Source organism: Pseudomonas sp. NMS19W (assembly GCF_051554255.1).
GTDB classification, from domain to species: Bacteria; Pseudomonadota; Gammaproteobacteria; order Pseudomonadales; family Pseudomonadaceae; genus Aquipseudomonas; species Aquipseudomonas kribbensis.
Genome location: NZ_CP136718.1, coordinates 2,904,298 through 2,961,968, shown reverse-complemented (window position 1 = coordinate 2,961,968; position 57,671 = coordinate 2,904,298). Strand labels below are relative to the sequence as shown.

The following is a 57,671-nucleotide window of genomic DNA, read 5'->3' as shown; positions in this document are numbered from 1 at the left end:
CCCGATCCCCGAGTCGCGCACGATAAAGGCAATGCGATCGTCCGGCTGGCCGGCGATGGTCAGGCTGACCGTGCCGTGCTCGGTGAACTTCACGGCGTTGGACAGCAGGTTCTTGATCACCTGCTCCAGACGCTGGCGGTCGGTGAACAGGGTGATCGGCGCATCCGGTTGCAACTCGACACTGAACGTCAGTTTCTTGTCTGCAGCCAGGGGTTCGAACACGCTGCGCAAGCCATCGGCCAGACGCGCCACACTGGTGTTTTCCGGAACCACTTCGAGTTTGCCGGCTTCCACCTTGGAAATGTCGAGAATGTCGTTGATCAGGTTGAGCAGATCGTTGCCGGCGGAATAGATCGACTCGGCAAACTTCACCTGCTCGGCGCTGAGATTTTCCTGCGGGTTTTCCGCCAGCAACTTGGCCAGGATCAGCGAACTGTTCAGCGGCGTGCGCAGTTCGTGGGACATGTTGGCGAGGAATTCGGATTTGTACTTGCTTGAGCGCTGCAACTCTTCGGCGCGCTCTTCCAGTTGCACCTGAGCCTGATTGAGCTCGGTGTTCTTCTGGTCCATGGCATCGCGTTGCTCGGCCAGGGTCTGGGCCTGTTCGGCCAGTTGCTCGTTGGTCTGTTCCAGCTCGACTTGCTGGGTTTCCAGGTGCGCCTGGGATTCCTTGAGAATCCGCGACTGTTCTTCCAGTTCTTCGTTGGCGGTTTTCAGTTCTTCCTGTTGCACCTGCAACTCTTCATTGAGCTGCTGGGTTTCGGCCAGGACTTCCTGCAGACGCTGGCGATAACGCGCCGCCTCGATGGACGTGCCGATGTTGCCGGCAATCAGTTCCAGCAGCGCCACATCGCGCTCGGTCAACGGACGCAGGAAACCAAGTTCGATCACGCCATTGACCCGGTCGTCATCGCTGGTCGGCACCACCAGCACGCTGTGCGGCAAACCTTCACCCAGACCGGAGCTGACCTTGAAGTAATCGGCCGGCACCGAATCGAGACGAATCAGCCGCGCCTGCTGGGCAGCCTGACCGACGATGCCTTCGTCGCTATAAAGGGATTGTTCCTGTTGTTCCTGCTCGCGAGAGAAACCGTAAGTTGCCACGCGCTTCAGGCCGCCATGTTCTTCACGCACGTACAACGCCGCGACGGCAGTGCCCAGGTATTGCGCACAAAATTGCAGGATGTTGCGACCCAACAGGTTGAGCGTCAGTTGTCCCAGCACCTGCTCGGCCAGTTCGGTCTGGCCTGTGCGTAGCCAGGCCTGCTGCGAGAGGCGTTCAGCGCTGGCCAGTTGTGCAGCAAGGTTGGCGCTATAACTGTTGGACAGGCTGACCAGATCGCGCCGGCCAATGTAGGCCAGCAAACCGCTGATGCCAGCGATGAACAGCAGATACAGGCTGATGCTCCAGATCGTGGTCCGGCGCACATCTTCGTTGCGCGTGGTGCGCAATGTCTGCTCGGTGTCGATCACGTCATCGAATTGCTTGCGGATCTCATCGGTCAGGCGCTTGCCGCGCCCGGCCTTGACCGCAGCCTTGTAGTCGCCGCTGGCGCGCTGCAGGTCGATCATCGATTGCGCGTAGGTCGCCCACTCGGTCTGCAGCGCCTGCAAGCGGCGCAAGCGATCGGTCTGCACCGGGTTGTCGGCGGTCAGTTCGAGCAAGGTATTGAGCGCCACGGCAATGCGAGGCTTGGCCGTTTCATAGGGGTCGAGGAAGTGCTCGTCGCCACTGAGCAGGTAGCCGCGCATGCCGGTTTCCAGATCGACCGTGAGCTTCACCGCTTCGTTGGCGTTATTGATCACCCGGTCGGTGTGCTCCACCCACTGGATGACCGACAGCAAATAAGTGATCAGCGACACGAAGAACACGGCACTGATCGCACCGACGCCCAGTGGCAGCGCGATGTTGCGGGTCAGCAGTTTGCGAAACCGTGATTCATCAACCGAAGACGGAGAGGACATGTGGCAGCCTTGTCGAACTGTTGAAAACCAGGGAGTTTGCCCCAAAACGGCGGCATGGATCCATTTTTCTCACAGTCTTAGCACTGTTTTCCCACATTTGCCTGCGCCGGATCGCCAACCAACGGTTATCCTTGCCCGCCCGTTTGCGCCTATTCTTTTTTGTATCCATCCGGGAACTTGTGGCCATGCGCCACTTACTCATGCAAGAGCCCGGCAATTTTGATCGACCGGCGCCCCGTCCCCCATTCTTGAGAGCCGCCACTATGTCCACCACCACGTCCACCATCCTTGTAGTAGAAGACGACACCATCGTGCGCATGCTGATCGTCGACGTGCTGGAGGAACTGGACTTCAAGGTGCTGGAGGCGGACGGCAGCGAACAGGCCCTGGCAATCATCAAGGATGCAAATCAGCACATCGATCTGATGATGACCGACGTCGGGCTGCCGATCATGGATGGCCGTCAACTGGCCACCGAGGCTCGAAATATCCGCCCTTCACTGCCGATTCTGTTTGCCAGCGGTTATGCCGAGACCATTGAAGTGCCGGCGGACATGCATGTGATCGGCAAGCCTTTCTCGATCGATCAACTGCGTGACAAGGTCAAAGCGGTTATCGGGCAATCCTGAAGCCGGAACTTCAAATCCGGAAATAAGCATGGGCAGACTTTCAATCTGCCCAGACCAACTTTGAAACGACCCACAACTTCCCAGCAGCCACAGAAGCCAATTATTCTGAGGCCGGCCCGAAGTTGTCGGTTTATTGAAATATAAACTTTCATTCCAACTTCGAGGAGCCTCGCCCTGCCCACAACTCAAGGAAGACTTGCTCATGCAACCTGCACAGAGCGGAAGCCTGCTGGATATCGATAATGTTGCACTTGATTCCGCGCATTTAACTGAACGCCGAATCGCTGATCAGACAGAACAGTCCAATATTGTTTCAACACTTTCCGACATTGCAGCGAAACGCGAAGATGCCGCCCCTGTCGACCTGCATTTCATCACTGTCTCGCGGGTATCGGACAGCGCCTTTGATAACGCTGTGGAGTTTGCCCGCATTGCTTTGGCGAAGATGCTGGAGACCGATGATTTTCTGTTTCTTGCGGAAAAACATGCACTACCCGCTGGTGCGCCAGTGTGCATCGACAAAAACGCCAGGCTCAACGTACAGATCAATGACGCCTGGCTCGATATCACCCATGACGCGGTGATCACTGCCGACCTGCAAGAAGACATCTTTACATTGGGTGAATGTGCGGAGCAAACCGGTGGCCAAGTGTTTTCCTCAAAGGTGTTCGGCCTTGAACAGTGGCTGAACTTCCATCATTACGCACTGCCCGCCACTGTTGCTGAAGTACGTGAATTGATTGCCTGGCTGGCGTTTCAAATGCCGGACAGCCCGGCGACCGGCGATTATCACGAGCTGTTGATGGCGCCGGCGGAGTCGGCATTCCACTTGAGCGAGACCGATCGAGCAACGATCAGGCAAGTCGCCAGGGACACGACCCGAAACCGCATCAGCCTCCTGCAACATATCGCCACTGCGGAATTCGCCTCGCTCCCGGCTGCAACACGGCGCGAACAGGCGGCCACTTATCTGGACCACTTTCTGCAGACCCCCGAGGCCGGAGCACTGGGCATTCACCTGCATGACCGCCTCGGATGGCATCTGGAGCAAGACGATCACGACATCGCGGCACGACAGATCAAGTGCCTGGTGGCCACCGCACTGATCCTCGATCTGGGATTCGAGGTCGAGCGGCATGCCAGCGTCATTGCCGGTTTTCATCTGTATCACCCTGATAACGCCTCGAAAACTGCCCCTCAGGTGGTTGAAGCACTGGAATGGCAACTGACTCGTGAAGCGCAATTGCCACCGGCTTACGCGCCCCTGGCTGCCCATTTGCTGCTGGCCTGCGCCGCGCCACAACTGCTGATTCAGCAGACGCCCGCCGAGTTGACGATTGGCAAGCCTGGCTGGGTGATCGTGTCCCAGGCGGTCGCACTGGTCGAGCTCACGGCGCCAGGGGCATCGCGCCTGATGACCTACGACCGGATCAAGGCGTTTTCCGAACTGGCGCCTGTCAGTCCCGTCCAGCGTACGCTGCAAGAGTTGGCGACCATCACGCCCATTCTCCAGTGGGCGAGGCTCAACGGGGTCTTGCCCGAGGCAAACGGCCGTGATGATGACGTGCACGCATTTACCACCGCCGCCAGCCGTTTCAGCCAGTACGTAGAGGCGTTGAACGACGTCGAAACCGGCATTGCGATTGTTCCGCCTGATCGACGGCAACTGGCGCTGCAAGAGTTGAAACGCGTCATGCCGGACGGCAGTTACCTTGAACAACAGGTATTCCGGGCCAACTTCGATGTTGCGCTTGGCGAGCGCAGTGCACTGGAATGGCTGACTCTTTTTTTCCCCTCCAGCGAGGGAAATGTGAAAGACACTTCTGCAGTAGGCAGGTTGCGTGTCTCGATTCTCGACCTTTACATGTCGGGTGATCTGGTCGTCAACGGCAAACTCACCGACAAGTTTGTCAGCACCGCAAACTTCAACCCGCCGCAGAATGCTTATTCTCGACTCGGCGAACTGAAACCGATCGACGCCTTATTTGAAAAATCATTCGACCAATATCATCTGACGCTGAAGAAAATCCAGGCCTCGATTCTCAAAATGGCAGTGTCCAACTTGCCGGAAGCTGACAGGACGATGATCGCCAATGGCTTTATTACGTTATATACCGTCAGGGAATCGGTAAACCCCCTCAACCCGTTTGAAGAAACCCAGCGCCAGCGTGATGCAGCCAAGGGTCGCTACGGCCTTATTATCGGATGCCAGCATGAAAAGGCGTTTCGCTGTTATGAGCTGTTTACTCTCAGAGGGTTGTGTCGTGAACGCCCGGAACTGGCCGACATGTTGCGGTCCAGCGGCACAATGTTCGAAGACGCTTCGCTGGAGTATGGCGGCAAGGACACGGACTTCCAGCCAAAGAAACCTGCACAACAATGGCCACTCGACGTTGATGCCTACCTGAAGGGCGATGCCCCGAAACCTGGAGCATCGTCCCGTGTGGTCGTGGAAAAGCTCTGGCATTTCTTCCTCGCCTCGGATGAGGTCCAGCCAATCCCGCTGTTCTTTTCCCGGGCATACGAGGCCCTGGCCGACGGCGTTCTGGGCAATCATCCGGTAGCGACTCGCGACGAACTCTATTCATCGCTGTACGCACCGACCGAACTGCAAAAAATTCGCGCTAACAACAATCAGATCAATGAAGCCGTTATCAATGTGATCGTGCCCTTCAAGAAATGCATTGAAGACATCCGCGCAGGCGATGCGGAGCGGGTGTCCGAAGGCATTGGCGGCTGCATTCTTGATGGCCTGGCTTTACTGGGGCTGGTGGTCGGCTTTGGCGCCACGGTCGTGGGCATCGTCGGCAAGACAACGTCGACCACCGCCAAGGCATTGAGCATCGCCAAGGCGGGCGTCCACTTGTCGGTATCGCTCTTCAATCCCCTGGATGGTTTACCGGCGCTGGCTGTGCAAGGTGGGCGTCTGGCCAAGCGTGGCGTTCTGCTGTTGAGCAAACACGGGCTCAATGTGGTGGAAACCGCCACCGGGCAACTGCGCAAACTGACCGGCGGCGCCCAGTCCTACGATTTGATCAAGGCCGCGCAAAGAACCGATGTATTTCAAGGCATCTGGAAAGCGGCGGACAATCTGGGCGATCCGGTCGACCTGCTGGCGCTTCAGCGCAACAGTGACTGGTATGCATTGAACATGAGGATCGGCGCTGCCTGGGGACCGAAGCTGAAGGGGTTCAAAACGACAGTGGGTTCCCGGTTCAAACAATTGCTCAGCGCAATAAAGCCCTACAGCTATACCCGCGCTTACGTCAAAAAAGCGATGCCACTCGCAAAATCGAAGCTGGACAACGCCATTGAACTGCTGTCGAGTCAACCAGATGATGAGGTTCGACAGATACTCAGGCTGGTCTTTGGCAACGATTCGGACGAGGCAGTGAAGTATTTGCTCGGGAATTTTCGTGAAATGCGAAAAGATCTGGACTCGGTGACGCTTGCCAATATGTCTTTCAGGCGGGGATCCGATGCGGTGGCGGGGCTTCGTAGCAACATGTACAAACAATGGAAACAGAGCTTGCTGACTGGCAAGCATTCACAAGAACCGGCGCAGCATTTCATCGTGATCTACAAAGACGGGATGAATGATCTTTACAAAATTTCCAGTTATGACGACACAAGAATCGCAGATGCGCTGATTCATGAAATGTCCCATGGCGCACCGGCAACATTGGATTTTTATTACGGATACTCGCTTCCCCAATACTCAAACAGAGCTCCGATTGATGCCGCCGGTTTGCTCGATTTCGCCAGGAACGCAAAAAAAGCTCATCCTGAGAACTTGGTCAACCCACACTTCCTGTCTGCTCAACCACCCGCGTTCGCAGAGTTTGCCAACGCGCCGCACTACTCAACGCTGGTCCGAAGTCACCCGGCACTCATCAATGCCGACTCTTATTCACTGGCGATCTCATTGCTTGATCAGCGCAAGAGCAACCCGGGCGGCCTGCTTGACAATCTAAGCTTAATGGAATGGGCATTACGGGACTCGCTGGATACCCCACATCAGTTCATTCGGGGGACTTTGCCCATCAATCTTTCGAGTACGGGAGTCTGACGACATCCCACCAAGCCTGACCTGGTGTGTTCTAATGCGCGGCCGATTTTTCTTACACACGCTCCAGGGAATTCCGTTTATGCACCAGCCCGCAACCAAAGTCCTTGTCATTGGTTACGTCTGGCCGGAACCCCGCTCCTCGGCCGCGAGCGGGCATGTGATGCAGATTCTCGAGACCTTCCTGCAACAGGGCTGGCAAATAACCTTTGCCAGCCCGGCGGGCGTCGGCGAACATCCGGCCGATCTTGCCGAGTTGGGCATCCGTACTGTTCCGATCGAATTGAACAACAGCAGCTTCGATGTCGTCGTCAGCGAACTGGCACCGGATATCGTGCTGTTCGACCAGTTCATGATCGAAGAACAATTTGGCTGGCGCGTGGAAAAACACTGTCCCAATGCTTTGCGCGTACTGGAAACATCGGACTTGCAGAGTTTGCGGCACGCTCGTCATCAACGCTTGAAGGATCGGCTGAAGGCCAGCGATGACGCAAACGACTTCCATGCGTTGTTCGCGCCCGCGCTGCGCGAAGAGTTCGAGCTGATGGCTGACACCGACCTGGCCAAACGCGAGATTGCCGCGCTGTTTCGCTGCGATCTGAACCTGATGATTTCACAGGTCGAAATCGAGTTGTTGGTACAGCAGTTCAAGTTGCCGCCCGAGTTATTGCACTGGTGTCCGTTGATGGTCAAACCGTCCAGCTCGCCGGCAAAACCTTTCGAGGAGCGCGCGCACTTCCTCAGTATCGGCAATTTCCGCCACGCGCCGAACTGGGACGCGGTTTTATGGATGAAATCGGCCGTCTGGCCGCTGATCCGCGAGCAACTTCCGAAAGCACAGTTGCACATCTACGGTGCCTACACGCCGCCCAAGGCCGCAGCCTTGCACAACGCCGCGCAGGGTTTTCACATCATGAACTGGGCCGAAGATGCGTTGCAGGTCATGTCCGATGCGCGCATCTGCCTGGCACCTCTGCGGTTTGGCGCGGGCATCAAGGGCAAGCTGATCGACGCCATGCTCTGCGGCACCCCGAGTGTCACCACGCCGATCGGCGCTGAAGGCATGCACACCGACCAACCCTGGCCGGGCGCCATTTGTCGTACGGCGCAGGATCTGGCCAATGCCGCCGTTGAGCTCTATCGCGACGAGGTCCGCTGGCAAGCGGCTCAGTCTCAGGGACAAGCACTGCTCAACGACGTTTACCCGCAAGCCATACATGGACCGGCGTTGATCAACAAGTTGCAGGAGTGTCGCAAAAACATTGTTCAACTAAGACGTCAAAATTTTATTGGCAGCATGCTGCGCCATCACTCACATAAAAGCACCCAATATATGGCGCAGTGGATTGAGGCCAAGAACCAGAACAAGTAACTCGTCTGGAAATTTTCAAAAACAAAACCCAATAACTTGAATTATTCCTTACATAGCCAACCAGCATTTCAAACCCTATAAAAATCCTGCAAGTGCCGCCCTGCTTATCTGGACAGAGCGGCATCTATTAAAACTTATGCAGGATGCACTTATGATCACTAACAACTGGATGGGCTCGACACCCGCCATTGACTCACTGTCGATTTCTGAACTGACTCTGCCGGGCACTCATAACGCCGGCAGTGACTGGCGCGCTTCCTATCCGCTTTTCGGCCCTCCGCGCCACTGGCTCGCATGCCAGCACGACTCCTTTCATGCCCAGTTGAATCATGGCTCCAGGGCGCTTGATATTCGCCTGACCTATGATCAAAAAGGCGAAGGTTCGAGACAATTTGTCATCCACCATAACGGCCATCGAAACTCTCGAACCCTGGAAAATCTGATCACCGACGTCAATAAGTTCCTCGACAGCAACCCGGATGAATTCATTATTCTGGACTTTCACAGTCTTGACGGGAGCGACTTCAATTACGACTACTTCAATAAAATAGTGATCCACTTTCTGGGCCATCGACTTGTTCCCCGCCAGCACTTGTCATTGAGCCTTCGTGAACTCAAACGCGCCAGTACGCAACAACGTGTGTTTGCTGCGGCCAGGTCACATTGGCAACTGGATCACAAACTGTTCCACGATCAGATCAGCCATCGATGGTCCGGCAATGGCATTACCAGCCCAAATGAATTGAGGCAATTTATTGGCAGCGTTCTGCAGAACCCGCCGGGTACCTGGAAGCCCTGGTCGTTATCCGCCACCAGTTACACCGCCCTTGGCGGTCCCGTCGACATTCACGACAAACTGAACGAATGGTTCGATCTGGACAAAAGTGACTGGGCGTTGAAGTGCAACATTATCAATGTCGACTTCATGGAAGAGTCGGACCTGGTGGAGTTCTGCCGGATTGCCAGTTTGATGAAGGCCGAATCCCGCTCGCTCTGAGCCGCAATGGAAACTGGCGCACCTCGCGCACAAAGAGGCATGATCGCCGGGCGATAACAAAAAAAGCGCCCCGACCATGACCCGAACCGCCCGCGTGACCGACCCCTCTTATGAATTGATGGATGACCACAACGGGTTGTCCATCATCTATCGCCAGCACGGTTTCCCCTGCCCGCTGGTGCGCTGGCATTTCCACAAGGAATACGAACTGCACCTGATCGTCGCCAGTTCGGGCAAGGTGTTCATCGGCGACTACATCGGCAACTTCTACCCCCAGACGCTGTTCCTCACCGGCCCGAATCTGCCGCACAACTGGATCAGCCAGGTGGCCGAAGACGAAGTGGTCGAGAAGCGCGACATGCTGGTCAACTTCACCGATGAACTGTTCGAAAGTGGTCATCAGGTGTTCGCCGAACTGAAGACCCTGGCGCCGCTGCTTGAGCGCGCGCAATACGGCATCGAATTCCGCTCACCGCAGACGATTCGTCAGGCCATGACCCTGATGCAACGCATCGCCGATTCAAGCGGCATCACCCGTCTCGGGCACTTTTTCATCCTGATGGAATTGTTGGCGGCCTGCGACGACTACCAACTGCTGTCCGGCGCAACCACCCCGCAACTGGCCGACGAACACAACATCGACCGCACCAACCGCGCGGTGGATTACATCTTCGCCCACTACGCCCGCGAACTGCCGCTGGAGGAAGTCGCCGAGCATCTGGGCATGAAACCCACCTATTTCAGCCGGGTGTTCAAGCAGGCCACGGGGCGCAATTTCATCGAGTTCGTCAATCGCCTGCGCATCAGCAAATCCTGCGAACTGCTGGCGGACGGTGACAAACCGGTGACCGAGGTGTGCTTCGAGTCGGGCTTCAACAACATTTCCAATTTCAATCGACGCTTTCAACAGCTCAAAGGCATGACGCCTTCCCATTACCGGCGGCTGGTGGTGCAGCGCCTGACCGAACAGAACCACGGCTGACTTCCGAAAACCTGTACGGTTTCATCAACCCTGACCTGCTGAAATCCCCTTCCCTGCGTTAATCACTCCAATCCCGAGTGCAAAAAAGTATCGATTCAAGTGCTAGGGATGATTTGTCAGCCCTGCGATTGAAGGCTGTAATCAGTGCACATTCTTCCTGCAGCCGGAAGACACAAAAACAATAACTGTCCTTCTGTCCCCCTCCGGGTGCAGAAAAGGAGTGCACGATGCAACCCACTGCAAAAGCTCTGCTTGCCCTCACCTGCATGACCCTCAGCAGCGTCAGCCTTGGCGCCCAGACCCTGACCATCGCCACCGTCAACAACAGCGACATGATCCGCATGCAAAAGCTCTCGAAAACCTTCGAGACCGAGCACCCGGACATCAAGTTGAACTGGGTCGTGCTGGAAGAAAACGTCCTGCGTCAGCGCCTGACCACCGACATCGCCACCCAGGGCGGTCAGTTCGACGTGTTGACCATCGGCATGTACGAAGCCGCACTCTGGGGCGCCAAAGGCTGGCTGGAGCCGATGAAGGATCTGCCGGCCAGCTACGCCCTCGACGATGTGTTCCCGTCGGTGCGTGAAGGCCTGTCGGTCAAGGGTTCGCTGTACGCCCTGCCGTTCTACGCCGAAAGCTCGATCACCTATTACCGCACCGACCTGTTCAAGGACGCCGGACTGACCATGCCCGAGCGTCCGACCTGGGAGCAGATCGCCGGCTTCGCCGAGAAACTCACCAACAAGGACAAGGAACAGTACGGCATCTGCCTGCGCGGCAAGGCTGGCTGGGGCGAGAACATGGCGCTGATCACCACCGTGGCCAACGCCTACGGCGCACGCTGGTTCGATGAGCAGTGGAAACCCGAATTCAGCGGCCCGGAATGGAAAAACGCGCTGAACTTCTACGTCGACACCATGAAAAAATCCGGCCCGCCGGGTGCCTCCAGCAACGGTTTCAACGAAAACCTCGCGCTGTTCAACAGCGGCAAATGCGCAATCTGGGTTGATGCCAGCGTCGCCGGCTCGTTCGTCACCGACAAGACCCAGAGCAAGGTTGCCGATCACGTCGGCTTCACTTTTGCGCCGCATCAGGTCACCGATAAAGGCTCGGCGTGGCTGTACTCGTGGGCACTGGCGATTCCGACCAGTTCCAAGGCCAAGGACGCCGCCAAGGAATTCAGTGCCTGGGCCACCTCAAAAGAGTACGGCGAACTGGTCGCCAAGACCGACGGCATCGCCAACGTACCGCCGGGCACTCGCGCCTCGACCTACAGCGAGGCTTACATGAGCGCAGCGCCGTTTGCCAAGGTCACGCTGGAATCGCTCAAAGCGGCCGACCCGAGCAAGCCGACCCTCAAGCCCGTGCCTTACATCGGCATTCAACTGGTGACCATTCCCGAGTTCCAGGGCATCGGCACCCAGGTCGGCAAGCTGTTTTCGGCGGCGCTGATTGGCCAGACCACCGTCGATCAGGCACTGACCGCCGCACAGCAAACCACCGAACGCGAGATGAAGCGCGCGGGTTATCCGAAGTAATCCTGCGAAAGCCTTTCCTGCCTCCTGTAGGAGCGAGCTTGCTCGCTCCCGCACGGTATCTCCATAGGTCTGTATGACTCGGTTGTGATCCCCATGAATACTTCAACTGCCAAAGCCCACATCGACCTGTCGCAACCCCGGCGCAAAAACCGCGTGGCCAATCCCGGCTGGTTTCTGGTCAGCCCTTCGGTGGCCCTGTTGCTGCTGTGGATGATCGTGCCGCTGGGCATGACCGTCTATTTCTCGATGATCCGCTACAACCTGCTCGACCCGGGCATCAACGAATTCGTCGGGCTGGATAACTTCACCTACTTCCTCACTGATTCCGGGTTCCTGCCCGGTGCCACCAACACCTTGCTGCTGGTGGGTAGCGTGCTGCTGATCAGCGTGGTGTTCGGCGTGTTGATCATTGCGCTGCTGGAAGCCAGTGAGTTCTTCGGTCGCGGCATCGTGCGGGTGATGCTGATTTCACCGTTCTTCATCATGCCCACGGTCGGTGCGCTGATCTGGAAGAACCTGATCTTCCACCCGGTCTCCGGGATCCTCGCTTACATCTGGAAACTGTTCGGCGCGCAACCGGTGGACTGGCTGGCCCACTACCCGCTGCTGTCGATCATCATCATTGTGTCGTGGCAATGGCTGCCCTTCGCGATCCTGATCCTGATGACCGCCATGCAGTCCCTCGATCAGGAACAGAAAGAGGCCGCCCGCCTCGACGGCGCCGGCCCCGTCGCGATCTTCTGGCACCTGACTCTGCCGCATCTGGCGCGACCGATTGCGGTGGTCGTCATGATCGAGACGATCTTCCTGCTGTCGGTGTTCGCCGAAATCTTCACCACCACCAACGGCGGCCCCGGCTATGCGTCGACCAACCTCGCTTACCTGATCTACAACCAGGCGCTGGTGCAGTTCGACGTCGGCATGGCCTCGGCCGGCGGTCTGATCGCCGTGGTCATCGCCAACATCGCCGCGATCATTCTGGTGCGGATGATCGGCAAAAACCTGACTGACAAAGCCTGAGGCCCGCCATGACTCTTCAACAATCCCGCCGGCTGCAAAGCCTGCTGCTCGGCACGCTGGCCTGGGCCATCGCGATCATCATTTTCTTCCCGATCTTCTGGATGGTGCTGACCAGCTTCAAGACCGAAATCGACGCCTTCGCCACGCCGCCGCAGCTGTTCTTCACGCCGACGCTGGAGAACTACCTGCACATCAACGAGCGCAGCGACTACTTCAGTTTCGCCTGGAACTCGGTAGTGATTTCCTTCAGCGCCACCGCCCTGTGCCTGCTGATCGCGGTGCCGGCGGCCTACTCGATGGCGTTCTACGAAACCCAGCGCACCAAAGGCACGCTGCTGTGGATGCTCTCCACCAAGATGCTGCCGCCAGTGGGCGTGCTGATGCCGATTTACCTGCTGGCCAAGAGTTTCGGCCTGCTCGATACGCGCATCGCGCTGATCGTGATCTACACGCTGATCAACCTGCCGATCGTGGTCTGGATGGTTTACACCTACTTCAAGGACATCCCCAAAGACATCCTCGAAGCCGCCCGCCTCGACGGCGCCACGCTGATGCAGGAAATGCTCCGGGTATTGCTGCCAATCGCCAAGGGCGGACTGGCCTCGACGGTGCTGCTGTCGCTGATCCTCTGCTGGAACGAGGCGTTCTGGTCGCTGAACCTGACCTCGTCCAAAGCCGCGCCACTGACCGCGCTGATCGCCTCCTACTCAAGCCCCGAAGGCTTGTTCTGGGCCAAGTTGTCGGCCGTCTCGACCCTGGCCTGCGCGCCAATCCTGATCTTCGGCTGGATCAGCCAGAAACAACTGGTGCGCGGCCTGTCGTTCGGCGCCGTCAAATAAGAATTCGCAAAAGGAGCGCCACCATGGCCAACCTGAAAATCAAGAATCTGCAAAAAGGCTTCGAAGGTTTTTCCATCATCAAGGGCATCGACCTTGAGGTGAACGACAAGGAATTCGTGGTGTTCGTCGGCCCGTCGGGCTGCGGCAAATCCACCCTGCTGCGACTGATCGCCGGCCTTGAAGAAGTCAGCGGCGGCACCATCGAGCTGGACGGACGCGACATCACCGAAGTCAGCCCGGCCAAGCGAGACCTGGCGATGGTGTTCCAGACCTATGCGTTGTATCCGCACATGACCGTGAAGAAAAACATGTCGTTCGCCCTCGATCTGGCCGGAGTACCGAAAGCCGAAGTCGAGAAGAAAGTCGGCGAAGCGGCGCGCATTCTTGAACTGGGGCCGATGCTGGAACGCAAGCCGAAGCAACTGTCCGGCGGCCAGCGTCAGCGCGTGGCCATCGGCCGGGCGATCGTGCGCAACCCGAAAATCTTCCTGTTCGACGAACCGCTGTCCAACCTCGACGCCGCCCTGCGGGTACAGATGCGCCTGGAGCTGCTGCGCCTGCACAAAGACCTGAAAGCGACCATGATTTATGTGACCCACGATCAGGTCGAAGCCATGACCATGGCCGACAAGGTGGTGGTGCTCAATGGCGGCAAAATCGAGCAGGTCGGCTCGCCGCTGGAGCTGTATCACAACCCCGCCAACCTGTTCGTCGCCGGGTTCCTCGGCACACCTAAAATGGGCTTCCTCAAGGGCAAGATCGCCCGAATTGATGGTGGGAGCTGCGAAGTCTCGCTGGACGCCGGCACCCGCATCACCCTGCCGTTCAATGCGGCGAACCTCAGCGTCGGCAGCGCCGTGACCCTGGGCATTCGTCCGGAACATCTGGAACTGGCGCAACCGGGCGACTGCACCCTGCAAGTCACCGCCGACGTCAGCGAACGACTGGGCAGCGACACCTTCTGCCACGTCAAGACCAACGCCGGCGAAGCCCTGACCATGCGCGTGCGCGGTGATCTGGCGAGCCGTTACGGCGAACAACTGAACCTGCACCTGGACGCCGCCCACTGCCATCTGTTCGATGCCGACGGCGTGGCGCTGACCCGCCCGTTGCGCGCCGCCGCCTGATTTCGAGACTGACCCGATGAAACTGAACCAGCAAAACCTCAACCGCCTGGCCGCCGAAGTCAAACTGCCGGCCTACAGCCTCAGCGACACCCGCCAGGGCATCGCCCACATCGGCGTCGGCGGCTTCCATCGCGCCCATCAGGCGTATTACACCGACGCGCTGATGAACACCGGCGAAGCGCTGGACTGGGCGATTTGCGGTGTCGGCCTGCGCGCCGAGGACCTCCGCGCCCGGGACGATCTCAAGGAGCAGGACTATCTGTTCACCCTGTTCGAACTCGGCGACAGCGATGACACCGAAGTCCGCGTCATCGGCGCCATCCGCGACATGCTGCTGGCCAGCGACAGCGCCCAGGTGCTGATCGACAAACTCGCCGATCCGCAGATCCGTATCGTCTCGCTGACCATCACCGAGGGCGGCTATTGCATCGATGACAGCAACGGCGAGTTCATGGCGCACCTGCCGCAGATCCAGCACGACCTGACCTACCCGCAGCAGCCACAAACCGTGTTCGGCTTCCTTTGTGCAGCGCTGGCCAGGCGACGCAAAGCGGGCATTCCGGCGTTCACCGTGATGTCCTGCGATAACCTGCCACACAACGGCGCGGTCACCCGCAAGGCATTGCTGGCGTTCACCGCGCTGCTGGATCCCGACCTGCGCGACTGGATCGACGCCAACGTCAGCTTCCCCAACGCCATGGTCGACCGCATCACGCCGATGACCAGCACCGCGCATCGCCTGCAACTGGCGGACAAACACGCCGTCGACGACGCCTGGCCGGTGGTGTGCGAACCGTTTGTGCAGTGGGTGCTGGAAGACAAATTCGTCAACGGCCGCCCGGCCTGGGAAAAGGTCGGCGTGCAGTTCACCAACGACGTTTCGCCCTACGAAGAGATGAAGATCAAACTGCTCAACGGCAGCCATCTGGCCCTGACGTATCTGGGCTTTTTGAAGGGATATCGTTTCGTCCACGAAACCATGAACGACTCGCTGTTCGTGCGCTACATGCGCGCCTACATGGACCTGGACGTGACCCCGCAACTGGCGCCGGTGCCGGGCATCGACCTGACGGAGTACAAGAACACGCTGGTGGCGCGGTTTTCCAATCAGGCGATTGCCGATCAGCTGGAGCGGGTTTGCTCCGATGGGTCGTCGAAGTTTCCCAAGTTCACCATTCCGACGATCAATCGGTTGATTGCCGATGGGCAAGAGACCAAACGGGCGGCGTTGGTCGTTGCAGCTTGGGCGCTTTATCTGAAAGGTGTGGACGAGAATGGAGACACTTACTCGATTCCGGATCCTCGGGCGGCGTTTTGTCAGGCGTTGGTGGCGGAGGATGCCTTGATCACTGAGCGGTTGTTGGGGGTCGAGGAGATTTTCGGTGTGGCGATACCGCGTTCGGCGGAGTTTTTGGCGGCGTTTGAGTGGTGCCTGAACAGCTTGCGTGAGGAAGGTGTAACGCGGACGCTGGAAAGCATTCTGTCCTGACGGGTGAGCACTCATGACAACCCGACAACTCTTCCTCGGCATCGACTGCGGCACCCAAGGCACCAAAGCCATCATCCTCGACGCCACCAGCGGTCAGGTGTTGGGCCAGGGCGCCGCCGCCCACACGATGATCAGCGGTGCCAACGGCCGTCGCGAGCAAGACACCGCGCAATGGCTGGAGGCCTTCGCCCTCGCCACCCGGCGTGCGTTGCTGGCGGCAAATGTCGACGGCCAGTCGATCCTCGGCATCGGCGTTTCCGGCCAGCAACACGGTCTGGTGCTGCTCGACGATCAAGGCCAGGTCCTGCGCCCGGCCAAGCTCTGGTGCGACACCGAAACCACCGCAGAAAACGACCGCCTGCTGACTTACCTGGGCGGCGAAAAAGGTTCGCTGGAACGCCTCGGTGTGGTGATTGCGCCGGGCTACACCGTGTCCAAACTGTTGTGGACCAAGGAGCAACACCCCGCCGTATTCTCACGGATCGCCAAAATCCTGCTGCCCCACGACTACCTGAACTTCTGGCTTACCGGCCGAAGCTGCAGCGAATACGGCGACGCGTCCGGCACCGGTTACTTCAACGTGCGCACCCGCCAATGGGATCTGCAACTGCTGCGCGACATCGATGCCAGCGGCCGCCTGCAAGCGGCGCTGCCGGATCTGATCGACGCTCATCAAGTGGTGGGCACGATCCTGCCGGCGATTGCCGAACATCTGGGCATCAACCCTAACGCGCTGGTGTCGAGCGGTGGCGGCGACAACATGATGGGCGCCATCGGCACCGGCAATATTCAGCCGGGGGCGATCACCATGAGCCTCGGTTCTTCCGGCACGGTGTACGCCTACGCCGAAGCGCCGAAGGTCAGCCCGAATGCTTCCGTCGCAACCTTCTGCTCGTCCAGCGGCGGCTGGCTGCCATTGATCTGCACCATGAACATGACCAACGCCACCGGCGCGATTCGCGAATTGTTCGACCTCGATCTCGACGCTTTCAACGTCTTGGTGGCCCAGGCCCCGATCGGCGCCGAAGGCGTGAGCATGCTGCCGTTCCTCAACGGCGAACGCGTGCCTCCCTGCCCCACGCCACCGGCAGCCTGCATGGCCTGACGACCGATAACCTGACGCAAGCCAATCTGTGCCGAGCCGCCGTCGAGGGGACCACCTTCGGCCTGCGTTTCGGACTGGATCTGTTGCGCCAGAATGGTTTACAAAGCCGCAGCATTTGCCTGATCGGCGGCGGCTCGAAAAGTGCGGTATGGCGGCAGATCGTCGCCGACATCATGAACACCCCGGTGATCTGCACCGAGCAAAGCGAAGCCGCCGCCCTGGGTGCCGCAATTCAGGCCGCGTGGTGCAAGTCATGGTCAAACGGTCACGAAGACACTCTGGCCGACCTGTGCGAACGTTGCGTGAAGCTCGACCTGAACAGTGAAACCCTGCCGGTTGCCGCGAATGTCGCGGCCTTCCAGCAGGCCTATGAACGCTATCGACTGCATGTCGCAACCTTATAAAGAGCAAACAACTATGTACCTGGTGTGTGGCGAAGCGCTGTTCGATTTTTTCAGCGAAGACGAAGCCGGCGGGCAGGCGTCGAAAGTCAATTTCAAGGCGATTGCCGGCGGCTCGCCATTCAACGTGGCGGTGGGTTTGCGTCGCTTGGGCATAGACTCGGCACTGTTCGCCGGGCTGTCCACCGATTACCTCGGCCGGCGCTTGCAGCAGGTGCTGCAGGACGAAGGCGTACGCCCGGATTATCTGGTGGATTTCGCTGCACCGACCACGCTGGCCATGGTTGCGGTGGGCGCCAATGGCTCGCCGCATTACAGCTTCCGGGGCGAAGGCTGCGCTGACCGACAGTTGAGCCTGGCGCATCTGCCGACACTGGGCCCGGAAGTGCGCGGCTTGCACTTCGGTTCTTTCTCGCTGGTGGTGCAACCGGTGGCCGATACCCTGCTTGCGCTGATTCAGCGTGAAAGCGGCAAACGCCTGATCAGCCTCGACCCGAACGTGCGCCTCAATCCCGAACCGAACATCGACCTGTGGCGTGAGCGGATCGCCACGCTGGTGGAGCTGGCGGATCTGATCAAGGTCAGCGACGAGGACTTGAGCCTGCTGTATCCCGAGCAGGATCCGCAGCGCGTCATCGAAGGCTGGTTGCAGCATCGTTGCCAGGTGGTGTTCCTGACCCGAGGCGGCGAAGGCGCGACCGTGTTCAGTCGCGCTCACGGTTCATGGTCGGTGCCGGCCTCTGCAGTGAAGATCGCCGATACCGTCGGCGCCGGCGATACCTTCCAGGCCGCATTGATCACCTGGCTGACCGAACATGAACTGGATTCGGTGGAGGGTGTGCAGCATCTGCAACGCGAGCAGATCGACGCCATGCTCAGGTTTGCCGTACAGGCGGCCGCCCTGACGTGCAGCAAGACAGGTCCGGATTTGCCTTATCGCCACCGGTTGACCTGACCGCGTAGACTGGCGCCCTTTTTTGCACGACGGGATGACGGCTTTTGAATTCGGGGCGCACGGTTGGACTGTTGGTATTGGCGGCATTGTTGAGCGGTTGCGGAACATCGCCGCCGCGCTCGCCGGAAAACCTCTGCGAGATTTTCCGCGAGAAAAGTGATTGGTACGACGCCGCGCAAGTCACGCAAAAGCGTTGGGGCGTGCCGATCCAGGTGCCGTTCGCGATCATGTATCAGGAGTCCGGCTACCGCTACGACGCCAAGACGCCGCGCAAATACCTGTTGTGGGTGATCCCGTGGGGACGCGTCACGACCGCAGCGGGTTACGCGCAGGCCAAGGATGAAGTCTGGGCCGACTACCAGAAAAGCACCGGCCGCCACGGCGCCGACCGTGAAGATTTCGATGACGCCATCGACTTTGTCGGCTGGTACATGGACAAGACCACGTCGATCAACGGCGTGTACAAGTACGACGCCTACAACCAGTACCTCAACTACCACGAGGGCTGGGGCGGTTTTCGCCAGAAGACCTATGCCAGCAAGGCGTGGCTGCCACCAGTGGCGCGCAAGGTGCAGAACCGTTCGGACATGTACGGCCAGCAATATGCGGCGTGCAAGGATGATTTGAATCGCGGGTTCTGGAGCCGGTTCTGGCATTGGCTCTGATCACAGGCGAAAAAAAACCATCACGAGTTGACTCGCGATGGTTTTTTTCGGTCGATGATCGGAACGGACTTACAACACCGAAAAGTTGTAACTCACGATCAACCGGGTCTCATCCACGTCCCGGGCGAACTTCTCGTAGTTCGTCCGATACGTCGCATTACGCAGACGCAGGCTGACGTCCTTGAACGTGCCGCTCTGGATCACGTACTTCAGCTCGCTGTCGCGTTCCCACTCTTTGCCTTCCTGATCGCTGCCCGGCACTTTGATGTGATCGCCGTTCACGTAACGGGTCAGGAAGCTCAGGCCGTTGATGCCGATCGCCTTGAAATCATAGTCGTAACGCAGCTGCCAGGAACGTTCCTGCGCAGCGGCGAAGTCGTTGACCTGCACGTAGTTCACCAGGTACGGGTTGCTGCCATCGAGGTACGGCATCGAATTGTCGCCGTTCATACGCTGCCAGCCGGCGCTGAAGGTGTGCCCGCTGATGCCGTAGGACAGCATGCCGCTCAAGGCGCGGTTGTCGATGGAACCGGCTTTCGCATCGCCGCTGTCGGCGCTTTTCAGCAAACGCAGATCCGCCTTCAGTACACCATCACCCAGCGGCTGATTGGCCAACAGACCCACGAAGTGCTGGCGATAGATATCTTCCAGTTCGGCGTAGTGATACTGCGCGGTCAGGCGGTCGTTGATCTTGTAGTCGAAGCCGTACATGTCGAAATGATCGGCGGTGGTGTTGCACGCATAGCGCTTGTTCTTGCAGTGCACGCGGATGTCCTGGGAATCGGTCGAGTCCCGGGCGGTGTACTTGTCCAGGCGTGCGGCCATGAAGGTCAGGTCCTTCACTTCCTTGGACGTCAGCATCGCGCCGTTGAACATGGTCGGCAGCAGACGGCCGTCGTTGTACTTGAGCAGCGGCAGATCCGGCAGCAGCGCGCCGTATTTCAGCACGGTGTCCGAGACTTTCACTTTGGCGGTCAGGCCCATTTTCGCGTACTGGCCTTTCGAGCCGCGCGGATTCTCGCCGCTGGACGGCAGCAAGCCGCTGTTGCTGCGGTCGGGGCTGGAATCAAGCTGGAAGCCCGCCATGCCCAGCGCATCGATGCCGAAACCGACGGTGCCTTCGGTGTAGCCCGATTGCAGATTGAGAATGAAACCTTGAGCCGACTCTTCACGCTTGACGCGCCCTGATCGCTGGAGGTGTGCCCATCACGGAAATCGCGGTTGAAGTACACCGTGCGCGATTCGATCTTCGCCGTGGTGTCTTCGAAGAAACCGCCGGCCTGAGCGTGTGCGGTAAAACCGGCGCACAGCAACAGGGCTCCGAAGCCAAGCGACTGGCGCGGGGTGATGAGGGGAAATGGGGGACGCATTGAAAACTCCAACAGAACAACGATTGCGCGGGGGCGCAAACAACCAGAAATAGCTCCCGTCCCGGCACAGTGAAGAGCCTGGAGGAAGTGAACACGCGGGGGTGAGCGCCCATGATGGCAGATGGCTTTGACGTGCTACAGGCGACTTTAGTCTGAAACTGACTGATTGTTCCGACCCGCGTGCGGTCTCCAGGATTTTTCGATTTTGCGCTTTTGGCGAATCCCGCTACATTTGCATCCTGCTTATTCACGGATGGAATTCAAAGCATGCTGGACGCTAATGCCATTCACATCAGCTTCTCCATTGAAGGCGCTTCCGCCGATCTGCAAGTCCTCAGTTTCACCGGTCGCGAAGCCCTCAACGAACCGTTCCGTTTCGACATTGAACTGGTCAGCGCCCGTCCCGACCTCAATCTTGAAGAACTCCTGCACAAGCCCGGCTGCCTGACCTTCGGCGCCACCGGCGAAGGCAAGATTCATGGCCTGGTGTATCGCATCGAGCAAGGCGATTCCGGCAAGACCCTGACCCGTTACAGCCTCAGCCTGGTACCACAACTGGCCTACCTGCGGCACAACCATGACCAGCAGATCTTCCAGAACCTCAGCGTGCCGAAAATCATCGCCAGTGTTCTGGAAGAGCGCGGCATCCTGGCCGACGCTTACAGCTTCCAGCTCGGCGCCGAGTACCCGGAGCGTGAGTACTGCGTGCAGTACGATGAATCCGACCTGCATTTCATCCAGCGCCTGTGCGAAGAGGAAGGCATTCACTTCCACTTCCAGCACAGCAGCAGCGGCCACAAACTGGTGTTCGGCGACGACCAGACCGTTTTCCGCAAACTGAAACCGGTCAACTACCAGCAAGACTCCGGCATGACCGCCGACAAACCGGTGATCAAGCGTTTCAACCTGCGCCTGGAGACCCGCACCAGCCGCGTCAGCCGCCGCGACTACGATTTCGAGAAACCGAAGATCCTGCCTGAAGGTGCGGTCAAATCCGCGTTCATGCCGGATCTGGAAGACTACGACTACCCCGGCCGTTTCACGACGCGCGAGCGCGGCAAATTCCTTTCGACCCGGGCACTGGAGCGTCATCGCAGCGACTACAAACTCGCTGAAGGCAAAGGCGACGAACCGACCCTGACCAGCGGCCATTTCCTCACGCTGGCCGAACACCCCCGCGCCGAATGGAACGACCTGTGGCTGCTGCTGGAGATCTTCCACGAAGGCAAGCAACCGCAAGTGCTGGGCGAGAACGTCACCAGCGACGTCACCGACAGCAAGAGCGATTTCCACCAGGGCTACCGCAACAGCTTCGTGGCCACCCCGTGGGACGCCCACTACCGCCCTGCCCTCGAACACCCGAAACCGAAAGTCCTCGGCAGCCAGACCGCCATCGTCACCGGCCCCGGCGGCGAAGAAATCCACTGCGACCAGTACGGCCGCGTGAAGGTGCAATTCCACTGGGACCGCGACGGCCAGGCTGACGACAAAACCACTTGCTGGCTGCGCGTCGCCAGTGGCTGGGCCGGCGCGGCCTACGGCGGCATCGCCATCCCGCGCATCGGCATGGAAGTGCTGGTGACCTTCCTTGAAGGCGACCCCGACCAGCCGCTGGTCACCGGTTGCCTGTACCACAAGGAAAACGTCGTCCCCTACGACCTGCCGGCGAACAAGACCCGCAGCACTTTCAAGACCCTGAGTTCCCCGGGCGGCAAGGGCTACAACGAGTTCCGCATCGAAGACAAGAAAGGCGCGGAACAGATCTACCTCCACGCCCAGCGCGACTGGGACGAAAACATCGAGCACGACCAGAAGATTCGCGTTGGCAATGAGCGGCATGACACCGTTGAAGCCAATACCCTGAGCGAATTCAAGGTCGAAGAACATCGCATCACTCATCTGGATCGTGTCAGCGAAATGCGGGCGAACGATCACCTGACAGTAGGCGTGACCCAGCATGTGAAGGTCGGCACCGGGCAGTTTGTCGAGGCAGGCACGGAGATTCATTACCACGCTGGCGAAAAAGTCGTGATCGAAGGCGGAATGGAACTGACGGCCAAGGCCGGGGGGAGTTTCGTCAAGGTGGATGCAGGGGGTGTGACCATCAGTGGTGCGGAGGTGAAGGCCAATACCGGGGTGCGCCGGGGGTGGGTTCCGGGATTGCGATCTTGCCCCCCTCATTCCAGCACTGGCGGCAGATGCAAAAGGCAACCTCCTTAGTGCACCCCCAATAGGAAAATTCAGTGCGGCACCGGAGGTAACACCGACCAAGACTACGCCCGCTGCCGCGGAAGAGACGCTTGAAGAAGAAGAGGAAGAAGTTGAAATCGAAGACATCACCCTGCGACTCGGTATGTTTTTCGATGGGACAGGAAACAACCGTAGTAACAGCGAACGTGTCTATGGTTGCTTTGCACCAGACGTAAACCTGCAAGACATGGCTGAAGAAATTCGTAAGTACTGCGCCTCTTACGGTTATGACGGTAAGGGTAGTTCGCCGGACAACAGTTATGGCAACGACGTCAGTAATGTGGCCAGACTGTATGATCTTTATATCGATCAGTCTGGCGAAGAAATTCCGGCAGATGCGGAAATGGCGAGCATGTCAATCTACGTCGACGGAATCGGGACTAGCAGCACCGCTGAGGACTCTGTTTATTCACAAGGCACTGGACTTGGTGCCCAAGGGGTCAGGACACGAGTTGAAGAAACACCCCAACAAATTCTAAAAGCGATCCGAGCCTTCCAAAGTAGTAATCCAGATAAACGCATCAAGGAAATTCAATTCGATATTTTCGGTTTCAGTCGGGGTGCCGCTGCTGCAAGGGACTTTGCCAACGAGGTCATGAAAGGGCAAGAGAGTCTTCTTGCCAAGGCGCTGCCCGCTGGTTCGCCAGTGCTGACTGATACGTTCAAATGGCAAACCAAGACAGATGTCTCAATCAATTTCATCGGCATCTATGACACTGTAGCGGCCATTGCGAATCCATTGCTTGGGGACTTCACTGGCCACAACGCCAGAAACCCGGGCATCAATATTTTCCTGCCGCCTGGAATCGCCAAGAAAATTGTTCACCTGGTCGCGAGAAATGAGCGGCGTTACAACTTCTCTTTGAATAGCGCAGGGTCAGCGGATATCGTCATGCCAGGCGTGCATTCTGATCTGGGAGGCGGATATCTTCCCAAGGCAGTGGAGCGCGTACTGGTCAGTAAACCACGCCGGAGCGATGTTGACCGTACAACACCGATTTCCGAGGCTAACAGCTACAAACTCGCACAACAGGACTTACGGCGTTTGCAGGATCAAATGGCCCAATACAACCTTCCTCTGGAGCTGCGCACCTGGGAAGTCCCCTTCACCAGCAGAGATAGAGATGATCGCACACCAAAAAACACGTTTATGCGGCGGTGAGCAGTCAGCGTGAGGTTCGCAGCGATCTGTCCTTGATCTATTTGCGAATCATGAGGCAGCTCGCCGTTGATAACGATGTGCCTTTTGATGAGATTGACGAAGGGGAACCAAGACTTGCGCTACCGAGCGAGTTACTCCCAATCTCTGAAAAACTGATGAACTATGCATCAGGCAAAAGCCCAACGGCAGGATTGACCGTTCAGGAAGAAGAGCTTCTTTTTCAACGCTATGTTCACTTGTCCGATAACTGGAACGCTGCTAAAGGAATGAACAATAGCGATTTGGAGGTTTTATTCATTAATCGTCCTACGGACAACTATTTGAGAACTGTTCATCCTAATGAATAACCACTGCTTAAAATCGATCTTTGCAGCATTTTTCCTGACAATTTGCAACGCCGCACACAGCGCATCACTACCTTATGACGCTTGGCGTCTGGGTTTTTCGGCCCCCAGCTACATGGAGGTCTGGATCGAGACGGCGGATGTTGTAGACATCAAAGGCCAGGTTTATAGACGCGCAATGAGTGGTACCGCAGCAATTCAGACTCCACCTCATAACACAGGAAATCCAAAGGGTTGGCCGGTAAAACCCGGCTGGGGCAAGGGGAAATACGTCACGGGCGCAGACCTCCCCAAAAAAATCTACGTCCGATGGCAGTCCTTGGTTGAACCTCAAACCTATCAGATGGGCATAGACATCCCTGAGTCGGCCAGAGAAGTCATGCGAAAAGAGGAGAAAGCCTACTGCGCTGCCGATGGAAAATGGATTACAGGTTATCGAGAAGCTTTGGTCATCGGACTTGCTCCCGGTGGTGTTGCCAAACTCTGGGCCCTCGGCCCATGCCTGACACCTGTTGAAATCACTCGCGTTCAAGCTGAAATTGATCCGCGTGGTCCTTACGAAGGAGAGTCCGGAGGAAAACATCGCCCACTTTCCGCAGTGTCGAAAGCCTATGTTGAAAAATTTGGCGTGCCGTATGGCTCTTGGTAATCAGAAAATAAGAAAACCATGGCCCCCTCTCATCCTTGCACTTGCGTGTCTTCCCGCTTTCGCTGAAACGAAGAAAACGCTATTGGAATGCCCGCTGTCGGACGGAACCACCGTTTCACTGTTGTCCACTTCAAGTGAGGACGGACAGCGACTCTTCGTCAAAAACAACAATCAGACCGAAACGGCTTTCACCGATATGCCCGATTCAGACTTTGTTGGTGAAGTCGCCATGGCCAAATGCACGGGTTCCGGGCTGATCTACGCCATGAACTATGGCTCTCCGTATTTGAAAGGTGCCTTTATTCGCAGGCATCCGGGCAGCAAAGTCCTGGAGCGAATCGATTTTGCCGAAAAGGCCCTTCCGGTCTTTCTTTACCTGAGTGCTCGACAAATGCGCCTGGTCATCCCCAACGAAGGTTATGAGATCCCTGAAAAATTCATCGTCTACGACTACATCAGCCCAAAAGGCCAGCCGGAAGAACCCGAAGGGATGAACGCGATGCCCGACAAAAAGGGCTTTGAAGTCATCGAGCTGAAATGACCGGACAGTCGCAAAAGCCTCGTATCCATTGGCGAAACCGCCCGTTCTAGGGGAAAACCCTACGCCCCTGACGGGCATTTGCGGGTTGTACGAGCCCGGCTAATCCTGCACCATCCGTCCCTTGCTTATTCAATGGACGGAAATCAAGGCATGCTGGACGCCAATGCTACCCACATTACCCTCACGCTCGAAGGCGCTTCGGCCGATCTGCAAGTCCTCAGCTTCACCGGTCGCGAAGCCCTCAACGAACCGTTCCGTTTCGACCTCGAACTGGTCAGCGCCCGTCCCGACCTCAACCTCGAAGAACTCCTGCACAAGCCCGGCTGCCTGACTTTCGGCGCCACCGGCGAAGGCAAGATTCATGGCCTGGTGTATCGCATCGAGCAAGGCGATTCCGGCAAGACCCTGACTCGCTACAGCCTCAGCCTGGTGCCACAACTGGCCTACCTGCGACACAACCATGACCAGCAGATTTTCCAGCAACTGACCGTGCCGAAGATCATCGCCCAAGTACTGGAAGATCGCGGCATTCTGGCCGACGCCTACAGCTTCCAGCTCGGCGCCGAGTACCCGGAGCGCGACTACTGCGTGCAGTACGACGAATCCGACCTGCATTTCATCCAGCGTCTGTGCGAAGAGGAAGGCATTCACTTCCACTTCCAGCACAGCAGCAGCGGCCACAAACTGGTGTTCGGCGACGACCAGACCGTTTTCCGCAAACTGAAACCGGTGAACTACCAGCAAGACTCCGGCATGACCGCCGACAAACCGGTGATCAAGCGCTTCAACCTGCGCCTGGAAACCCGCACCAGCCGCGTCAGCCGTCGTGACTACGACTTCGAGAAACCGAAGATCCTGCCCGAAGGCGCCGTCAAATCCGATTTCATGCCGGACCTCGAGGACTACGACTACCCCGGCCGCTTCACGACCCGTGAGCGCGGCAAATTCCTTTCGACCCGGGCGCTGGAACGCCATCGCAGCGACTACAAACTCGCTGAAGGCAAAAGTGACGAACCGACCCTGACCAGCGGACATTTCCTGACCCTGGCCGAACACCCCCGCGCCGAATGGAACGACCTGTGGCTGCTGCTGGAGATCTTCCACGAAGGCAAGCAACCACAAGTGCTGGGCGAAAACGTCACCAGCGACGTCACCGACAGCAAGAGCGATTTCCACCAGGGCTACCGCAACAGCTTCGTCGCCACCCCGTGGGACGCCCCCTACCGCCCAGCCCTCGAACACCCGAAACCGAAAGTCCTCGGCAGCCAGACCGCCATCGTCACCGGCCCCGGCGGCGAAGAAATCCACTGCGACCAATACGGCCGCGTGAAGGTGCAATTCCATTGGGACCGCGACGGCCAGGCCGACGACAAAACCACCTGCTGGCTGCGCGTCGCCAGTGGCTGGGCCGGCGCAGCCTACGGCGGCATCGCCATCCCGCGCATCGGCATGGAAGTGCTGGTGACCTTCCTTGAAGGTGACCCCGACCAGCCGCTGGTCACCGGTTGCCTGTACCACAAGGAAAACGTCGTCCCCTACGACCTGCCGGCGAACAAGACCCGCAGCACCTTCAAGACCCTGAGTTCACCAGGCGGCAAGGGCTACAACGAGTTCCGCATCGAAGACAAGAAAGGCGCGGAACAGATCTACCTCCACGCCCAGCGCGACTGGGACGAAAACATCGAGCACGACCAGAAGATTCGGGTTGGCAATGAACGGCATGACACCGTCGAAGCCAATACCTACAGCGAGTTCAAGGTCGAAGAGCACCGCATCACTCACTTGAACCGCATCAGTGAAATGCGCGCCAACGATCACCTGACCGTCGCAGTGACCCAGCACCTCAAGGTCGGCACGGCGCAACTGGTTGAAGCGGGAACCGAAATCCACTACTACGCCGGCCAGAAAGTCGTGATCGAAGGCGCAATGGAACTGACCGCCAAGGCCGGTGGCAGCTTCGTCAAAGCCGATGCCGGCGGCGTGACCATCAGCGGCGCCGAAGTGAAGATCAACACCGGCGGCGCACCGGGCGTGGGTACACCGGCAGCACCGTTGTTGCCGGGGCCGATGAAGGTGGTGGATGCGGATAAGGCAGGGAAAGTCCCTGTCCCGTTGCCAAAGCGACTGAATGAATCCGGCATCACACCGCTGTGCGGAAAACAGAGTAACGGCGCTTGCAGCCGTAAGGATTGCACATGCATGTAAAAGCGCTGAGTGCTTTGTTGGCGGCTCCGCGCCACACATTCGAACAGCTACCCCGAGAGAACGCCGGCTCGACACTGTGTTTCATCATTGATCGTGCCCGTCAGCCTGACACCATGAGCCGCCTCTATCGCATCGGCGAACCCATCGATTCCCAAGGCCTGTTTCTCGGCACCGATTTCGCTCAAATGACCGATGACGGCCCGCTATGGCTGATCGCTCCTTGGGGCAGTCGCCTGGCTGCCGAAGCAGCAAAACTTTGCGAAGAAAATTTCGCTGGCATTGCACTCATCACTGATGAGCCGGCCAAGGCGCTGGCCCATGCTCGCTGGCTGCTGCGTGCCAACGATGGGTCCGGCGGTCAAAGCCTTCTGAGTTACCAAAAGCCAAGCCTGTGGGCCGCATTGGCCTATACCGCGGACGAGACTTCGCATCAGTTATTCGGCCCATGGCAACACGTTTACAGCCCTGCCCCGGCTCACTTTGGCAGCAGTCGGGGCCATTGGCTGAGCTGGCGCAGCGTTTCGGAACTTGAATGGTTGGGCGACGTCTCAGCGTTCAACCTGCCGCCAGCAGCACCAAAGGTTCAGGAGTATCTGGGTTGGATCTATTGGGTTGATGAGCATTACGCCATCTACGGTGAACCGACCGACGAGGAACTGCCCAACCTCGTCGAAAACCTCAATGTACTGGTTGCCCACAATATCTATGAAGGTCGTCATTTACTGAAGTTGGGCCAGATCACCAACGGTCCTCTGCTCGAAACGCAGTCTCAGGCAATGACCATCCTGCAATCCAGGGAAGAGTCGTTCATCAAGGTTCAGCAGCTGCAGCAACTCTCCACCAGCGCTGCCTGATGACCCCGTCCGCGTAAAGAATGAATGGAAGCGAAATGGAAACTGGTATTTCGAAAGCACCCAAGGAAAATCTCAACGGTCCAACTGCAAATGCATCGACCCAAACAGCACCGGTTGAAAACAAACCAGCGCTGGAACTTGATCCGCAGCCCAAGGCGCCTGACAGTTGCTCCAACGCGTTCGACAAGGTAAAGACGCCTTGCTCGACGTCCTATGGTGAGGTGATTTACGCCACCAAGGAAAAAATGTTCTATCTATTGCCTAAACGTGCTGCCAGCTCGATCAAAGAAGCAATGAATGAACTTGAGCAACATATCAGCGTAAGCAAGTCTCCAGAAGAACGACTCAAGGGGATGAACACCGCAGGGCTGCTGGAATACTTCCTTGAGCCAAAGCTGACTAACTTCCTGCAAGGCGAGCAAAAAAGCCGAATGCTGGAAATCGAAGCTCAGGAGCCGGATATCGCGCAACCTACGATGGCTATGCGCTTGAACGCTGTCAGCCGAGAAGCCCGCAATAGTGCGGCTCTGGACAAGCAACCGGACCAGAGCGAATACGCTCGTAATCGGGAACTTGCCAATCAACAACAAGCGAGTCTGCTTGAAGCCAACTCTGACGGGCAGAAACTGCAGCGACTCTACAGCGAATGGAAGAAGCTGAAAAACATAGCTGTCGCACAAGCCAAAGTAGCAGGCTACACCTATGAAAGCGGCAACCTGTTTTCTCCGGGAGCACTCGAAGCGAGAAGCCGTGTACAGACCTATCTGAAGGCGCGTTCGGCACTCACATCCGGTGGCAAGCTGACGACTCTGAAAGAAGAAGACTTTCAAAAAAACAAAAAAGCCTATCTGGACGCTACTAACTGCGTGATTGATGGCAAAGCCCGGATGTGTGGCTATTTGAAGGAAGTCGCCAACGAGCGCAAGAAAGTCGAAAAAGACTTCGCCGCGTATATTGATTCGATCTTGAAAGTTGCTGACTACGGCTTGGCTTTGCCGGAGTTTGCCCTCATTCCTGATACTGGCGATATCAGCGCCGGCGTCGAGAAATTCAAGGCATACCTTGAGATGGAACAGCAACAGATCAAGCTCACCGAGCAGATCCGTTCGAAATATAAAGCCTGGATTGACGCGAGCGGGCAAAACGTCGCGGCTCCGACAGGTATCGTTGAAGCGGAGCAAGCAGAATGGCAGCGTATCCAGCAAGCTCGTCTGAAGCTTCGTGACGACGCCGAGGCAGCAGTGGCTGCTGCCCTGCCATTACGTCACCTGTTATGGGAGCCCGAGCAGTTTCAACCGAAACCGGAAGAGCGCTTGGTCAAGGCAGGATTTCCTTTGCGCGAAGTCGCGCTTTTCAATAGTCCCAACAGTCCAGTCAAACACCTGAGTCTGCTCAATCTTGAAGGCATCGCAAAGGTGTTGAAAAAAGACGTGAGCGAGATCGGTGCCGCAGCAAGCAAGGACTTGAAAAAAACTTCCAGGTAATAGCAACGGAAAAGCAGAGTCGGACTCGGACGACAACCCCTTCCACGAATGGCTTCGTGAACAAGGCGCTTTGGCTATCAAAGACCAACAGAGCGACTGGTTTGATGAAAAAGGCTGGTTTGATGTTGAGATGTTCCACTCTTACTTGAAGTCGAAGAACTACAAGGTCGAAACGTTTGAGGATGCGGGGGCCCGCAAAGATTGGGGGCTCCGTCTTCGTCAGTTGCTTTTTAAAGAAGAAGTCAGAAGCTCGTTGCGTCTGTTCGACAACAGCCCTCAAGCTCAACTGGTTCGCTGCCTGACCCCACCGCAGTCATCAATTCACACCGCTACCAAAGTCAGCGGCCCAAGCTTCAGCGTTGCGGATAATTTCAAAGCCTCCGCCAAAGCCGAAGCAAGTCTGGGAATCGACCTCGCTCGCGGTGAGGTTGAATTGATGAAAATGGATCTTCCGGGGAGAGATCAAGCGAAAGACATCCTGGTGCCTTACCTGGATTATGAGAAAAACCGCAAAAATCTGAACCTGGGTCGGTTCTCGATTCACTTGGGCGCTAGAGCCTGGGGGTATACGGGTGCAACCCTCCTCCTTTCTTCCAGCGTTCAGTTGGGCCGCGCGAACGTGCAAGGCGGGCTCAACCTTCCGGAAATCACCGATGCAAAACGCGCGGATACCACCAATGCAACTGCCGCAACCGCGCGAAGTGAACCTGTACTTGAGGGCGACGCTGCCAAGGTTCGGGTGGAAGATGGCGCTAAAGCCCAATTCAATCTTTTTTGCTGGGGTGCAAGCCGGGATTCTGCTGACCGGTGCCTTGAACTGGGCACCACCAAAAGACATAGCAGCCCTGCGCGCAGCGCCAACACCGGGAATGAGTAACAGCGTCAACAGCACGAAAGCCAGCCAATGGTCGAGTCTAGCGAGACTGACAGCTGGATTTACTGCTGCTTACGGCCTCGGTGCAAACGCAGACATCGGCATTTCCTTGCACGAAGGCCGCTTCATCATGCGGTTCAAGGCCTCTCTCATTGTCGGCACCGGTGCCGGCGGCGAATTCCAGTTTGAAGTCGGGTATGACGGCGTTACTGACCTGATTAACCTGCTGCGCCGTGAGATGCACAAAAATCAGGACAAATCGTTAATTTTTGTGACGGATGATGCGGCTGATTACATCGACAAGCTCAACTTCCTAGGTGCTGCCGGCATGGAAGTAGCGATGTCTTATATGCAGGGTGTTGATATGGTGATGTCGTTGTATGAGGCGTTAACGGGGGGCGGTCGAGGTGGTACCGTTGCTCATACCATCATGACATATCGAAACCAAGCAGAGTTGGAAGAGTGGTTCATAGCAGCTACGCCGGGAGCGCTGGGCCCAATGCTAATGACTCTTACCAGTGCAGCGGAAGCATTCAAAATTCCACTAAAGCTATCCGACAGCAGCCAGGCTTCCGAATATAGTCATGACCAAGCTCACCTTCTTCAGCAAAAAGCAATTGAGCGCATTCTTGGTTGGATATTAAAGCGCGCCGAAAAAGATGGAACTATTTCAAAGGCGAAAAGCCAATTTGAAGAAGCCTGTATGTGCATGAACAGGTTTGGGACAAAAGAGCAGAACCAAAACCAGAAGTACTGCGAGAACCGCCTGCACATGGATAACTTTATGTCAGAAGCAGTTATGCGACTTCAAGATCGAACAAGTGACGACACCCGAGCCCGATACAAAGCGCACGTAAAAACTCTTGGCGAGCGGCTAGACGGCTATTGCTCTCGGATTACACACTACGGAAGAACATATTTGCCAGGTGGAAAAGCAACCTATACCGGACCGGACGATAGCGTAAAATGATTAAAAATAAGCACTACAAATCAATAACCCAAGCTTTTTTTGTGTTCCTAGCCTTTGCATCTCATTCCGCGATGGCGCTTACAAGCGATCAGGCGATTGCTAAAGAAAAAGGAATTACGCTTTTTAATCAATATAAATCTGCTGAGACGGAACTTCGGATTGCTGCAGAAGCAGGTGACGCTGAAGCACAATTCTACCTAGCTGAAGAAATCCGACAAAGAAGCCAATACATTACTCCTGAGGCAAAAAAATGGTTGGAAGCGGCAAGTGCACAGGGTGATCTGTACGCCATGCTTAGGCTCGCCCGCTCGGATAATGATCTCTGTACGACGATGAAAAACTGCCCTCCCGGGCAAAAAACTTCGGCAGAGTGGATGAATATAGTTAAAGATTTGGCTACATCTAAAGCCCAAAAGGGTGACGCCGAATCTGCTTATGTCATGTATTTGGCGACTGGCCAGTTGGATTGGTTAAAAAAATCCGCAGAGTCTGGTTTTGCTCAAGGTCAATGGCTGCTTGCTATTAGATATAAGGAAGGTAATGGATCCTTTTTTGTTGCCTTGGAAACGGTCGGAAGCTGTCGAGAACTGGGCAAAGGCGTCTGCTGTAGGAGGCAATCCCAAAGGAATGATGGAGTACGCTGCCATTCTTTTCGAGAAAGGTGACATGGAAAGTTTTCGATATTGGAACGAACAGGCTGCCTCAATTGGCTTCGCCACTACGGTGTACGGGTATGGATCAGACCTGGCCCATGAGCCTGATACGTATGGTTTCCCTTATGACATCATCAAAGGGTACGCCTTGATTTATTTATTGAAAGAACTTGATGGCGGAGGCGGCATGGATGCCAACGTCAATGATAAGCTTCCTAAAATCGCTGCAAAAATGACGCAAACGCAAATAGCGGAAGCAAAAGTATTCGCACAAAAGTGGAAAGCCACACACCCGCCGCTCTCTTTTTTCCCTGATAAGTTAGGTGACTAATACGATCGCATCCCCTTAATTACTTTTAAAGACAGCGTTTGGAATCACTATACTTATTGGCGCGGAAAACCACACAAAATTTAACTACTCACGTCATCGCGCTAAACTTCAAGAAAGACTTTTGTCACAAGTGGAAAATAGTTAAGAGGATGCAATACACAGAAGGACGAAGCAAGATGCTCCGCACACCAATAAAAGCCATGGCATTGATTGCATTAATATTTACAAGCTACGCTCTCGCTCAGCCCACTCCTGAACAAGAAGCCGCGAAAAAGCACGGAATTACACTATTCAATCAATATAAAACAGCCGAGCCCGAATTACGCATTGCAGCAGAAGCTGGAGATGCGGAAGCTCAATTTTATTTAGGCGAAGAGCTACGTCTACAAAAGCAGCGAATGACAACCGAGTCGCAAAGATGGTACGAAGCCTCAGCATCCCAAGGTAACTATTATGCGATGTTCAAACTTGCTGCCACCACTGGAGATCTATGCTCCGTTATAAATCAGTGTGCTGAAGGTATTAAAAAACCCAGTGACTGGCATGAACAGCTGATAAAAACAGCAGAGCCACTGGCGTTGAACGGTAACGGCGAAGCAATGGTGGTCTTGTATTATGCGACAGCCAACTTAGAGTGGCTGAAGAAGGCTGCCAAAGCAGGTTATGCTCCTGGACAATGGTTACTCGCCACTCGTTACGCTGAAGGCGAAGACACATTTTTATTGCCATGGAAGCGTAAAGACGCAGAAGAGGAATTATTGAAAAGTGCCTCCGAGGGTGGATTTCCCAAGGCGATGATGGAGTACAGCACTATTCTTTCTGAGCGAAATGATCTTGAAGGCGTTCGGTACTGGTTGGAGGCAGCAGCCAAAACCGGATATATAAATGGGGTCAGTAATTATGGGGCGTACGTTGCTCATACTCCTGACAAAGTTGGATATCCAATTGACCTAATAAAAGGTTATGCGTTGATATCACAACTTCAAGAACTTGATGGTGGAGGAAATATCCAATCCTATGTTGAAGGAAAGCTTCCTGCAATTGCAGAAAAGATGACTTCCACCCAAATTGAAGAAGCAAAAAAATACGCTACTGAATGGAAAGCTACACATCCACCTCTTTCCTTCTATCCAGAAAAATTAGGTTTTTGATTTTGAATCGCAACACTCGACCAACAAACAACCCAATCATGCCATTTAACCTTTTATGGTCGAGCAGGCTTGTAACTTTCAGCTCAGCATTATTTTTTACGCTACTTAGCAATCTTGCGATCGCAGAATTATCTTCCACACAGAAAGAATCAAAAAACAAAGGACTAATACTCTTCAATCAATTTAAATCGGCGAAGTCGGAGTTATACATTCCCGCTGAGGCGGGAGATCCAGATGCTCAGTATTTTTTAGCAGAGGAACTACGCCAGCAGAATCAGTATATAACTACTGAAGCTCAGAGATGGTATGAAGCAGCGGCTCTTCAAGGCGACCTCTATGCAATACTGCGATTAGCAACATCAGAAAACGACCTGTGCAACGTAATAAACAACTGCACTCAAAGCTCAAAAAAACGTACTGACTGGATTGACCTTTTAAACAAAGAAACGGAAAAAAGAGCGAACAACAATGATGGCGAAGCCATGTATGTTAAGTACTTGTTTACTGGGCAACTAGAGTGGCTTGAAAAATCCGCCGAATTCAAATTCGCGAGAAGCCAATGGCTACTGGCAAACCGATACAAGGAAGGTGAGAATTTTTTTCTACCTTGGAAACGTACGGAGGAAGTTGGGCGGTTATTGAAAGCGTCGGCAGAAAATGGTTTCCCCGCAGGTATGCTTGAATATGCGGCGTATCTGTATGAACACGGAGGAGATCTAAGCGAAGCTCGCTACTGGATCGAAGAAGCGGCCAAGACCGGTTATCAATCCGGGGTCAGCAGTTATGGAGCATACCTAGCACATGCCTCTTCCCTTTATGACTTTCCACTGGACTTAGTTAAAGGTTACGCGCTCACATCGCTTTTAACAGAGCTTTACGGCGGTGGAAACATAAAACCTTATGTCGATGAAGTGCTGCCAGAAATAGCAAACAAAATGAGTCCGGCGCAGATTACAGAAGCAAAAACATTTGCAAAGCAATGGAAAAACACTCACCCGCCACTTTCTTTTTACCCAGGGAAATATGGCCTGTGATGCGGACCGTGTCACTCAAAGCTTCACTCAAGTTACATTCTAGGTGATTAAAGGCAATATGACAGCCGAACAGATTGAACGCTCAAAATCTGTGAAAAGGAAAAGAAATTCGCCCTCCGCCTTCCTTTTCCCTGACAAACTGGGTGGTTGTTCCAATTACACAAAGCCTTTCCCCTGCTAAAAAAACCATGGCAGCCAAAAATGAAATTGATGACTTTCGCGTTACTTTTACTAAGCCTAGAGACTTCGTCATCGTTCGCGCTCACACAGGAACAGTCTCAAGCAAAAATCAAAGGCATTGAACTTTACAATCAATATAAATCCATTTCCGCAATTGATTTCCTAAAAATCGCAGCCGACGGTGGTGATGACGAAGCACTTTACTACTTGGGTGAAGCGATAAGGAAAAATAACCGCTATATGACTAAGGACGCGCAAAAAGCTTACGAAGAGTCTGCCAAAAGAGGCAATATCTATTCGATGATACGACTTGGTGAAGCGGGCGAAGATTTGTGCGTAACGATGAAAAATTGTTCTTTTGCGGAGCATTCGCCCGAAGAGTGGACAACCAAAGCTAAAGAGCTTGCAACTGAACAGGCATCAAAAGGAAACGCTGAGTCAATGTATCTGTTATGGGAAATAACAGGAAACGATGACTGGTTAGAAAAGTCTGCTGAAAGCGGGTTCGCGTTGGCGCAGTTCCGTTTGGCTACTAAATATCAAGAAGGGGGCGGTACATTCCTATTACCATCAAGAAGATCTGATGCAATTGAAAAATGGATGAAGGCATCTGCAGAAAATGGCTATCCGCCGGGCATGATGGGCTTCGCAGCATCCAGAATTAAAAAAAACGATTTGTCTTCTTTCAGATTTTGGAATGAAAAAGCTGCGGCATCAAGTTACGTATCAGGACTTTTTGGCTATGCTTTATATATTAGGGGTATAGAGCCAACATACGGCTTCACACCTGACCCAATAACGTCACATGCTTTACTAACAAACCTGCTAGAGCTTGATGGCGGTGGAAACATGATACACAATGTTAAAGACACATTGCCCGAGGTTGAAAAAAACATGACCGACGAGCAGCTAACAGAAGCAAAAATACTCGCAAAAATGTGGAAATCCACCCATCCACCTCTCTCGTTTTATCCGGAAAAATTAGGATATTGAAACCAGTGAGATTATTAATAAACCGCTTAGTCTTGACGGTTTTTATATGCTTTACACCCACTTCTTTCTCGGAGCCGGTGCGTGAAGCTTCTTCAGGCATTATTTTATTCAATCAGTTAAAACTCGGAGAAGCCCTCTCCGTGTTAGAAAAGGAGGCACAATCTGGAAGCGTCGAGTCTCAGTACTACTTAGGGGAGGCTCTGCGAAAACGCAATCGTTATATGACACCAGAAGCACAGCACTGGTATGAAACAGCTGCGTTGAATGGTTCCATATACGCAATGATCCAGTTAGGTCGCAAAAATGAAGATTTATGCAAAATCATGGATAACTGTCCTGCCAGCGCCAAATCTCCTGTTGAATGGTTAACACATGCCAAGGAGTTGCTGCTGGCAAAAGCCAACAAAGGTGATCCTGAGTCGTTGTATCTAATGTATGAGATAACGTTTGATCGCGCTTGGCTCGAGAAGTCCGCAAATGCAGGGTATGCCCTCGCCCAATACTGGATGGCGGTAAGTGAACGACAAGGTGAGGGTTTCTTTTTTATCCCAGGACGACGTGAAGCCTCTGTTAAAAACTGGCTTTTGCTTTCTTCTGAAGGCGGCTATCCCAAAGCAATAATGGACTATCTTGAAATACTGCATATAGAAGGTGATACAGAGAGCATTCGCCATTGGCTTGTGTTAGGAGCTGAGTCCGGTTACCAAGCTGCCGTAAGCAATTATGGCGCCTACATCGCCCATACGCCGGATAAAGTTGGTTACCCACTCGATATTATTAAAGGGTATGCACTGTTCACCTTGCTTGGCGAGCTTGATGATAGCGGCGGAATCGGACGGTATGTTGAGCGAAAAAGTGAAGAAATTCGCAACAAAATGACAGCCGAGCAAATCGAAGGATCAAAGACAGTGGCTAAAGAATGGAAAGCCACTCACCCGCCGCTCTCCTTTTTCCCTGACAAGCTGGGAAACTAGTCCGAAGTTCTCCTACGGAATTCAAAAGGTCGCGTATAGAAAAAGCGGAAGGAATGAAGTGCATTGATGCCTCACTCCTTCCGCTTTTTTAGTTACAGCATCAAACCGGCGCCTGCCAGTTCAACATCCGCTGCTGCGCAACCTGCAGCAAATCATTGCCGTCCTGTGCCAACAAATACAGCGCATGGGTGATGTGGGGAATGTCCTGGACATCGGCGTGTTTGAAGCACAGGCAGTGCAGGGTTTCGAGCAGGTCGGCGGCGGCGCGTACGCGTTGGACGGCGGCTTCGAAGATGTCTTGGGGGTTGGCTTCGGTGTCGATCACCAGCGGTGCGCTGTCGGTGACGCCGCTGTTGAGCGGGAGATAGCGGGCGGAGCTTAGTTTCAGTATTGGCATTGGAATTACTCGATAGGCTTCAATGACCCGCCGACACCGTGACCAAACGATGGGAGGCGGACTGTATGCAAGGCTTGGTCAACTGAGAAACCCGATCAGCTCGCCCGAAGGCGCCCCTGCACACAGCCGCCACAGCAATGTACTCCGAAGACACGAATGTCCGCGGCGCGAATGATGGCACAAGATGTGTCGAGTTATCAGGCGACCAAACCTAAGCCGCTGATTTTGCAGCGACACCAAAACCATAACCGCCCCGCTCCAGCCGCCGGAAGCAGACAAGGCAGCGGTTCCTGTAGGAAGGCGCCGAGAATCCCCCGAGAAACAATCCCCCGCCAGACAGCCGGCATTCAGCCGGGTTAACCCTCGCTTAACGCCGTGGTCAAAGACTCTACACATCCGCACGCTCTCAGCCGATGCTGACGCCCAGTGCGGCAGGTCTGGCGTGTTTCACGCCGGGCTTTCTTTCCGTCGCACGGGAGTCTCTCCATGAACATTCGTCCGTTCCTGCTCACCGCCGCCCTCGCCTGCACCGCGTTTGCCGGGCTGGCCCAGGCCAATGACACCACGACCACCAAAGCGGTGCCGTACACATATGGCATGCCGTTGAATGTGGCCAAAGTGGTCTCGATGACCGAGCAGCCAAACAAGGCCTGCAAAGTGATCGATGCCGACATGAAGTACATCGATACGTCAGGCAAACCCGAGGAAATCACATACCGGAAAATGTCTGACGCCTGCGACTTCCAGAACTGACAGAAAGCTCTGATTTGCGGCTTTGCGGTAGGCGGACAAGGGTCCCGAGGGTTATGCTCGGGCCCCCTCCTCACTGCCGCAAGGATTCGCCATGCAGTTGTCGTTTCGCACGTTGTCGACCATTACCTTTTCCCTGTGTTTCCTGCTGGCGCTGGCCTGGGGCCTCGTGCCGCAAGTACTGCTTTCGATCTGGAGCATTGAATACTCCGAGGCAGCAGGATTTGTCGCAAGACGCATGGCGGTGCTGTTCGCGGCGTTGGGAGTGATGTTCTATCTGGTGCGCAATGCGCCGGTGTCGATCGCGCGCAATGCAATGAACAACGGTTTTATCGTCGGCTGCTTTGGTCTGGCGGTGCTGGGGTTCGCTGAATGGCTCAACGGCCATGCCGGCCCCGGGATTCTGCTCGCGGTGCTGGTCGAGTTCGCGCTGGGCCTTGGTTTCGTGCAGGCCCGGCGCGTGACGGTCGAACTGGGTGAAACGGTCGGTTAAACGATTTTGGATCGCGGCACTGCATGATGGGTCACCGTGTGTTGCGCGAGATTGAGCGCAACCCGGCGATCAGGCCGTTGATTTCGCGACAGCTGTTCAGGTGACTGGCATCGATGCCACTGACCAGCAAATCGACCTGATCGGTACGGTGATCGCCATAAACCTTGACGGTCATCGACAGATCCGGGGACAGCGTGCACTGGCAGCGTTTCGGCAGAAAGCTGCTTTCAATGATATTGCGTAGTTCCAAGGCAGACAGAAACATGGCGAACCCTCTCCTTACTGTGAGACTGCCAATCAAGTATTCACATTGACCGTTGCCACTGTTCCCGGCGGGTGTATCCCCGCTGAATCCCTGGGTATGGCAAGCGGTTGTACTGCGAAATGCCCATTGGAGTGTAGGCGCACAAACTCGGTGCGCCGCACCAAATCAACGCATAAAACGTGCCTTTCATCGGGTCGACTTCACCTCCTGCCAAATCAATGACTTGGCGAAAACGCAGGCAAGTGGCCAGTTGCAAAATGCAAGATTCGATCGTGCAGGCACTGCAATTTGCATGCGGCTGGCGGTTTGCATTCATCGCCCATGGCAGTGAGAATGCCCGTCAACCAACGTACACCCGCCAGGAGGCTTCAATGGGAAATTTCACTGTTTACGCGACGGCCGGCCTGATGCTCGCGAGCGTCGCCACCCTCACCCACGCCGCCAAACTCGAAGACACGGCGCCCTACCCCAAAGCCGAAGCGGGCTTCACCCGGCAGGTCATTCACCTGCCACAGCAGGCCCAGGAAGAAAACTTCAAAGTCGAGATCCTCGCCGGCAAGACACTCGAGGTGGACTGCAACCGCCAGCGCCTGGGCGGCACCCTGGAAGAGAAAAACCTGGAAGGCTGGGGCTATCCGTTCTACCGCCTCGAGAAAGTCAGCGGCCCGATGAGCACGATGATGGCCTGCCCACCCGGCACCCAGAAAAAGCGCGCCTTCGTACCGGTGATCGGTGACGGCTTCACTGTGCGTTACAACAGCAAGCTGCCCATCGTGGTTTACGCACCGACGGATGTCGAAGTGCGCTATCGCATCTGGTCGGCTTCGAAAAAGTCGGCACTGCCATTCCCGAGTAACTCGCCAAGGAGCAGAGGCATTGATTACCTGCCACGTCAGATACGTGATTGATCCCTACCAGCTCGACGCCTTCGAAGCCTATGCCAAAACCTGGCTGGGCATCGTCGAACGGCTGGGCGGAACGCATCACGGCTATTTTCTGCCCTCGGAAGGCGCGAGCAACATCGCTTACTGCTTGTTCAGTTTTCCGTCGCTGGCGGATTACGAAAGCTATCGCCACATTGCACTGACCGACCCGGAAAGCACGGCACTGGTGGCCGATTTGGTCGAAAAGAAGTTCATCGTCAGCTACGAGCGCAGCTTTCTGCGCCCGCTGCTGCCCTGAACACCCTTACGCCTCAATCCCGCCGGCCGCAGCGCGTTCGGCGACGTGGCGCAAACTGTCGAAATTGATATTGGCGCCGGAATCGATGGCGATCAGCGTCTGATTCCGTGCGCCGGTCTGCGCCACGTACTTTTTGATGCCCGCAACCGCCAACGCGCCGGAAGGCTCGGTGATCGAGCGGGTATCGTCGTAGATGTTCTTGATCGCCGCGCAAAGTTCGTCGTTGCTGACGGTGATCACTTCATCCACGCAGAAGCGGCAGACCTCGAAGCCATAGGCGCCGATCTGCGCCACCGCCACGCCATCGGCGAAAGTGCCGACGCTGGGCAGCACCACTCGCGCATCCGCTTGCAACGCAGCCTTCAGACAGGCCGAGTGCTCCGACTCCACGCCGATGATCCGCACCTCCGGCCGCAGGTATTTCACATACGCTGCGATACCGGCGATCAAACCACCACCGCCCACCGGGACAAAGATCGCATCCAGCGCGCCCTGGTGCTCGCGCAGAATCTCCATTGCAACCGTGCCCTGGCCAGCGATCACATCGGGATCGTCGAACGGCGAGACGAACGTTCTTCCCGTCTGCTGCGCCAGTTGCAACGCATGGGCCAGGGCAAACGGAAAGCTTTCGCCATGCAACAGCGCTTCAGCTCCACGACTACTGACGCCCAGCACTTTCAACTCAGGCGTGGTCGCCGGCATCACGATAGTCGCCGCAATCCCCAGCTCACGGGCCGCCAGTGCTACGCCTTGAGCGTGATTGCCCGCCGATGCCGTAATAACCCCGCGCGCCTTCTGCTCGTCACTCAATTGCACCAGCTTGTTGTAGGCGCCGCGAATCTTGAAGGAGAACGTCGGTTGCAGGTCCTCGCGTTTGAGCAAGATCCGGTTGCCCAGCGCTTCGGACAGAGCCGGCGCAGATTGCAGCGGCGTGCGCACCGCCAGTTCATACACCGGCGCGGCGAGGATCTTTTTTACGTATTGCTCAAGTAGGGCTTGCTGGGCGGGGCTGTGGCGCATGGTCGTCTCCTGACTTTTTATTCAGAACCCCGGAGACAGAAAGTAAAAACCCGCCTCTAGGGCGGGTTGGGTGCTGCAGTCGTGAGCTAGCCCGCCAAATGAGGAATGGCGGTAATAATGCTTGGCTGGCAGCGCAATACGGTGGAAGTCATGGCCCCGAAATTAGCTCGGGCGTTGCTGGCAAGTCAATGGCGAATTTTGTCATTTCGCCAGACGCCTGAGCCCGAACAGCATCCCGCCCGCCCCCAGCAGCATCGCCGCGAGGAACAACGGGTACGACACCCACCACGGCGTCCCGGCGGTCATCATGCTGAATTCCGACATGCCACCAATGCTCGCGATCAGGTTGAGCGGCAGGAATACCACGTTGATCAGCGTCAGCTTGCGCAGCAGGTTGTTCATGCTGTTGTTCATCAGGTTGCCCCGGGCGTCGATCAGCCCGGAGAACACCGTGGAATAGATTTCCGCCTGCTTGTAGCACTGGTTGTTTTCGATGATCAGGTCGTCGATCAAGCCAATGGCTTCGCTGCCGAAATGCTGTTTCTCTGCGTGATTGCGCAGCCGCGTCAGTACCGCGCCGTTGCTGTGCAGCGCGTTGATGTAATAAATCAGGCTTTCGCTGAGGTTGAACATCTGCACCAGATGCTGGTTCTGCATCGAGGCGTTGAATTTCTGCTGTAACTCCCGGGCAACCAGTTTGATCACCTTCAGGTGCCCGAGGTAGTGATGGATGTTGTTGAACAGCAGGTCCAGCAACACATCCAGCGGCGTGTTCAATGGCTGGCGTGTGCCGAGACCGTGCAGCGGCGTGTCGTCGGTGGCGATCACCAGCAACTGGCCCGGCGAGAACAGCAAACCGCAGGACGACACCTCGAACGCCAGGCTGCCGCCCCCGGAGTAGTTCTCGGGGCGTTTCCAGATCAGGAACAGATGATCGGGATGGAATTCAATCCGCGACACCTCGTCCGGGTCCAGCGCAGAGGCCAGAGCATGCTCATCCAGTTTGAAGTGACTGTGGAGCAGGTCGCGTTCAGCCGCGTCGGGGTCGCTGAACAACATCACCTCGGCGTCCAGCCGTTCGACCCGCTGCAGTGCGCCGTGGCTCAGTGCAAAGCTGTTGATCATCGAGCGGTCACCAGGCCTGGCCGCGACGTTTGAGTTCCAGGCGCCTCACGAACTCTTCCAGCACCAGCGAATACAGATCGTCTTGCAGGTAAGCGTCTTCGATACCGGCGTCGAGGTTCGGGTTGTCGTTGACCTCGATGACCACCACTTTGTCGCCGGCCTGTTTCAGGTCGACGCCATACAAGCCGTCGCCGATCAGGTTGGCGGTCTTTACTGCCAGCTCCACCACTGCACGCGGCGCTTCGTGGATCGCCAGCGTGCGGCATTCGCCGTTGACGTCCTGGCCCTTGGCCTTGTGGTTGTAGATCTGCCAATGGCCCTTGGACATGAAGTACTGGCAGGCGAAGATCGGTTTGCGGTTGAGCACACCAATGCGCCAGTCGTACTCGGTGTAGAAAAACTCCTGGGCCAGCAACAGCACCGAGTGTTCGAACAGTTCGGCGGTCGCTTCCAGCAGGGCTTGCTGGCTTTCAACCTTGATCACGCCACGGGAGAAGCAGCCGTCAGGGATTTTCAGCACCAGCGGGAACCCCAGGCGCTCGCCGACCCGCTCGAAGTCTTCCGGTCGCTCCTTGTAGAGAATTTCCGTGGCCGGCATGCCCAGTTGGTGGCTGTTGAGCAGGTCCGTGAGATAGACCTTGTTGGTGCATCGCAGGATCGACGTCGGGTCGTCCATCACCACCAGCCCTTCGCTTTCGGCTTTCTTGGCGAAGCGGTAGGTGTGGTTGTCGACGCTGGTGGTTTCGCGGATCAGCAGACCATCGTACTCGGCGAGCCGGGAGTAGTCCTTGCGTTCGATCAGTTCGACATCGATGCCCATGCCTTTGCCGACGCGCACGAAATTCTCCAGTGCCCGGGCGTTGGACGGCGGCAAGGCTTCCTGCGGATCGTGCAGGATCGCCAAGTCATAACGCGCCACTTGCGGCGAACGCGGTACACGCCAGATCTTGCGGCTGAAACCGTCCAGCGCATTGGCGAACTGATCTTCCTGATCGTCACGCAACTTGTGCAGAGCGCCAGACTTGATGCCTTCGATGTGCCAGCCGTTAGTTCGACGGAACTCAACTAATAGAATCGGGCACGGAAAAATTTCAAACAATTGTCGGGCCAGATCCTGCAACGGCTCGATATGGGTTCTGCCGAAATAAAGTGTCAGTGTGAAACCTTCGGTATCGCTGTAGAGGTGATGGCTGAGGGCCTTTTCCAGGGTTTTATCCAGGTCATCCAGCGCCAGACCGTAAAGGGATTTGCGTGTCAGTTCGCTGATGGTGCGCACCGACGGAATCACCTTGTGCCCCCTGGCCTCCGCCAGCAACGAGCAGTAGTAGCCGTGGCCCAGATACTTGTAGCTGCGGCACAGGTTGATGACCTGCACCCGTTTTCCCGGCTCGCTGTCGGGCGGTTGTTCGAGGTATTCCTGAGCCGTGAGGATGTCTTCGCTGGGGAAATAGGAGGCCCAGTCTTCCTTGCGTTCGACGATGATCAACACTTGACTGGAAGTTCTGATTTGCGGTTTTAAATAAGTTGCCGGTGGCAAACTTTGACTGGATACTTCGCGCCAATGACCCTGTACCGCTGACATAGAAATTGATCCGTTGGAGAACAAGACCTTTTCTATTAAGCACGAACTTTTTCGAAAGTCCCGTTTCGTTACGCAACTTTTACGGCGGTCATATGAACACTGTTTTTCGCTTGGCGACAGTTGATGATTTACCGGCACTGCTGGCACTGGAAATGCACTGCTTCACCACGGACCGGCTCACCCGCCGCAGCTTTCAATGGATGATTACCCGGGCCCACGGCCAGTTGCTGGTGGCCGAACGCGAGGGTCAACTGCTGGGTTATGCGCTGGTGCTGTTCCATCGCGGCACGTCGCTTGCGCGGTTGTATTCCATCGCCATTTCCCCCGAAGCCCGGGGTGGTGGCCTGGGAAAGCAATTGCTGCAACGCATCGAGGTATGCGCCCTTGAGCACGACTGCGCTTACCTGCGGCTGGAGGTGCGCACTGACAACCCCGCCGCCATCGCGTTGTACGAACGCAGTGGCTATCGGCGCTTTGCGCTGATTCACGATTACTACGAAGACCACACAGACGCGTTGCGTCTGGAAAAGCGCATCCTGCAACACCACGATTCGCGCAGCATCAAGGTGCCCTATTATCGACAGACCACCGACTTCACCTGCGGTCCGGCCTGTTTGCTGATGGCCATGGGCGCCTTGCAGGCCGATCGTCTGCTGGAGCGTCGCGAAGAACTGCAGCTCTGGCGCGAAGCGACCACCGTGTTCATGACCGCCGGCCACGGCGGTTGCAGCCCCCAAGGCCTGGCGTTGGCCGCATGGCGCCGAGGGTTTCGCGTGCGATTGCAACTGAGCATGACCGGGCCGCTGTTTCTCGACGGCGTGCGTGACGCGCTTAAAAAAGACGTCATGCGCCTGGTGCACGACGAGTTCATGGCACAGCTGAACGACACCGACGTCGATCAAATCATCGGCACGACACTGGATTTGCCCCGCCTGCTAAACGCCGGCGGGCAGCCTTTGGTGCTGATCAGCAGCTATCGGCTGACCCGCTCCAAATCCCCGCACTGGGTGATCGTCACTGATTGCGACGAGGATTTCGTCTACCTGCACGACCCGGATGTCGATCACAGCCAGCATCGCCAGCCCATGGACTGCCAGCATGTGCCGGTCAGCCATGGGGAGTTCGAGAAGATGTGCCGGTTCGGACGCGGCAAGCTGCGGGCTGCGGTGGTGCTTTACGCCCGCTCACCCGCATGAAGCATTTATTTGAGTCCGACCTTGTACAGCGAGCCGTCGGACTCGTCCGTCAGCAGATACAGATAGCCGTCCGGTCCTTGGCGCACATCGCGGATACGCTGTTTCAGATCACCCAGCAAACGCTCTTCATGCACAACCTTGTCACCGTCGAACTGCAGGCGAATCAGTTCCTGAGTGACCAGCGCCCCGATGAACACGTTGTGCTGCCAGGGTTTGAAACGGTCGCCATCGTAGAACGCCATGCCGGTGACACCCGGTGATTTTTCCCAGACGTGATGCGGGGCAACGGTGCCTTCGACGGTTTTACCCTGGGCTTCAGGGATGGGTTGCATCGAGTAATTGATGCCGTGGGTTGCCAGCGGCCAGCCGTAGTTCTTGCCGCGCTCGATGATGTTCACCTCATCGCCACCGCGCGGGCCGTGTTCGTTTTCCCACAATGTGCCGGTCCATGGATTGAGTGCTGCGCCCTGCGGGTTGCGATGACCGTAGGACCAGATTTCCGGGCGCACCCCGGACTGACCGACAAACGGGTTGTCATCCGGTACCTTGCCGTCGGGGTAAATGCGCACGACCTTGCCTTGCAGCTTGTCCAGATCCTGGGCCGTCGGGCGGTCGTTGTTTTCGCCGAGGGTGATGAACAGGTAGCCGTCACGGTCGAATACCAGCCGCGAACCGAAGTGATTGCCAACGGACAGCTTCGGTTCCTGACGGAAAATCACGTTGAAGTCCTTGAGGGTTTTCAGGTCGTCCGACAGGCGCCCGCGCCCGACCGCCGTCCCGGCCTTGTCACCGGCACCGCCGCCCTCGGCGTAGGACAAGTACACCAGCCGATCCTGTTTGAAGTCCGGTGACAGCACCACATCCAGCAACCCGCCCTGCCCCTTGGCCCAGACCTTGGGAACGCCATCGATCGGCGCCGACAGCTTGCCGTCAGCCCCCACCACCCGCAGATTGCCCGGACGCTCGGTCACCAGCATGCCCTGGCGGTCCGGCAGGAACGCGAGCGCCCATGGGTGCGCAAGCCCCTGGGTAATCGTCGTGACTTCAAGGGTGCCCTGCTCGCTTTGCAATTCCTTGGGGGCAGCGGCGAATGCCGGGCTGCAGATAACAGCGCCGGCACACAGACCGGCTAAAAGGGTTTTACGCAACATGCACGATTCCTTTTGTTCGTTTGAAGGGCTGACAGAAGCGGTTCTGCCATTCAACGGTTGCTGTCGCCATCACGGGCGGGAGGGTTTGGAATGAACTTCGGTGGTGTGCTCGGTACCGAACGCAGGGGCTGGCCATTGCCGATGCCGCCGTTCTCGACGGTGGGCTGGCGAGGCGCTGGCACCGTACTCGGCCCGCGGATCACCGGATTGGCGGGCTGCGTACCCTGCATGCTGTTGGGATTGGCCCGGTGAATCGGGCTGTTGTAGGGGTTGCTGCTGTTGCCGGTCGGACTTTGCGCCAGCAACAGGACATCGGCGTGAACCAGCCCGCCACTGAGGGCCAGCAATGCGATGCCAAGCAGAAAACGGTTCATGGACGGCCTCTCTCGATGCACGTGGAATAGAGCCTTCGAGTCCACGCTACGCCGAGGGTTCGGATTTGTTAACCCGTCATCGCTAAACAAGGTGTAACACCGTTTGACCAGTTGCCCGTCGGCGGGCAACGGAAACTTTCACGCACGCTGGCGGGTCACCCGAACATCACGCGGAGAACGGCACCATGGCTCGGGCAATCTGGAAAGGCGCAATCAGTTTCGGTCTGGTGCACATCCCCGTGGCGCTGGTCTCCGCCACCTCGTCCCAGGGCGTGGACTTCGACTGGCTGGACAGCCGCAGCATGGACCCGGTCGGCTATAAACGGGTCAACAAGGTCACCGGCAAAGAGGTGACAAAGGAGCACATCGTCAAAGGCGTGCAGTTCGAAAAAGGCCGGTATGTGGTGCTCAGCGAGGAGGAAATCCGTTCGGCGCACCCGGTCTCGACCCAGACCATCGACATCTTTGCCTTCGTCGACAGCGAGCAGATTCCGCTGCAGAACATCGACACGCCCTACTACCTGGCCCCGGACAAACGCGGCGGCAAGGTTTACGCATTGCTGCGCGAAACCCTGAGCAAAACCAAAAAAGTCGCCCTCGCCCGCGTGGTTTTACACACACGTCAGTATCTGGCGGCGCTGATGCCGCTGGAGTCGGCACTGGTGCTGGTGAAACTGCGCTGGCCGCAGGAAGTGCGCAGCCTGGACGAACTGGCGCTGGGCAGCGAAGTGACCCAGCCGCAACTGGCGAAAGCCGAACTGGACATGGCCAAACGACTCGTTGAAGACATGAGCGCCGACTGGAATCCTGAGGACTACCGCGACGAGTTTGAAGACAAGATCATGGCCCTGGTGGACAAAAAGGCCCATGAAGGCAAGATCGAGGACGTTGAGACCGTTGATGGCGAAGAAGAGCGCAAGTCTGCGGATGTGATCGATCTGACGGAACTGCTCAAACGCAGTCTCGGCGGGAAATCACCGGCCAAACCGGCGAAGAAGGCCGCGAGCAAGGCTACACCGGCGAAAAAGACCAGAAAAGCGTCGTGAAAATGAAATCGGGCGACTGTCTTTCAACAGTCGCCCGATTTATCAGATCAATTATCAGATCAGAATGAAGATCGCCAGCAGGCCACCGAAGATCGCCCACTTTTCCAGGTAATAGCGCGCGCGATTGCGCTTTTTCAGTTCTTTGCCGCGCAGGCGGATCTTGTAGATTTTGGTAAACAGGCGGTTGATACCGCCGGTGCGGTCGCCCGCATCGTTCGGCGCACCGGCCGCCGACATCACGGTACGGCTGAACCAGCCGTTGAACGCGGCTGCCCAGCGGTACTTCATCGGTCGCTCGACGTCGCAGAACAGGATGATGCGGTTCTTGTCGGTGGTGTTTTCGGCGTAGTGAATGTAGGTCTCGTCGAACATCACCGCTTCGCCGTCGCGCCAGTGATAGTTCTCGCCATCGACGTTGATGTAGCAACCGGCATCGTTCGGCGTTTCCAGGCCCAGGTGATAACGGTAGGAACCGGCATACGGGTCACGGTGACGCACCAGTTTCGAGCCCGGTGGCAGTTCGGCGAACATCGCTGCCTTGATCGAGCCGATGCTCTGCACCAGTTCAGTGGTGCGCGGGCACAGTTGCAGCGCCGACGGATGGCTGTCGCCGTACCATTTCAAATAGAAACGCTTCCAGCCGGTTTTGAAGAACGAGTTGAAACCGACATCGTCGTACTGATCCGAGCGCTTGATCGCACCGGCACGCAGAAGGTTCTGACCTTCTTCGCGGATTTCTTCCCAATGGGCCTGCAACGGGCTCAGATCGGGAAAGTCCTTCGGATCGAGGTAGGGTTTGTTCGGTTTCTTCGAAAACAGATAAAGGAAGCAGTTGATCGGCGCGAGAAACGTCGAATGATCACTCAACTGACGGCCCAGTTTGTGACGCACACGACCACGCAGGTGAACGTATGCAATGGAAATGACATAAATAGCAGCAATGATGAGTTTCACGGAAATCGTCACACGTCAAAAGTGAACAAACTGCGCGCCTTTCTGGCTGTGGCCATAGGTCTGTAGCAGTGGTCTGGATACAAAGCAGCGTCTCGGTGGCACATCCTTGAGCCCATGCCGGGTAAGGGCATTGGGTGAATGGATGGCATTTTAGCCACAGTTTGTAACCAATAGTGAACCTTCATCTGTGAAAAACTGTCCCGCGATTGCGCCAATTGGCATTCCGGGGATCACCGCCCTATCGCTGGAAGAGCCAGACCAGTACAATCGCCGCCAAACTTTACGCGCCCCCTTGGTTGATGACGGGATTTCCCGCCTCAGCGCACTTCGACTCGGGCCAAGCGCTCCGGCCGCACCCTCGCTACTCAGAATGCTTCGCAGGATAAACCTTTGATTTCTACAGCTAATATCACGATGCAGTTCGGCGCAAAGCCGCTGTTCGAAAACGTTTCGGTGAAATTCAACAACGGCAACCGTTATGGCCTGATCGGCGCCAACGGTTGCGGCAAGTCGACGTTCATGAAAATCCTCGGTGGCGATCTGGAGCCGTCTGCCGGCCAGGTGATGCTCGAGCCGAACGTGCGCCTCGGTAAACTGCGTCAGGATCAGTTCGCCTACGAAGAATTCACCGTGATCGACACCGTGATCATGGGTCACGAAGAGCTGTGGAAGGTCAAGGCCGAGCGCGATCGCATCTACTCGCTGCCGGAAATGAGCGAAGAAGACGGCATGGCCGTGGCCGAGCTGGAAACCGAGTTCGCCGAGATGGACGGCTACACCGCCGAATCCCGCGCCGGTGAACTGCTGCTGGGCCTGGGCATTCCGCTGGAACAGCATTTCGGCCCGATGACCGAAGTCGCGCCGGGCTGGAAACTGCGTGTCCTGCTGGCTCAGGCCCTGTTCTCCGATCCGGAAGTGCTGTTGCTCGACGAACCGACCAACCACCTGGACATCAACACCATCCGCTGGCTGGAAACGATCCTGACGGCGCGTAACAGCACCATGATCATCATTTCCCACGACCGTCACTTCCTGAACAGCGTCTGCACCCACATGGCCGACCTGGACTACGGCGAGCTGCGTCTGTTCCCGGGCAACTACGACGAGTACATGACTGCGGCGACCCAGTCCCGCGAGCAACTGCTGTCGGACAACGCCAAGAAGAAAGCCCAGATTGCCGAACTGCAGACGTTCGTCAGCCGCTTCTCGGCCAACGCCTCGAAAGCCAAGCAGGCCACTTCCCGCGCCAAGCAGATCGATAAGATCCAGCTGGCCGAGGTCAAGCCATCGAGCCGCGTGAGCCCGTTCATCCGTTTCGAACAGACCAAGAAACTGCACCGCCAGGCCGTGACCATCGAGCAGATGTCCAAAGGCTTCGACGGCAAGACCCTGTTCAAGAACTTCAGTTTCACCGTTGAAGCCGGCGAACGCGTGGCGATCATCGGCCCGAACGGTATCGGCAAGACCACCCTGCTGCGCACCTTGATGGGTGAACTGACCCCGGACGCCGGCACCGTGAAGTGGACCGAAAGCGCGGAGCTGGGCTACTACGCTCAGGACCACGCCCACGACTTCGAAGACGACGTCAGCCTGTTCGACTGGATGGGTCAGTGGACTCAGGGCGAGCAAGTGATTCGTGGCACCCTGGGCCGCATGCTGTTCTCCAACGACGAGATCCTCAAGTCGGTGAAGGTGATTTCCGGTGGTGAGCAAGGTCGCATGCTGTTCGGCAAGCTGATCCTGCAAAAGCCGAACGTTCTGGTGATGGACGAACCGACCAACCACCTGGACATGGAATCGATCGAGGCGCTGAACCTGGCGCTGGAAAACTACCCGGGCACGCTGATTTTCGTCAGCCACGACCGTGAGTTCGTATCGTCCCTGGCCACGCGCATCATCGAGCTGAGCCCGAACGGCGTGACCGACTTCAGCGGCACCTACGACGATTACCTGCGCAGCCAGGGCGTCGTGTTCTGATAGCGGCCTCGAGCCGAAAGCCCCGCCCCATGGCGGGGCTTTTTATTGCGCCAAGGAAAGATAGTTAGCCTGCTTTCTTTTATTTCACACCCAAGCCATGATGCGGACTCTCCCACCGCCGCCCGCGAACGAGCCCTCATGTCTGCGCAGCAACAGCCACCGCAAAGCTCCATGGCGATCACCCTGCAGATCGTCTCCATCGTTTTCTACACCTTTATCGCCTTCCTCTGCATCGGTCTGCCGATTGCGGTGCTGCCCGGCTATGTGCACGAACAGCTGGGCTTCAGTGCCGTCGTTGCGGGTCTGGTGATCGGATCGCAATACCTGGCGACTCTGCTGAGCCGTCCCATGGCCGGGCGCATGTCGGATACCGTCGGGACCAAGCGCGCCATCGTTTACGGTTTGCTGGGAATCGTCCTCAGCGGTGTGCTGACATTCCTGTCGACCCTGCTTCAGGACTTTCCGCTGCCAAGCCTGATCATTCTGATTGCCGGGCGTTTACTGCTCGGGATCGCGCAAGGTTTGATCGGTGTCGGCACCATCAGCTGGTGCATGGGCCAGGTCGGCGCCGAGCACACTGCCCGCTCCATCGGCTGGAACGGCATCGCCTCTTATGGCGCCATCGCGATCGGCGCACCGCTGGGCGTGCTGATGGTGGCCGATTACGGTTTTACCAGCCTCGGAATTGCGCTGTCGGTACTGGCCGCCGGCGCTCTGCTGCTGATTCGCAACAAACCTTCCGTGCCGGTGGTGCGCGGCGAGCGGTTGCCGTTCTGGGCGGTGTTCGGACGGATCGCGCCGTTCGGTGCCAGTTTGAGCCTCGCCTCGATCGGTTACGGCACCCTGACCACGTTCATCACCCTTTATTACCTCAATCGCGGCTGGACCGGCGCGGCCTACTGCCTGACGGTATTCGGCGTGTGCTTCATCCTGTCGCGGCTGTTGTTTATTTCCGCCATCGCCCGATTCGGTGGCTTCGCTTCGGCCATCGCCTGTATGAGCATCGAAACCGTCGGGCTGCTGTTGCTGTGGCTCGCACCGTCCACCGGTTACGCACTGATCGGCGCCGGGCTGGCAGGGTTCGGGTTGTCGCTGGTATACCCCGCGCTGGGGGTTGAAGCGATCAAGCAGGTGCCCAACTCCAGCCGTGGTGCCGGGTTGAGTGCTTACGCGGTGTTTTTCGATCTGGCACTGGCGGTTGCCGGGCCGCTGATGGGCGCGGTGGCGTTGAATCTGGGGTATTCGTGGATCTTCCTTTGCGCTGCGCTGTTGTCCGTGAGCGGACTGGCGCTGACCTTGTGGCTCAAGCGTCGGGCGATGGCCTGACGCTTACTGATCCGCCGTCTGCATCCCCGCCCGGGAAGGCTTGCCCAGCGCATTGGAGAAAAACCGCCCGGCTTCGGAAATCAGGTTGCGGTGAATGTCTTCTCGATCCACCCCGTCAGCATCGGTGCACAGCGCGGGCATCGCACGGATCTGTTCTTCATTGCACGGCGCCATGAACACGAAGTGCCCGGCCCCGGCCAGCAACTTGAAGTCCGGTGCGGTCGGCAGTTTGCGCGCCAGGGCGGCGGCGTTCTTGTCGAAGGCCACCAGTTTGTCGCCGTCGCCGCTGTACAGCAGCACCGGCACATGCACGTCGGCCAGGGTGTGCCGGCCGAATTTCAGGCTCAGCGGCGCCATCAGCAGCAAGGCGTGGACTCTCGGGTCGGCCACCGGTTGCAGATCGTCGCGATCAACGATCAGTTCGCCCTGAGTGTTGCAGGCGTCGCGGTCATCCGGACGCTCCTGGCAGTACCTACGCAAGCGATCAAGGTCAGGCTGCGCACCGGATAAAATCAACGCGGTCTCGCCCCCTGCCGAATAACCAATGACACCGACCTGATCGGCGTTCACAAACGGCGCGAGCATGCGGTCGCCAAGTGTGGCGGTAATGGCTTCGGAAATCTGGATCGGCCGGCCATACAGATTGCTCAAGGTGCCGAGGCGACTGTGATCCCTGGAGTTGTCGCCGGGATGAATCACCGCTACCACCACAAAGCCCTTGCGGGCCAGCGATGTGGCGAGGTCGTGCAGGGCCAGCGGCGTGCCGGTGTTGCCGTGAGACAGCATCAGCATCGGAAAGCGGCCGAGGGCGATTTTGGTGTCTTCGCCGGCTTCGACCGAGTAGCCCTCGAGCAGGCTCATGTGCTCGCGGTCGCTGGAGGGATAGAACGCGATGGCACGCATCGGTTGCAGGTCGAGCGGATCGAGGAACGTCATCTCGTGATAACCGACGCTCCAGCGTGGGTGCTGGCCGGGGGCTGCGTGCACTGAATTCAGGCTGCCGAGCAGGCAAATCAGTAACGTTGCACAAAGACGCATCATGGGATGCCCCACCCTGTTGTTACTCAATCGAAAGATCCGTTGTGTTCGACGCCCGAAACTCCGTGGTTCGGTGATCCGGCGCGGCGTTGCACTCAGACGTTGATCGTAAGACTGCATAACCCGGGCCAGATTATGTAACAGTCGGACACAAAAAACTCCGTATCTGGCCCTTGCAGAACCAGAATACAGAGTTTTTTGGGTGTTGCCTGAACGAGAGCTGTTCTTTACGAAAGCCTTACGCAGCGGCGAACAGTTGCTCGCTGATGCGGGCGTGGGCAGCACTCATGGCGTTGTTGCGAACTTCTTCACCGTAGGCCAGGCCTTCGGCGCGGACGATTTCAATGTCGGTGATGCCGAGGAAGCCGAAGACCAGTTTCAGGTAGTCTTCGTGAGCAACGCCCGAAGCCTGACCCGCGTGGATGCCGCCCGAAGTCGATACGATGATCACTTTCTTGCCACCGCACAGGCCTTCAGGGCCTGCTTCGGTGTAGCGGAAAGTCTGGCCGGCGACGGCGATGCGGTCGATCCAGGCCTTGAGCTGGGTTGGCACGGTGAAGTTGTACATCGGCGCGGCAACGACGATGGCGTCAGCAGCGATGAATTCGGCCAGGGTGTTGGCGCTCAGCTCGGCTTCGTGCTGTTGTGCGGCATTGCGCAGTTCAGCGGTGGTGCCGGCGGCAACCAGAGTGGTGGACGAGAAGTGGCTGATGGCGTCGGCAGCCAGGTCGCGGTAGGTCACGACAGCGCTTGGCTCGGCAGTTTGCCAGGCTTTGACGACTTCGGTGCTCAACTGACGGGAAGCGGAGTTGTCGCCCAGAATGCTCGAATCGATGTGCAGCAGTTTCATAGTGGAATCTCCTGGAAAGAATCGCCGGTGGCGACGGAATGGAGACAATCCTACCTACGAAACCAATAGCTGATTAGACGGCAACAATGCGATAGTTTGTCCCACTGATAGAACAGTCGGAATTACCCATGCAAGACCTCAACGATCTCTACTATTTCGCCAAAGTGGTCGAGGCCGGCGGATTCGCCGCTGCCGGCCGCTTGCTGGGCATTCCCAAGTCGCGCCTGTCGCGGCGGATTGCCGAACTGGAAGAACGCCTGAGCGCGCGCCTGCTGCAACGCACCACCCGCCAATTGAAGCTGACCGCCGTGGGCGAACGCTATTTACGCCACTGTCAGGCGATGCTGCTGGAAGCGGAAATGGCCGACGAGACGGTGGCCAGCATGTCCAGCGAACCCCGTGGACGCCTGCGGGTGTCGAGCCCGACCGGGCTGGCCCATGAAATGCTGCCGGTGGTGATCAGCAATTTCCTCGGCAAATACCCGCAGGTACAGCTTGAAGTCACCCTGATCAATCGCCGGGTCGATCTGATCACCGAAGGCATCGATGTCGCCCTGCGGGTGCGCGAACACGGCGACGAAGAACCGATGCTGGTGACCCGCCGCTTGCGTCAGGCGCAAATGGTGGTGGTCGCGAGCCCTTCCTTTATACAGGGCGTGGAAATCAATCATCCGCAGGACTTGAAAACCCTGCCAGTGCTCGGCGCGCTCGAAGCCGATCGCATGGTGCATGTGCGCCTGCTCGATCAGCACGGCAAGAGTTGCGATCTGGCGCTGGAGGCCCGGCTGGGCATCGACGATTTCATCGTGCGCAAGGCTTGCGTGCTGGCTGGCCAGGGTTTCACCCTGCTGCCGATGATGTATTGCGAAGCGGAACTGAACAACGGCACGCTGGTGCAATTGCTGCCGGGCTGGTCGTTGCCCGGCGGCTGGCTGCAAGCGGTGTACCCGCATCGGCGCGGTGTGATGCCGGCGGTGCGCGCGTGGATCGATCACCTGGTCGAATCGTTCAATGCCTGTGGAGAGCGGCTGTTATGAAACAAGGAAAGATGAGCGAAGCGGACGTCGCGGACTTCTGCCTGGCATTGCCCGGCGCCCGGGAAGACTACAAATGGGGCGGCGTGCGGGTGTTCTCGATTGCCGGCAACAAGATGTTCGCCTTGCAGGGGCTGCGCGGTGAGTCGCTGGCGTTCAAGGTCGACAAGGATCTGTTTCTCGGTCATTGCGACCGGCCGGGCATTCACCCGGCACCCTATCTGGCGCGGGCGCAGTGGATCATCATGCACCCGCCCTACCCCTTGAGCGCCGAGGAACTGCGAGGGTTGCTGCAACGCTCTCATCAACTGGTGGTGAGCAAATTGCCGAAGAAAACCCAGGTGGGTTTGCTGCTGTAACTCTACCCCAGCGCCAACAGGTTCGAACCGAGGAACAACTGATCGATCCAGAACACCTGGTGCAGCGCGACGATCACCCAGAACAGAATCTGAAACGGCACCTTGCGCGTCTTGTGCCGGAAGACTTGCTGGGCGATCAATGCACCCGGCCAGCCGCCCGCCAGTTCCACGGCGTGCAGGACGTTTTCCGGCGTGCGCCAGGCGTCGGCGCGGGCCTTGCGCTTGTCGGCCCAGTACAGGAAGAACGCCAGCACGCTGACAATCCCGTAGGCCATCAACGGCACCAATGAGATTCCGCGCAGCCACATCGACAGCGAGCCGAACAGCGGCAACGCGCAGACGATCAGCAGCACGAACAGCTTCAACTTCAGATGCTGGATGCTGCCACCGGAAGGACCGCGATCCGGGCGGCGTGCGCGGGAGTCACTCATGCCTTGGCCGCCGCCCAGTCCACCCAGCCGAACTGCCAGGTCGCCAGAATCAACAGACCGAACACGATCCGGTACCAGGCGAATGCCGCGTAACTGTGGCTGGCGATGAATTTCAGCAAACCGCGCACGGCGATCATGGCGAAAACGAATGCAGTGACAAAACCGATCGCAAACACCGGGAAGTCCGCCGGCACGAACAGCGCACGGTACTTGTAGCCCGAATACACCGCCGCACCGACCATGGTCGGCATCGCCAGGAAAAACGAAAACTCGGTGGCGGTCTTGCGTGACAGACCGAACAACAGGCCGCCAATGATGGTCGAGCCGGAACGCGAGGTACCCGGGATCATCGCCAGACACTGGGCAAAACCGACCTTCAGCGCGTCTTTCCAGGTGATTTCGTCCACGGTTTCGGCGTGCACTTCATGCTGCCGGCGCTCGGCCCACAACATGATGAAACCGCCCACGACCAAAGCCGTCGCCACAGTGATCGGGTTGAACAGGTATTTGTGAATCAGATCGGCAAAGATCACGCCGAGCACCACGGCCGGCAGGAAGGCGATCAGCAGGTTGGCGGTAAAGCGTCGCGCACTCGGCTGGGTCGGCAAGCCGATGACCACGTCGAGAATCTTGCGGCGAAACTCCCAGACCACCGCGAGAATCGCGCCGAGCTGGATGATGATGTTGAACGCCATGGCGCGTTCACCGCCGAAATTCAGCAGGTCGGCGACGATGATCTGGTGTCCGGTACTGGAAATGGGCAAAAACTCCGTCAGCCCTTCTACAACTCCAAGAATCAGTGCCTGCAAGGCGGTCCAAAGGTCCATCAATCCCCCAAAGAGCGATGCGCTCAGGCATGCCCCGATAGTATTTTTTTTACGTTCACTGCGATCAGCGTAGCTGTGTTGCTGTGTTGCTGTGTTGCTGTACCGATTCCGCGCGCCAAGGATCCACACGAAACGGTCAAAATTCCGTGAAATGGCAACTTGGGTTCAGGTTTTCACGCACGGGGCCGAAATCCTAACAGACAAGCCGTAATCGCGCTGCCGCGCTCTACGACTTGGGTCGCGTATGCCCGGCCACTGAAACGTGGTTGGATGCTGGCGGTGATTTATTACAAGAAAAAGAAACCGGAGTGACAGCGTTATGAACAGCTTGCGCAGTGTGTCGATCAGCCGACGCTTGTGGCTCATCTTGATTGTGGCGGTGGTCATGCTGCTGACCCTGGGCCTGCTGATGCTCAAGCAGATCCACGATGACCTGTATCACGCCAAGGCCCAGAAAACTCAACATGTGGTGCAGACCGCCAGCGGTTTGCTGACCTACTACCAGGGCCTGGAAGCGGCCGGAACCCTTACCCGCGACGCCGCCCAGAAACAGGCGCTGACTGCGATTCGCGGCCTGCGCTATGACCAGAGCGACTACTTCTGGATCAACGACCTCACACCCGTGATGGTCATGCACCCGACCAATCCCAAGCTCGAAGGCCAGAACCTCTCTGCGATCCGTGACCCGGACGGTTTTGCGGTGTTCAACGAAATGGTCGCCATCGCCAAGGCCAAGGGCGCCGGCATGGTCGATTACCGTTGGCCGAAACCCGGTGCCAGTGAGCCGGTGGCCAAGACCTCCTACGTGAAACTGTTCGAACCATGGGGCTGGGTGCTGGGTTCCGGCGTGTACGTCGACGATGTGCAGGCCGAGTTTCAGGGCCAGGTGATCAAAGCGTCCGTCGTCGGCCTGGTCATCGCGCTGATCATGGGCGTGCTGGTGATTCTGATTGCCCGCAGCATCGTCCGCCCCTTGCAGGAAACCGTGAACGCCATGGCCAACATTGCCAGCGGCGAAAGCGACCTGACCCGCAGCCTCGACACCCATGGCCAGGACGAAGTCACGCAACTGGCCCATCACTTCAATGCCTTCACCGCCAAGCTGCGCCGGGTCATCGGCGATTT

Annotated in this window: 50 protein-coding genes and 4 pseudogenes (2 of these 54 only partly in view); 40 read left to right on the top strand and 14 right to left on the bottom strand. The window is 57.0% G+C overall.

The window, feature by feature from the left end; genetic code table 11:
• Window positions 1–1,965, bottom strand: partial view of a response regulator gene (locus R1A29_RS13420; RefSeq protein ID WP_438301830.1) — the 5' portion only. Its footprint begins 1,521 nt before the window's first position; the window shows 1,965 of its 3,486 coding nt (coding positions 1–1,965); the start codon lies at window positions 1,963–1,965; its stop codon lies beyond the left edge, outside the window.
• Window positions 1,966–2,228: 263 nt separating this feature from the next.
• Between R1A29_RS13420 and R1A29_RS13415 the strand changes: the two genes are divergently transcribed.
• The 13 genes and pseudogenes from R1A29_RS13415 to R1A29_RS13355 all read left to right on the top strand — a co-directional run bounded on the left by R1A29_RS13415 (window position 2,229) and on the right by R1A29_RS13355 (window position 19,150).
• On the top strand, window positions 2,229–2,594 hold the full coding sequence (locus tag R1A29_RS13415) for a response regulator (RefSeq protein ID WP_114882862.1): 366 nt from the start codon (window positions 2,229–2,231) through the stop codon (window positions 2,592–2,594).
• A 202-nt stretch (window positions 2,595–2,796) separates the two neighbouring features.
• Window positions 2,797–6,663 (top strand): hypothetical protein, encoded by a 3,867-nt coding sequence (locus R1A29_RS13410; protein WP_438301829.1) that lies wholly within the window; start codon window positions 2,797–2,799, stop codon window positions 6,661–6,663.
• 79 nt (window positions 6,664–6,742) lie between these two features.
• On the top strand, window positions 6,743–8,032 hold the full coding sequence (locus tag R1A29_RS13405; RefSeq protein ID WP_438301828.1) for a glycosyltransferase: 1,290 nt from the start codon (window positions 6,743–6,745) through the stop codon (window positions 8,030–8,032).
• Between the two features lie 151 nt (window positions 8,033–8,183).
• Window positions 8,184–9,029, top strand: coding sequence for a phosphatidylinositol-specific phospholipase C domain-containing protein (locus tag R1A29_RS13400; protein WP_438301827.1), 846 nt, complete (start codon window positions 8,184–8,186; stop codon window positions 9,027–9,029).
• Between the two features lie 76 nt (window positions 9,030–9,105).
• The gene (locus R1A29_RS13395; RefSeq protein WP_114882856.1) at window positions 9,106–10,011 is read left to right on the top strand and encodes an AraC family transcriptional regulator; all 906 of its coding nucleotides are present in this window, start codon (window positions 9,106–9,108) and stop codon (window positions 10,009–10,011) included.
• A gap of 227 nt (window positions 10,012–10,238) precedes the next feature.
• A complete protein-coding gene (locus R1A29_RS13390; RefSeq protein WP_438301826.1) occupies window positions 10,239–11,549 on the top strand; it encodes an ABC transporter substrate-binding protein in 1,311 nt (436 codons plus the stop codon).
• 93 nt (window positions 11,550–11,642) lie between these two features.
• Window positions 11,643–12,569 carry a carbohydrate ABC transporter permease gene (locus tag R1A29_RS13385; RefSeq protein WP_438301825.1) on the top strand — a complete coding sequence of 309 codons (927 nt, stop codon included), beginning with the start codon at window positions 11,643–11,645 and terminating at the stop codon, window positions 12,567–12,569.
• A gap of 8 nt (window positions 12,570–12,577) precedes the next feature.
• A complete protein-coding gene (locus R1A29_RS13380) occupies window positions 12,578–13,408 on the top strand; it encodes a carbohydrate ABC transporter permease (protein WP_305833017.1) in 831 nt (276 codons plus the stop codon).
• A gap of 23 nt (window positions 13,409–13,431) precedes the next feature.
• The gene (locus tag R1A29_RS13375; RefSeq protein ID WP_438301824.1) at window positions 13,432–14,535 is read left to right on the top strand and encodes an ABC transporter ATP-binding protein; all 1,104 of its coding nucleotides are present in this window, start codon (window positions 13,432–13,434) and stop codon (window positions 14,533–14,535) included.
• A 16-nt stretch (window positions 14,536–14,551) separates the two neighbouring features.
• Window positions 14,552–16,024 carry a mannitol dehydrogenase family protein gene (locus R1A29_RS13370; RefSeq protein WP_438301823.1) on the top strand — a complete coding sequence of 491 codons (1,473 nt, stop codon included), beginning with the start codon at window positions 14,552–14,554 and terminating at the stop codon, window positions 16,022–16,024.
• Between the two features lie 13 nt (window positions 16,025–16,037).
• Window positions 16,038–17,533, top strand: a pseudogene (xylB, locus tag R1A29_RS13365) (xylulokinase).
• A gap of 13 nt (window positions 17,534–17,546) precedes the next feature.
• Complete coding sequence (locus R1A29_RS13360; RefSeq protein ID WP_438301822.1) at window positions 17,547–18,485, top strand: carbohydrate kinase family protein; 939 nt, start codon at window positions 17,547–17,549, stop codon at window positions 18,483–18,485.
• Between the two features lie 44 nt (window positions 18,486–18,529).
• On the top strand, window positions 18,530–19,150 hold the full coding sequence (locus tag R1A29_RS13355; protein WP_085709768.1) for a hypothetical protein: 621 nt from the start codon (window positions 18,530–18,532) through the stop codon (window positions 19,148–19,150).
• Window positions 19,151–19,219: 69 nt separating this feature from the next.
• On the opposite strand, the pseudogene R1A29_RS13350 reads toward R1A29_RS13355, so the two are convergent.
• Window positions 19,220–20,520 (bottom strand): annotated as a pseudogene (locus R1A29_RS13350) (OprD family porin).
• A gap of 267 nt (window positions 20,521–20,787) precedes the next feature.
• On the opposite strand from R1A29_RS13350, the pseudogene R1A29_RS13345 reads away from it, so the two are divergent.
• The 16 genes and pseudogenes from R1A29_RS13345 to R1A29_RS13270 form a co-directional block, all read left to right on the top strand.
• Window positions 20,788–22,697 (top strand): annotated as a pseudogene (locus tag R1A29_RS13345) (type VI secretion system tip protein VgrG); the annotation flags it as partial.
• A gap of 260 nt (window positions 22,698–22,957) precedes the next feature.
• On the top strand, window positions 22,958–23,932 hold the full coding sequence (locus R1A29_RS13340; protein ID WP_438301820.1) for a T6SS phospholipase effector Tle1-like catalytic domain-containing protein: 975 nt from the start codon (window positions 22,958–22,960) through the stop codon (window positions 23,930–23,932).
• Entirely contained in the window at window positions 23,929–24,279 is a 351-nt protein-coding gene (locus R1A29_RS13335; protein WP_438301819.1) for a hypothetical protein, read from the top strand. The genes R1A29_RS13340 and R1A29_RS13335 overlap by 4 nt, the downstream gene beginning before the upstream one ends.
• Window positions 24,272–24,925, top strand: a complete 654-nt coding sequence (locus tag R1A29_RS13330; RefSeq protein WP_438301818.1) for a DUF2931 family protein — start codon at window positions 24,272–24,274, stop codon at window positions 24,923–24,925. Before R1A29_RS13335 ends, R1A29_RS13330 begins: the two co-directional genes overlap by 8 nt.
• Complete coding sequence (locus R1A29_RS13325) at window positions 24,912–25,466, top strand: hypothetical protein (protein ID WP_438301817.1); 555 nt, start codon at window positions 24,912–24,914, stop codon at window positions 25,464–25,466. Before R1A29_RS13330 ends, R1A29_RS13325 begins: the two co-directional genes overlap by 14 nt.
• Before the next feature lie 150 nt (window positions 25,467–25,616).
• On the top strand, window positions 25,617–27,671 hold the full coding sequence (locus R1A29_RS13320; RefSeq protein WP_438301816.1) for a type VI secretion system tip protein VgrG: 2,055 nt from the start codon (window positions 25,617–25,619) through the stop codon (window positions 27,669–27,671).
• On the top strand, window positions 27,662–28,525 hold the full coding sequence (locus tag R1A29_RS13315) for a DUF4123 domain-containing protein (RefSeq protein WP_438301815.1): 864 nt from the start codon (window positions 27,662–27,664) through the stop codon (window positions 28,523–28,525). The genes R1A29_RS13320 and R1A29_RS13315 overlap by 10 nt, the downstream gene beginning before the upstream one ends.
• A 35-nt stretch (window positions 28,526–28,560) precedes the next feature.
• On the top strand, window positions 28,561–30,009 hold the full coding sequence (locus tag R1A29_RS13310) for a hypothetical protein (protein WP_438301813.1): 1,449 nt from the start codon (window positions 28,561–28,563) through the stop codon (window positions 30,007–30,009).
• A 70-nt stretch (window positions 30,010–30,079) separates the two neighbouring features.
• Window positions 30,080–30,886 (top strand): hypothetical protein, encoded by an 807-nt coding sequence (locus R1A29_RS13305; protein ID WP_438301812.1) that lies wholly within the window; start codon window positions 30,080–30,082, stop codon window positions 30,884–30,886.
• Window positions 30,822–31,853: a hypothetical protein gene (locus R1A29_RS13300; protein ID WP_438301810.1), complete on the top strand. Its 1,032-nt coding sequence runs from the start codon at window positions 30,822–30,824 to the stop codon at window positions 31,851–31,853. Before R1A29_RS13305 ends, R1A29_RS13300 begins: the two co-directional genes overlap by 65 nt.
• Window positions 31,850–32,518: a tetratricopeptide repeat protein gene (locus R1A29_RS13295; RefSeq protein WP_438301809.1), complete on the top strand. Its 669-nt coding sequence runs from the start codon at window positions 31,850–31,852 to the stop codon at window positions 32,516–32,518. Before R1A29_RS13300 ends, R1A29_RS13295 begins: the two co-directional genes overlap by 4 nt.
• A gap of 1 nt (window position 32,519) precedes the next feature.
• Window positions 32,520–32,837 (top strand): hypothetical protein, encoded by a 318-nt coding sequence (locus R1A29_RS13290; protein ID WP_438301807.1) that lies wholly within the window; start codon window positions 32,520–32,522, stop codon window positions 32,835–32,837.
• 176 nt (window positions 32,838–33,013) lie between these two features.
• Complete coding sequence (locus tag R1A29_RS13285) at window positions 33,014–33,988, top strand: tetratricopeptide repeat protein (protein ID WP_438301805.1); 975 nt, start codon at window positions 33,014–33,016, stop codon at window positions 33,986–33,988.
• A gap of 2 nt (window positions 33,989–33,990) precedes the next feature.
• Complete coding sequence (locus tag R1A29_RS13280) at window positions 33,991–35,022, top strand: tetratricopeptide repeat protein (protein WP_438301804.1); 1,032 nt, start codon at window positions 33,991–33,993, stop codon at window positions 35,020–35,022.
• Between the two features lie 201 nt (window positions 35,023–35,223).
• Window positions 35,224–36,195, top strand: coding sequence for a tetratricopeptide repeat protein (locus R1A29_RS13275; RefSeq protein ID WP_438301802.1), 972 nt, complete (start codon window positions 35,224–35,226; stop codon window positions 36,193–36,195).
• 77 nt (window positions 36,196–36,272) lie between these two features.
• Complete coding sequence (locus R1A29_RS13270; protein WP_438301801.1) at window positions 36,273–37,169, top strand: tetratricopeptide repeat protein; 897 nt, start codon at window positions 36,273–36,275, stop codon at window positions 37,167–37,169.
• Window positions 37,170–37,269: 100 nt separating this feature from the next.
• On the opposite strand, the gene R1A29_RS13265 is transcribed toward R1A29_RS13270, so the two are convergent.
• Complete coding sequence (locus R1A29_RS13265) at window positions 37,270–37,566, bottom strand: hypothetical protein (RefSeq protein ID WP_065257928.1); 297 nt, start codon at window positions 37,564–37,566, stop codon at window positions 37,270–37,272.
• A gap of 486 nt (window positions 37,567–38,052) precedes the next feature.
• On the opposite strand from R1A29_RS13265, the gene R1A29_RS13260 reads away from it, so the two are divergent.
• Both R1A29_RS13260 and R1A29_RS13255 read left to right on the top strand, forming a co-directional pair.
• Window positions 38,053–38,319: a DUF2790 domain-containing protein gene (locus R1A29_RS13260; protein ID WP_438301800.1), complete on the top strand. Its 267-nt coding sequence runs from the start codon at window positions 38,053–38,055 to the stop codon at window positions 38,317–38,319.
• Between the two features lie 91 nt (window positions 38,320–38,410).
• The gene (locus R1A29_RS13255; protein ID WP_114882834.1) at window positions 38,411–38,809 is read left to right on the top strand and encodes a hypothetical protein; all 399 of its coding nucleotides are present in this window, start codon (window positions 38,411–38,413) and stop codon (window positions 38,807–38,809) included.
• Window positions 38,810–38,840: 31 nt separating this feature from the next.
• Here the strand turns inward: R1A29_RS13255 and R1A29_RS13250 are convergent, their stop codons facing one another.
• On the bottom strand, window positions 38,841–39,074 hold the full coding sequence (locus R1A29_RS13250) for a DUF1652 domain-containing protein (RefSeq protein ID WP_438301799.1): 234 nt from the start codon (window positions 39,072–39,074) through the stop codon (window positions 38,841–38,843).
• 371 nt (window positions 39,075–39,445) lie between these two features.
• Here R1A29_RS13250 and eco point away from each other — a divergent pair, with 371 nt between their 5' ends.
• Both eco and R1A29_RS13240 read left to right on the top strand, forming a co-directional pair.
• Window positions 39,446–39,982 carry a serine protease inhibitor ecotin gene (gene eco / locus R1A29_RS13245; protein WP_438301798.1) on the top strand — a complete coding sequence of 179 codons (537 nt, stop codon included), beginning with the start codon at window positions 39,446–39,448 and terminating at the stop codon, window positions 39,980–39,982.
• Complete coding sequence (locus tag R1A29_RS13240) at window positions 39,951–40,256, top strand: NIPSNAP family protein (RefSeq protein WP_085703035.1); 306 nt, start codon at window positions 39,951–39,953, stop codon at window positions 40,254–40,256. Before eco ends, R1A29_RS13240 begins: the two co-directional genes overlap by 32 nt.
• 21 nt (window positions 40,257–40,277) lie before the next feature.
• On the opposite strand, the pseudogene ilvA reads toward R1A29_RS13240, so the two are convergent.
• The 3 genes and pseudogenes from ilvA to R1A29_RS13225 form a co-directional block, all read right to left on the bottom strand.
• Window positions 40,278–41,276, bottom strand: a pseudogene (gene ilvA, locus R1A29_RS13235) (threonine ammonia-lyase, biosynthetic); the annotation flags it as partial.
• Between the two features lie 201 nt (window positions 41,277–41,477).
• On the bottom strand, window positions 41,478–42,401 hold the full coding sequence (locus R1A29_RS13230; RefSeq protein WP_438301797.1) for a magnesium transporter CorA family protein: 924 nt from the start codon (window positions 42,399–42,401) through the stop codon (window positions 41,478–41,480).
• Window positions 42,402–42,408: 7 nt separating this feature from the next.
• The gene (locus R1A29_RS13225; protein ID WP_438301796.1) at window positions 42,409–43,983 is read right to left on the bottom strand and encodes a RimK family protein; all 1,575 of its coding nucleotides are present in this window, start codon (window positions 43,981–43,983) and stop codon (window positions 42,409–42,411) included.
• 92 nt (window positions 43,984–44,075) lie between these two features.
• Here R1A29_RS13225 and rimI point away from each other — a divergent pair, with 92 nt between their 5' ends.
• Window positions 44,076–45,179, top strand: a complete 1,104-nt coding sequence (gene rimI, locus R1A29_RS13220; protein ID WP_438301795.1) for a ribosomal protein S18-alanine N-acetyltransferase — start codon at window positions 44,076–44,078, stop codon at window positions 45,177–45,179.
• A 5-nt stretch (window positions 45,180–45,184) separates the two neighbouring features.
• Here the strand turns inward: rimI and R1A29_RS13215 are convergent, their stop codons facing one another.
• Window positions 45,185–46,330: a PQQ-dependent sugar dehydrogenase gene (locus tag R1A29_RS13215; protein ID WP_438301794.1), complete on the bottom strand. Its 1,146-nt coding sequence runs from the start codon at window positions 46,328–46,330 to the stop codon at window positions 45,185–45,187.
• A gap of 50 nt (window positions 46,331–46,380) precedes the next feature.
• Window positions 46,381–46,704, bottom strand: coding sequence for a hypothetical protein (locus R1A29_RS13210; RefSeq protein WP_114882815.1), 324 nt, complete (start codon window positions 46,702–46,704; stop codon window positions 46,381–46,383).
• Between the two features lie 185 nt (window positions 46,705–46,889).
• Between R1A29_RS13210 and R1A29_RS13205 the strand changes: the two genes are divergently transcribed.
• Window positions 46,890–47,750, top strand: a complete 861-nt coding sequence (locus R1A29_RS13205) for a Ku protein (protein WP_438301793.1) — start codon at window positions 46,890–46,892, stop codon at window positions 47,748–47,750.
• Window positions 47,751–47,804: 54 nt separating this feature from the next.
• Here R1A29_RS13205 and lpxO read toward each other — a convergent pair whose 3' ends face one another.
• Complete coding sequence (lpxO, locus tag R1A29_RS13200; RefSeq protein WP_085708729.1) at window positions 47,805–48,704, bottom strand: lipid A hydroxylase LpxO; 900 nt, start codon at window positions 48,702–48,704, stop codon at window positions 47,805–47,807.
• Window positions 48,705–49,094: 390 nt separating this feature from the next.
• Between lpxO and R1A29_RS13195 the strand changes: the two genes are divergently transcribed.
• Together R1A29_RS13195 and R1A29_RS13190 are read left to right on the top strand one after the other, a co-directional pair.
• A complete protein-coding gene (locus R1A29_RS13195; protein ID WP_085731070.1) occupies window positions 49,095–50,681 on the top strand; it encodes an ABC-F family ATPase in 1,587 nt (528 codons plus the stop codon).
• Between the two features lie 138 nt (window positions 50,682–50,819).
• A complete protein-coding gene (locus R1A29_RS13190) occupies window positions 50,820–52,007 on the top strand; it encodes an MFS transporter (protein ID WP_438301792.1) in 1,188 nt (395 codons plus the stop codon).
• Window positions 52,008–52,010: 3 nt separating this feature from the next.
• On the opposite strand, the gene R1A29_RS13185 is transcribed toward R1A29_RS13190, so the two are convergent.
• The gene (locus tag R1A29_RS13185; protein ID WP_438301791.1) at window positions 52,011–53,048 is read right to left on the bottom strand and encodes an alpha/beta hydrolase family protein; all 1,038 of its coding nucleotides are present in this window, start codon (window positions 53,046–53,048) and stop codon (window positions 52,011–52,013) included.
• Window positions 53,049–53,283: 235 nt separating this feature from the next.
• Entirely contained in the window at window positions 53,284–53,895 is a 612-nt protein-coding gene (locus R1A29_RS13180) for an FMN-dependent NADH-azoreductase (RefSeq protein ID WP_134826742.1), read from the bottom strand.
• Between the two features lie 128 nt (window positions 53,896–54,023).
• On the opposite strand from R1A29_RS13180, the gene R1A29_RS13175 reads away from it, so the two are divergent.
• Both R1A29_RS13175 and R1A29_RS13170 read left to right on the top strand, forming a co-directional pair.
• Window positions 54,024–54,932 (top strand): LysR substrate-binding domain-containing protein, encoded by a 909-nt coding sequence (locus tag R1A29_RS13175; protein ID WP_438301790.1) that lies wholly within the window; start codon window positions 54,024–54,026, stop codon window positions 54,930–54,932.
• Window positions 54,929–55,288 carry an MmcQ/YjbR family DNA-binding protein gene (locus tag R1A29_RS13170; RefSeq protein WP_367253363.1) on the top strand — a complete coding sequence of 120 codons (360 nt, stop codon included), beginning with the start codon at window positions 54,929–54,931 and terminating at the stop codon, window positions 55,286–55,288. The genes R1A29_RS13175 and R1A29_RS13170 overlap by 4 nt, the downstream gene beginning before the upstream one ends.
• A gap of 2 nt (window positions 55,289–55,290) precedes the next feature.
• Here the strand turns inward: R1A29_RS13170 and R1A29_RS13165 are convergent, their stop codons facing one another.
• Both R1A29_RS13165 and R1A29_RS13160 read right to left on the bottom strand, forming a co-directional pair.
• Window positions 55,291–55,719, bottom strand: coding sequence for a DUF1294 domain-containing protein (locus R1A29_RS13165; RefSeq protein ID WP_438301789.1), 429 nt, complete (start codon window positions 55,717–55,719; stop codon window positions 55,291–55,293).
• Window positions 55,716–56,546 (bottom strand): undecaprenyl-diphosphate phosphatase, encoded by an 831-nt coding sequence (locus R1A29_RS13160; RefSeq protein WP_114882802.1) that lies wholly within the window; start codon window positions 56,544–56,546, stop codon window positions 55,716–55,718. The genes R1A29_RS13165 and R1A29_RS13160 overlap by 4 nt, the downstream gene beginning before the upstream one ends.
• Window positions 56,547–56,865: 319 nt before the next feature.
• Here R1A29_RS13160 and R1A29_RS13155 point away from each other — a divergent pair, with 319 nt between their 5' ends.
• Window positions 56,866–57,671: the beginning of a methyl-accepting chemotaxis protein gene (locus R1A29_RS13155; protein ID WP_438301788.1), read on the top strand. 829 nt of this gene lie beyond the right edge of the window; only the first 806 of its 1,635 coding nucleotides appear in the window; it begins with the start codon at window positions 56,866–56,868; the stop codon falls past the right edge of the window.

Excerpts from the sequence above, each read along its gene's own strand:
- R1A29_RS13325 (WP_438301817.1), top strand. The coding sequence starts at position 24,912 with ATGGCTCTTGGTAATCAGAAAATAAGAAAACCATGGCCCCCTCTCATC.
- R1A29_RS13185 (WP_438301791.1), bottom strand. The coding sequence starts at position 53,048 with ATGATGCGTCTTTGTGCAACGTTACTGATTTGCCTGCTCGGCAGCCTG.
- R1A29_RS13360 (WP_438301822.1), top strand. The coding sequence starts at position 17,547 with ATGTACCTGGTGTGTGGCGAAGCGCTGTTCGATTTTTTCAGCGAAGAC.
- R1A29_RS13170 (WP_367253363.1), top strand. The coding sequence starts at position 54,929 with ATGAAACAAGGAAAGATGAGCGAAGCGGACGTCGCGGACTTCTGCCTG.
- R1A29_RS13285 (WP_438301805.1), top strand. The coding sequence starts at position 33,014 with ATGCTCCGCACACCAATAAAAGCCATGGCATTGATTGCATTAATATTT.
- R1A29_RS13275 (WP_438301802.1), top strand. The coding sequence starts at position 35,224 with ATGAAATTGATGACTTTCGCGTTACTTTTACTAAGCCTAGAGACTTCG.
- R1A29_RS13320 (WP_438301816.1), top strand. The coding sequence starts at position 25,617 with ATGCTGGACGCCAATGCTACCCACATTACCCTCACGCTCGAAGGCGCT.
- R1A29_RS13330 (WP_438301818.1), top strand. The coding sequence starts at position 24,272 with ATGAATAACCACTGCTTAAAATCGATCTTTGCAGCATTTTTCCTGACA.
- R1A29_RS13415 (WP_114882862.1), top strand. The coding sequence starts at position 2,229 with ATGTCCACCACCACGTCCACCATCCTTGTAGTAGAAGACGACACCATC.
- R1A29_RS13225 (WP_438301796.1), bottom strand. The coding sequence starts at position 43,983 with ATGTCAGCGGTACAGGGTCATTGGCGCGAAGTATCCAGTCAAAGTTTG.
- R1A29_RS13260 (WP_438301800.1), top strand. The coding sequence starts at position 38,053 with ATGAACATTCGTCCGTTCCTGCTCACCGCCGCCCTCGCCTGCACCGCG.
- R1A29_RS13295 (WP_438301809.1), top strand. The coding sequence starts at position 31,850 with ATGATTAAAAATAAGCACTACAAATCAATAACCCAAGCTTTTTTTGTG.
- R1A29_RS13375 (WP_438301824.1), top strand. The coding sequence starts at position 13,432 with ATGGCCAACCTGAAAATCAAGAATCTGCAAAAAGGCTTCGAAGGTTTT.
- R1A29_RS13405 (WP_438301828.1), top strand. The coding sequence starts at position 6,743 with ATGCACCAGCCCGCAACCAAAGTCCTTGTCATTGGTTACGTCTGGCCG.
- R1A29_RS13190 (WP_438301792.1), top strand. The coding sequence starts at position 50,820 with ATGTCTGCGCAGCAACAGCCACCGCAAAGCTCCATGGCGATCACCCTG.
- R1A29_RS13160 (WP_114882802.1), bottom strand. The coding sequence starts at position 56,546 with ATGGACCTTTGGACCGCCTTGCAGGCACTGATTCTTGGAGTTGTAGAA.
- R1A29_RS13400 (WP_438301827.1), top strand. The coding sequence starts at position 8,184 with ATGATCACTAACAACTGGATGGGCTCGACACCCGCCATTGACTCACTG.
- R1A29_RS13165 (WP_438301789.1), bottom strand. The coding sequence starts at position 55,719 with ATGAGTGACTCCCGCGCACGCCGCCCGGATCGCGGTCCTTCCGGTGGC.
- R1A29_RS13205 (WP_438301793.1), top strand. The coding sequence starts at position 46,890 with ATGGCTCGGGCAATCTGGAAAGGCGCAATCAGTTTCGGTCTGGTGCAC.
- R1A29_RS13255 (WP_114882834.1), top strand. The coding sequence starts at position 38,411 with ATGCAGTTGTCGTTTCGCACGTTGTCGACCATTACCTTTTCCCTGTGT.
- R1A29_RS13370 (WP_438301823.1), top strand. The coding sequence starts at position 14,552 with ATGAAACTGAACCAGCAAAACCTCAACCGCCTGGCCGCCGAAGTCAAA.
- R1A29_RS13230 (WP_438301797.1), bottom strand. The coding sequence starts at position 42,401 with ATGATCAACAGCTTTGCACTGAGCCACGGCGCACTGCAGCGGGTCGAA.
- R1A29_RS13315 (WP_438301815.1), top strand. The coding sequence starts at position 27,662 with ATGCATGTAAAAGCGCTGAGTGCTTTGTTGGCGGCTCCGCGCCACACA.
- R1A29_RS13175 (WP_438301790.1), top strand. The coding sequence starts at position 54,024 with ATGCAAGACCTCAACGATCTCTACTATTTCGCCAAAGTGGTCGAGGCC.
- R1A29_RS13390 (WP_438301826.1), top strand. The coding sequence starts at position 10,239 with ATGCAACCCACTGCAAAAGCTCTGCTTGCCCTCACCTGCATGACCCTC.
- R1A29_RS13265 (WP_065257928.1), bottom strand. The coding sequence starts at position 37,566 with ATGCCAATACTGAAACTAAGCTCCGCCCGCTATCTCCCGCTCAACAGC.
- R1A29_RS13385 (WP_438301825.1), top strand. The coding sequence starts at position 11,643 with ATGAATACTTCAACTGCCAAAGCCCACATCGACCTGTCGCAACCCCGG.
- R1A29_RS13395 (WP_114882856.1), top strand. The coding sequence starts at position 9,106 with ATGACCCGAACCGCCCGCGTGACCGACCCCTCTTATGAATTGATGGAT.
- R1A29_RS13250 (WP_438301799.1), bottom strand. The coding sequence starts at position 39,074 with ATGTTTCTGTCTGCCTTGGAACTACGCAATATCATTGAAAGCAGCTTT.
- rimI (WP_438301795.1), top strand. The coding sequence starts at position 44,076 with ATGAACACTGTTTTTCGCTTGGCGACAGTTGATGATTTACCGGCACTG.
- R1A29_RS13410 (WP_438301829.1), top strand. The coding sequence starts at position 2,797 with ATGCAACCTGCACAGAGCGGAAGCCTGCTGGATATCGATAATGTTGCA.
- R1A29_RS13210 (WP_114882815.1), bottom strand. The coding sequence starts at position 46,704 with ATGAACCGTTTTCTGCTTGGCATCGCATTGCTGGCCCTCAGTGGCGGG.
- eco (WP_438301798.1), top strand. The coding sequence starts at position 39,446 with ATGGGAAATTTCACTGTTTACGCGACGGCCGGCCTGATGCTCGCGAGC.
- R1A29_RS13215 (WP_438301794.1), bottom strand. The coding sequence starts at position 46,330 with ATGTTGCGTAAAACCCTTTTAGCCGGTCTGTGTGCCGGCGCTGTTATC.
- R1A29_RS13310 (WP_438301813.1), top strand. The coding sequence starts at position 28,561 with ATGGAAACTGGTATTTCGAAAGCACCCAAGGAAAATCTCAACGGTCCA.
- R1A29_RS13340 (WP_438301820.1), top strand. The coding sequence starts at position 22,958 with ATGGCTGAAGAAATTCGTAAGTACTGCGCCTCTTACGGTTATGACGGT.
- R1A29_RS13380 (WP_305833017.1), top strand. The coding sequence starts at position 12,578 with ATGACTCTTCAACAATCCCGCCGGCTGCAAAGCCTGCTGCTCGGCACG.
- R1A29_RS13290 (WP_438301807.1), top strand. The coding sequence starts at position 32,520 with ATGGAAAGTTTTCGATATTGGAACGAACAGGCTGCCTCAATTGGCTTC.
- R1A29_RS13180 (WP_134826742.1), bottom strand. The coding sequence starts at position 53,895 with ATGAAACTGCTGCACATCGATTCGAGCATTCTGGGCGACAACTCCGCT.